Below are 56528 nucleotides of genomic sequence, written 5' to 3'. Positions count from 1 at the left end.
AAACGCATGCGCAATACCTTGGCTTCACGGGCAGTGAGGCCGGACAGCACTTCGCGAGTCGCTTCCTTCAGGCTTTCCACCGTGGCGACATCGATTGGCGACTGCATGGTCGAGTCTTCGATGAAGTCGCCCAGATGGGAGTCTTCGTCATCACCGATCGGGGTTTCCATGGAGATCGGCTCTTTGGCGATCTTCAGTACCTTGCGGATCTTGTCCTCAGGCATTTCCATGCGTTCGCCCAGCTCTTCCGGGGTCGGTTCGCGACCCATTTCCTGCAACATCTGCCGGGAAATACGGTTGAGCTTGTTGATCGTCTCGATCATGTGCACCGGAATACGGATGGTGCGGGCCTGGTCGGCGATCGAGCGAGTGATCGCCTGACGGATCCACCAGGTGGCATAAGTCGAGAACTTGTAACCACGACGGTATTCGAACTTGTCCACCGCTTTCATCAGACCGATGTTGCCTTCCTGGATCAGATCGAGGAATTGCAGGCCGCGGTTGGTGTACTTCTTGGCGATCGAAATCACCAGACGCAAGTTGGCTTCAACCATCTCTTTCTTCGCGCGGCGGGCCTTGGCCTCACCGATCGACATGCGACGGTTGATGTCCTTGATTTCGGCAATGGTCAGACCGGTCTCGGTTTCCAGCGCAATCAGTTTCTGCTGGCAACGGATGATGTCCGGCTGCACGCGACCGATGGCTTCGGCGTACTTGCTCTTGCCTTTGGCCAGGGCGTCGGACCAGCTTTCGTCGACTTCGTTGCCCGGGAACTGACGCAGGAAATCGGCGCGCGGCATACGTGCATCACGTACGCACAACTGCATGATCGCGCGCTCTTGCTGACGCAGACGATCCAGGGCACTGCGCACACGCTCGACCAGGGCTTCGAATTGCTTCGGCACCAGTTTGATCGGCATGAACAGCTCGGCCAGGGCCAGCAACTCGGCAACCGCTGCCTTGTTGTGACGACCGTGCTTTTTCAGGGCCTTGCGGGTGATTTCCATTTGGTCGGCCACGGCGCCGAAGCGCTGCGCAGCAATGACCGGATCCGGACCGCTTTCGGCTTCTTCTTCGTCATCGGAAGATTCGGCTTCATCGTCGTCGGTGTCGTCGTCAGCCTTGACGGCTTTCGGATCGACCGGCGGCGGCACTTCTGCCGCAGGCGGCGCGATGCCGTCGTCCGGGTCGATATAACCGCTCAGGACGTCGGACAGGCGACCACCTTCGGTGGTGACGCGGGTGTACTCGGAGAGAATGTGGTCAACCGTGCCAGGGAAGTGCGCAATTGCGCTCATCACTTCACGAATGCCTTCTTCGATCCGCTTGGCGATTTCGATTTCGCCTTCACGGGTCAGAAGCTCGACCGTACCCATTTCACGCATGTACATGCGCACCGGGTCAGTGGTGCGACCGATATCGGTCTCCACCGCCGCCAACGCAGCGGCTGCTTCTTCCGCAGCGGCCTCGTCGGTATCGGCGTCGGCCAACATAAGGGCGTCCGCATCCGGAGCACTCTCGTGTACGGGGATCCCCATGTCGTTAATCATGCGGATGATGTCTTCCACCTGCTCCGGATCTGAAATATCCTCGGGCAGGTGGTCGTTGACCTCGGCGTAAGTCAGATACTTCTGCTCACGACCCAGTTTGATCAACTCAATAATACGAGACTGCTGTTGCGCTTTTCCGGACATAACACCCTATCCACTGAAGGTCTTGGCGGGCAAAAAACAAGCCGAGGATTATACCTGAGCTATGACCTCACGCGCCAGTTGAGGTCGGGTTTGATGCGGAAACATTGCGACTTAAAAGGTCGCGCAGTTGATTTTTCTCTTCGACGCTCAGTTCGCTTTGCCGCGCTTTCCTGAGTAACTGTTCGAGATTTCGCTCGCGTTGGCGGGCGGACAAGCTAGTAATGGTGTCGAAAAACTGTTGTTCAAGGTTATCTCCGTCAATCAGCCATTCCTTTTCTGCGAGTGCCTTGAGCAAGCGACCCTGTTCAGTACCGTGCCATCGCGCAATCAACTGAAATGAGTTTAGCTTGGGATTCTTCTGTACGGCTTCGAGCAGCGCCACAAGCAGCTGGGCGTTGGTCTGATTTTCATCGGCAATATGCCCGGCGTCTTCAACGCGCTTGGCCAGTTGCGGATGATGGAGCAATGTTCTCAATGCCGTCAGGGTCGGCGATTCGACGCCAATCGGCGTGCGCGGGCGCTGCTGTTCGCGATCGCCACCACGCTTGCCGTTCTTGTCCCACGGTTTCTTGTCCCACTTCTTGCCGCCGGCGCCGGGTTTCTTCGGCGTCCATTCCTGCTGCGGCGCGTACATGTCCTGTGCCTGCGGCTGATGGTAGTCGCTGTAGTCCGGCATGGCATCGTAATCGAAGCCCGGATCGTAGGCGGGCGGTGCTTCCTGCGGCGCACTCTGAACCAGTTGGCTGACGGTCTCGCTGCTCAGGCCGGTGATTTCGGTCAGGCGCTGACGCATCAGGATGCGCAGGTTCGCGCCTGGAACCTTGTCGATCAGCGGTGCGGCGAGGGTGGCCATGTGTGCCTTGCCCTCAAGTGAGCGCGGGTCGGATTCCTCGGTCAGTTGCTGGAAAAAATAATCGGCCAGCGGCTGCGCGTGCTGATTGATGCGCGCCTTGAATGCGTCGGTGCCTTCGGCGCGAACCAGGGTGTCCGGGTCTTCGCCTTCGGGCAAAAACAGAAATCGTGCGCGGCGACCGTCCTGCAGGCACGGCAATGTCGCTTCCAGGGCGCGCCACGCGGCGTTGCGACCGGCCTGGTCGCCGTCGAAGCAGAACAATACGTTCGGCACGACGCGGAACAGGCGCTTGAGGTGTTCTTCGCTGGTCGCGGTACCCAGCGTGGCGACGGCATTGCGCAAGCCTTGCTGGGCGAGGGCGATGACGTCCATGTAACCCTCGACGACGATGATTTCGTCGAGGTTGCGGTTGTTCTTGCGCGCTTCATAGAGGCCGTAGAGTTCCTGGCCTTTATGGAATACCGGGGTTTCCGGTGAGTTCAGGTACTTGGGCTTGTCGTCGCCCAGTACGCGGCCGCCGAAGGCGATGATCCGTCCACGGGTATCGCGAATCGGGAACATCACGCGATCGCGGAAGCGGTCATAGCGTTTGCCGGTTTCGGCGTTCTCGATCAGCAGGCCGGCTTCGATCATGGCCTTCTGTTGCAGCGTGTCGCTGCTCAGGTGCTTGAGCAGGTTGTCCCAGCCCGGCGGTGCAAAGCCGAGGCCGAAATCCCGAGCGATCTCGCCGGTCAGGCCGCGGCCCTTGAGGTAATCCACCGCAGCCTTGCGCGACGGATGACTCTTGAGTGCCTGCCGGTAAAAATCAGCGGCGGCGGTGAGCAGTGGATACAGCGGCGAATCGGTCGGCTGACGCGGCTTACGCTCGCGGCCGCTTTCTTCGCGGGGGATTTCCATGCCGGCGGCTTTGGCCAGATCTTCGACGGCCTGGGGGAAGTCCAGGTTGTCGTGATCCATGAGAAAGCCGAGGGCGTTGCCGCCGGCGCCGCAACCGAAGCAGTAATAGAACTGCTTGTCGGGGCTGACGCTGAACGACGGGGTTTTCTCTTTGTGGAACGGGCAACAGGCGGTGTAGTTCTTGCCGGCCTTCTTCAATTGCACGCGCGAGCTGACCACGTCGACGATGTCGGTGCGGTTCAGCAGGTCGTCAATGAAGCTCTGGGGTATCAGCCCGGCCATGGCGTTCTCGTCGTCTGCGCTGCAATAAATCCGTTGCGACAGGCTGTCGGACGCGGGCCATTGCTGGAAACGCACAAAAAGTGCGGCTCGACCGGTGTCGTCTGCGTGATCGCTGTCGGGAAGTGTATCTGCCGAAAATCCACTGACGTTAGTACCTATCAGTCTTCGACTATGTGAAAGTGTTGCGCTGAATCCGCTGACGGCCGGTTGTCGGCCTCGGATAGCTCAATAAAGCGGGCACGCATGCAGGTGCCTTGGGCTGATCGTCGTAAGAGGAATCAGTGGGTGTGCTCGTCAGTAGCCTTGAAAGGCTCGTCAGAAAAGACGTGCACCGCTGGCAAAAGAGCCAGGCCTGACGCGGTGAAGCAGATTTGTCTCGGTCGCATCGGCGGCGTCGACGGTGAAGCATCAAGCGTTTTACGCAAATGCCATTAGCCCGGCTGAGGGCCGGGCTTAGGCAAGAAGCTTGCTACGAACGTCTGTGGATTAGTACAGACGAACGGCGCGGCGCTGTTCGCGCTGAACTTTCTTGGCGTGACGCTTAACAGCGGCTGCTGCCTTGCGCTTACGCTCAGAAGTTGGCTTCTCGTAAAATTCGCGGCTACGAACTTCAGCCAGTACACCGGCTTTTTCGCAGGAGCGCTTGAAACGACGCAGAGCTACGTCGAAGGGTTCGTTCTCTTTTACTTTGACGGCTGGCATCCAGAGCTACCTTCATTCATTACCGGGGTCAACATCCTCGCGGCAAAAGAGCACTTGAAGACGTCGGTTTTTAAGGGTTGCGGATGTTAACCCCTCATCGCTCGGAATGCAAAGCCTCTGATCGAAAACCGCTGGTCGGGGCATCACGTGGCGACTATTATGCGCGCCTTCGAATTCAGCCTAAACAAGGCGCAAACCCATGCTAGTACTGGGATTAGAAACCTCCTGCGACGAAACCGGCGTCGCATTGTATGACAGTGAACGCGGTCTGCTGGCCGATGCGCTGTTCAGTCAGATCGACCTGCACCGCGTCTATGGCGGTGTGGTGCCGGAGCTGGCCTCGCGTGACCACGTCAAACGCATGCTGCCCTTGATCCGTCAGGTGTTGGCCGAGGCCGACTGCGTGCCGACCGAGATCGATGCGATTGCCTACACCGCAGGTCCTGGCCTGGTCGGCGCGCTGCTGGTCGGTGCGTCCTGCGCGCAGGCACTGGCGTTTGCCTGGGGCATTCCGGCGCTCGGCGTGCACCACATGGAAGGCCACTTGCTGGCACCGATGCTGGAGCCGAAACCGCCTGAGTTTCCGTTCGTCGCTTTGTTGGTTTCCGGTGGTCATACGCAGTTGGTTCAGGTCGACGGCATTGGCCAATACAGCCTGCTCGGCGAGACGCTCGACGATGCGGCCGGCGAAGCCTTCGACAAAACCGCAAAGATGATGGGCCTTAATTACCCCGGCGGGCCGGAAATCGCCAAGCTGGCCGAGAAGGGCGTCGCAGGACGTTTCACTTTTCCGCGTCCGATGTGTGACCGCCCGGGTCTGGACTTCAGCTTCAGCGGCTTGAAAACCTTCGCCCTCAACACCTGGCAGCAATGCGTCAGCGCCGGGGACGACGGCGAGCAAGCCCGTTGCGACATCGCGCTGGCGTTCCAGCAGGCCGTGGTGGAGACTTTGACCATCAAGTGCAAGCGCGCCCTCAAACAGGCGGGCATGAAGCGACTGGTGATCGCCGGCGGCGTCAGCGCCAACAAGGCGTTGCGGGTTTCGCTGGAAAAGATGCTCGGTGATATGAAGGGCGATGTGTTTTACGCACGTCCCGAGTTCTGCACCGACAATGGCGCAATGATCGCGTTCGCCGGTTGCCAGCGCCTGAAGGCCGGCCAGCAGGAAAGTCTGGCAATCACCGTGCAGGCACGCTGGCCGATGGAACAATTGTCGGCGCTGTAATGAGCGACGCTCATGGACGGCAGCTAGAAATGCCGTTCGCGCCCGGCAAACAGGTCGCGTAGATTGCCGCGATGACGCCAGACAATCAGCAAGGTCAGCGCGCTCATTGGCAGTAAGGCTTCCGGCTCTTGCCAGGCCAGCAATGGCAGGGTCAGTGGCGTGGCAATCAGCGCCGCGAGCGAACTGGTGCGGGTCAGGTAGAACGTCAGCAGCCAGGCGCACACTGCCAGCAGCGCGGCGGGTGGATACAGGCCAAGCAGCATGCCGGCGGCAGTGGCAACGCCTTTGCCGCCACGAAAGCGGAAGTACAGCGGGAACAGGTGGCCGATTACGGCGCATACGCCGATCCAGGCCTGATCCTGCAGCGAAAGGCCCGTGCTTGACGCGATCAGCACCGGCAGCAGGCCTTTGCACAGATCACCGAGCAGGGTCAGGATCGCCAGTTTGCGACCGGCCAGGCGCAGCATGTTGGTGGCGCCGGCATTACCCGAGCCACTCATTCGTGGATCCGGATTTCCGGTCAGGCGGCTGAGCAAAATGGCGAAGGACAGCGAGCCGAGCAGGTAGGCGAGAATCGCCAGTAACCAAAACATGCTAACTATTCCGGGCGAGGACGCCCTGATTCTAACGGCGCATCGCGCCCTTGTCGTGCAGCGGAGAGAAGTGCTTGGACAGAGTGTTTATCGAGGGCCTGGAAGTCGACACCGTGATCGGTGCCTATGACTGGGAGCGCGGCATCCGTCAGTGTCTGCGTCTTGATCTGAGCTTCGCCTGGGACAATCGCCCGGCCGCCGCCGGTGACGACCTGACCTTGGCGCTCGATTACGCCAGCGTTTCCACGCGCATTCAGGCTTTTGCCGAGCAGGCGCAGTTCCAGTTGGTCGAAACCTTTGCCGAGCGTCTGGTTGAAGTGCTCATGGCCGAATTCAAGATCACCTGGGTGCGACTGAAACTGACCAAGCCGGGCGCCGTTCCAGCGGCCAAGGGTGGTGTGGGTGTGGAGATCGAGCGCGGATGTCGCTGACTCAGGTCTACCTCGGGCTCGGTAGCAATATCGAGCGCGAAACCCATTTGCGCGCCGGTCTCGATGCGCTGGCCACATTCCTGGTGGATATCCGTTGTTCGGCGGTGTTCGAGAGCCAGCCGGTGGGCATCAAGAGCGGGCCGTTCTTCAATTTCGTGGTCTCGGCCTACACCGATCTGCCGTTGATGGAGCTTGATCGCCGCTTGAAATTCATTGAGGCGGATAACGGTCGCTATGCCCCGGATCGCAAGGGCTTGCCGCTGGATATCGACGTGCTGCTGTATGGCGATCTGGTGGGTAATTTTGATGGATTGATGCTGCCGCGTGCGGAAATCCTGAAAAATGCCTTTGTGCTGTGGCCGTTGTCGTTGATTGCGCCGGATAGGGTGCATCCGGGGGTGGGCCAAAGCTTTGCGACGTTGTGGGCTGAGGCGCAAATTGATCAGGTGTTGGCGCCGGTTGCGTTCGAATGGCGGGGGGAGCAGCTCACGCCTTCGGAGTTGCGGTGATATCAAATGCGCTTTCGCGAGCAGGCTCGCTCCCACATTGGATCGAGGTCTCCTGTGGGAGCGAGCCTGCTCGCGAAGTTTTTTATCAGGCCGTCGCCGCCTCTTTGTAGGCTTTCAACGCCTTCAGTCGTTCCCGCTTCAGCGCTTCGCCCAGTTCCGGCCCCTTGAATCCTTGCTCCAGCAATGGCTGCACCGCCACCGCTCGCGCAGCCTTCGCGGCTCCGCGCAAATAATCCGCCTGTGGATAACTGCGCTGCTCCAGGCCCTTGCGGCCACGGGCGTCCATCTCGCACGCGGCGATAAACTCTTCGAATCGCTGCGGCCGGCGATATATATCGAAACTCTGCAGCAATTCCAGCAGCGTCGAGGCTTTCAGCTCCAGCGCCCGGTGCCCATGGGTGTGGTATTGCCCGACCAGCAGCGCCAGTTCCTGACAGTCTTTGGGGACCTTGAAGCGCTCGTTGACCGCTTTGATCAGCTTCAGCCCGGTGTGCTCATGGGCGATATGCCTGGGCCATTCTTCTTCCGGCGTGAGGCCTTTGCCCAGGTCATGCAGCAGGCAGGCCCAGCGCACCGTCAGCGGTTGTTTGTGCAAAGCTGACTGCTCCAGCACGCTCAAGGTGTGCAGGCCCGTGTCGATTTCCGGGTGATGGGTCTCCGGCTGCGGTACGCCGAACAAGGCGTCGACTTCCGGCATTAGCTCTTTGAGTGCGCCACAGTCGCGCAAGACTTGGATGAACACCTGTGGATGGTCTTCCAGCAGTGCCCGGGAAATCTCCTTCCAGCTACGTTCGGCAGTCAGCGCCTGTAATTCGCCGGACTCGCTGAGCTGACGCATCAGGTCCATGGTCTCGTCGGCAACCGTGAAGCCCAGCCCGGCGTAGCGCGCAGCAAAACGGGCAACACGCAGGACACGGAGCGGATCTTCGGCGAATGCCGGGGAAACATGGCGAAGGATTCGCGCTTCAAGATCGCGCTGGCCGTGGTACGGATCGGTCAGGTTGAGTTGATCGTCCTCGGCCATGGCATTGATCGTCAGGTCGCGGCGAATCAGATCTTCTTCAAGCGTGACTTCAGGACTTGCATAGAAGGTGAAACCTCCGTAACCGCGTCCGCTTTTGCGCTCGGTGCGGGCGAGGGCGTATTCCTCACCGGTTTTCGGGTGCAGAAACACCGGGAAATCTGCGCCGACCGGGCGGAATCCCTTGGCGAGCATTTCTTCAGTGGTTGCACCGACCACGACCCGGTCGACATCAGTGACCGGCAACCCTAACAGGCGATCACGTACCGCGCCGCCAACCTTGTAAACCTGCATAAAAAACCTCCGTCAGTCCGACAGGATAACCTTTGCGTCAGACTTGCGGAGGCCGGAACCGGATCAAAGATGAATCACGGCCAGATCGAGTCGGCCATAATCGCCTTCGCTGTGTTCACTGCGCGGCGGCACATGATGAGTCTTCATGATCTGGTCGCCTTGCAGGGTTTCCAGATGAATGTCGAAGCCCCAGAGCCGGTGCAGGTGCTTGAGCACTTCTTCGGTGGAATCGCCCAAAGGTTTGCGGTCGTGCTGCTGATGGCGCAGGGTCAGCGAGCGATCGCCGCGCCGATCGATGCTGTAGATCTGCACGTTCGGCTCACGATTACCGAGGTTGTACTGCGCAGCCAGGGTTTCACGGATGATGCGGTAGCCGCCCTCGTCATGGATGGCCGGCACCAGCAGATCGTCTTTCTGGTCGTCATCGAGAATGCTGAACAGCTTCAGGTCGCGGATCACCTTGGGCGACAGGTACTGCAGGATGAAGCTCTCGTCCTTGAAACTGCTCATGGCGAACTTGATGGTCGACAGCCAGTCGGAACCGGCGATGTCCGGGAACCAGCGGCGATCCTCTTCGGTAGGCTCTTCGCACATGCGCCGAATGTCGCGGTACATGGCGAAACCCAACGCATAGGGGTTGATGCCGCTGTAGTACGGACTGTCGAAACCCGGTTGGAATACCACGCTGGTGTGCGAGGTGAGGAATTCCATCATGAAGCCGTCAGTGACCAGGCCTTCGTCATACAGATCATTCATCAGCGTGTAGTGCCAGAATGTTGCCCAGCCTTCGTTCATCACCTGGGTCTGGCGCTGTGGATAGAAATACTGGGCGATCTTGCGCACGATGCGCACGATTTCGCGTTGCCAAGGTTCCAGCAGTGGCGCGTGTTTCTCGATGAAATAAAGGATGTTTTCCTGCGGTTCGGCCGGGAAGCGGGCGTTGTCCTTGTCGCTGTATTTGTCCGCGCCTTTGGGAATGGTGCGCCACAGATCATTGATCTGCTTTTGCATGTGCTCTTCACGATCCTTTTGCCGCCGGCGCTCTTCTTCGGCGGAGATCGGATACGGACGCTTGTAGCGGTCGACGCCGTAATTCATCAAGGCATGGCAGGAATCGAGCAGATCTTCCACGGCGTCGATGCCGTGGCGTTCCTCGCACTGCATGATGTACTGCTTGGCGAACACCAGGTAATCGATGATCGAACTGGCATCGGTCCAGGTGCGGAACAGGTAGTTGCCCTTGAAGAAGCTGTTGTGGCCATAGCAGGCGTGGGCCACCACCAGCGCCTGCATGCAGATGGTGTTTTCTTCCATCAGATAGGCGATGCACGGATCGGAGTTGATCACGATCTCGTAAGCCAGGCCCATCTGTCCGCGACTGTAGGATTTCTCTGTGCTGAGGAAGTGTTTGCCGTAGGACCAGTGGTGATAGCCCAGCGGCATGCCCACCGAGGCATAGGCGTCCATCATCTGCTCGGCGGTGATCACTTCGATCTGGTTGGGGTAGGTGTCCAGAGCATAACGGGCCGCGATCCGGGCGATTTCGCGGTCGTAGGTCTGGATCAGCTCGAATGTCCATTCGGAGCCGGTGGAAATCGGTTGGCGTTTCTGCTCTTTGGCGGTCATGTCACTAACCTGCGCTGGAAGAGTTCACGGAAGACCGGATAGATATCTCCGGCCGAGACCAGTTGCTGCTGGGCAAACGTGTCAGAGAAGGCTTCGGCGATGCGTTCGTATTCGTACCACAGGGCCTGGTGTTCGCGCGGGGTGATCTCCACATAAGTGTAGTACTGCACAAACGGCATGATCTGGTTGATCAGGATGTCGCGGCAGATCGGCGAATCGTCGTTCCAGTTGTCGCCGTCGGAGGCCTGAGCGGCGTAGATATTCCACTCGTTGCTCGGATAGCGCTCGGCCATGATTTCCTGCATCAGCTTCAGCGCGCTGGAAACAATGGTGCCGCCGGTCTCACGAGAATAGAAAAACTCCTCCTCATCCACCTCTCGGGCGCTGGTGTGGTGACGGATGAACACCACGTCGATCTTGTCGTAGTTACGCTTGAGAAACAGGTACAGCAAGATGAAAAAGCGCTTGGCGATGTCCTTGGTCGCCTGCGTCATCGACCCGGAAACGTCCATCAGGCAGAACATCACTGCTTTGGAGCTGGGGTTGGGTTGCTTGACCAGCAGGTTGTATTTCAAGTCGAAGGTATCGAGGAACGGCACGCGGTGAATGCGTGCGCTGAGTTTTTCAATTTCAGCCTCGAGATCCTGGATATCGCCGAAGTTGTCCGGTTCTTCGCGCTTGAGCCGTGCCAGCTCTTCCTTGGCTTCACGAAGCTTTGCCCGGCTGCTGCCGGACAGGGCAATACGACGTGCATGTGCTGAGCGCAGGGTGCGGATGATATTGATGCGTGAAGGGTTACCTTCGTTGCTGATCCCGGCGCGTACGGTTTTGAACGTGTCGGTGCCGGTCAGGTTGCGTTTGACCAGATTCGGCAATTCAAGGTCTTCGAACATGAATTCGAGGAACTCTTCCTGAGTGATCTGGAAGACAAACTCATCCATGCCTTCGCCGGAATTGCCCGCCTTGCCTGGACCGCGTCCACCGCCGCCTCCCGGTGGACGAGCGATATGTTCACCGGCCGTGAACTCTTTGTTACCGGGATGCACCACGGTCTGCTTGCCGCCGCGTCCATGATGAAGCACCGGCTCGTCGATATCGCGGCCGGGAATGCTGATCTGCTCGCCGTGCTCCATATCCGTGATGGAGCGGCGACTGACTGCCTCTTCGACAGCCTTCTTGATGTGGTCACGGTAACGCCGCAGAAAACGCTGGCGGTTCACCGTGCTCTTGTTCTTGCCATTGAGGCGTCGGTCGATCACATAGCTCATAAGGCCCCTCCGGGGAGCTTCAAGTTTTGAGCTGCAAGCTGCAAGTAAAAGCGAATGCCCGTGTTTTCGGGTTCACGCGCTTAGTTCTTGCAGCTTGTGGCTTATAGCTTGCAGCTGCCTCACTGCGACTTGCGGACCCGCAGGTACCATTCGGACAGCAGGCGTACCTGTTTATCGGTGTAGCCACGTTCAACCATTCGCGTAACGAAGTCGTTGTGTTTCTGCTGATCCTCCTTGCTGGCCTTGGCGTTGAAACTGATGACGGGCAGCAGGTCTTCGGTGTTGGAGAACATTTTCTTCTCGATGACCACCCGCAGTTTTTCGTAGCTGAGCCACGTCGGGTTCTTGCCGTTGTTGTTGGCCCGGGCGCGCAGGACGAAGTTGACGATTTCGTTGCGGAAATCCTTCGGATTGCTGATCCCGGCCGGTTTCTCGATTTTCTCCAGTTCTTCGTTCAGGGCTACGCGGTTGAGAATCTCGCCGGTTTCCGGGTCGCGATACTCCTGATCCTGAATCCAGAAATCCGCATACAACACGTAGCGGTCGAAGATGTTCTGACCGTATTCGCTGTAGGACTCCAGATAAGCGGTCTGGATTTCCTTGCCGATGAACTCGATGTAGCGCGGCGCCAGGTATTCCTTCAGATAGCGCAGGTAGCGTTCGCGGGTTTCGGCCTGGAACTGTTCCTGTTCGATCTGTTGTTCAAGCACATAGAGCAGGTGCACCGGGTTGGCGGCGATTTCATGTGGATCGAAGTTGAACACCTTGGAGAGGATCTTGAAGGCGAAGCGGGTCGACAGACCGTTCATGCCTTCGTCGACACCGGCCGAATCGCGATACTCCTGAATCGACTTGGCCTTCGGATCGGTGTCCTTGAGGTTTTCGCCGTCGTAGACGCGCATCTTCGAATAGATGTTGGAGTTTTCCGGCTCCTTGAGCCGTGACAGCACGGTGAATTGCGCAAGCATTTTCAAGGTGTCCGGTGCGCAGTGCGCCTTGGACAAGGAACTGTTGAACAGGAGTTTGTCGTAGATCTTCACTTCATCGCTGACGCGCAGGCAGTACGGCACCTTGACGATGTAGATCCGGTCGATGAACGCCTCGTTGTTCTTGTTGTTGCGGAAGGTGTGCCACTCCGACTCGTTGGAGTGAGCCAGCAAAATCCCGGTGAACGGAATCGCGCCGAGGCCTTCGGTACTGTTGTAGTTACCCTCCTGAGTAGCGGTCAACAATGGGTGCAGCACCTTGATCGGCGCCTTGAACATTTCGACGAACTCCATCAAGCCTTGGTTGGCTCGGCACAGCGCACCGGAGTAACTGTAGGCGTCAGCGTCGTTCTGCGGGAATTCTTCGAGCTTGCGGATATCGACCTTGCCGACCAGCGCCGAGATGTCCTGGTTGTTCTCGTCACCGGGTTCGGTCTTGGCCACGGCAATCTGATTGAGGATCGACGGGTACAGCTTGACCACGCGGAACTGGCTGATGTCGCCGCCGAATTCAGCCAGGCGCTTGGTCGCCCAGGGCGACATGATGGTGTTCAGGTAGCGCCGTGGAATGCCGAAGTCTTCCTCGAGGATCGCGCCATCTTCAGTGGCGTTGAACAGACCCAGAGGTGATTCGAAGACCGGCGAGCCCTTGATGGCGTAGAAAGGCACTTTTTCCATCAGCTGTTTCAGCTTCTCGGCCAGGGACGATTTACCGCCGCCAACGGGGCCGAGCAGATAAAGAATCTGTTTCTTCTCTTCCAGCCCTTGGGCGGCGTGGCGGAAATACGAGACGATCTGGTCGATGCATTCTTCCATCCCGTGGAAGTCTTCAAAGGCCGGATAGCGGCGGATCACCTTGTTGGAGAAGATGCGCGACAGCCTCGAATTGGTCGAAGTGTCGAGCAGTTCCGGTTCGCCGATCGCCATCAATAGACGCTCGGCGGCGGAAACGTAGGCGCTGCGATCGTTTTTGCACAGCTCCAGGTACTCCTGTAGAGAGAGTTCTTCCTGGCGTGTGGATTCGAAGCGTTGTTGGAAGTGGCTAAAGATACTCATGACGTCACCTCGCTCGATACGTGGAGCCGACGCCGGATCACTCAGTCGATGCTGGCAGCAGTCGCTGTGGCAGCTGCTGTTTACCCCCCAGAATTCTCCCACGGTCGACAAACCGCGAAAGCTACTCCCGATGACCCGCGCGCCGGTGTACCGGCTCTCCCCTGATTTGGATGGCCTGCGCTTAAGGATAGTTGGGAATTCGAGAGGTAAAGGCGAGATACGTAATTAGTTGTGGCAGACCGTTCGTCTGCCGCGCGCAGGCCCACGGCAGCCGGGGCCTGCGCCGCGCAAAAAATTTATTCGTCGGTGCCTTGCGCGGTTTCCGAAGGATAGGTCGTACGCCATAGCTCGAAACCGCCATCCATGCTGTAGACGTCGGAGAAGCCCTGGCCGACCAGATAGGCGGCTGCGCCCTGGCTGGAATTGCCGTGGTAGCAGACCACGACGGTCGGTGCATCAAGATCGGCGCCTTGAATGAAAGCGTGCAGCGAATGGTTGTCGAGATGCTTCGAACCGCTGATGTGCAGCGCGGCGAAGGTCGCTGGATCGCGTACGTCAACCACAACGGCGCCTTGTTCACGCAGGGCCTGCGCCTGTTCCGGGGGGATTCGTTTGAATTCGCTCATGGCGGGTTCCTGTAGCTCAACTGAAAATGCAGTCTAACGCGGCGCGTCGACTGGCGAAGATTCGGGGATATGTGGTGCAACCGTGTGTGCAAGCCCGCCGTGTTCATCGCATTTGCATGACAGGCGTTCGCCGCTGTCGACATTCATCAGCGTCAGGCTGCCGCCCCATACACATCCGGTGTCCAGCGCGGAAATGCCCGGCTCGTGGATATTGCCCTCGAGCGCAGCCCAGTGACCGAAGATAATGCGCAGGCCGCGGGTTTTGCGCTCCTTGTGCTGAAACCACGGCTTGTAGCCGGGCGGGGCGCTGTCCAGGCCTTCCTTGCTCTTGAGGTCAAGCTTGCCCTCAGCGGTGCAAAAGCGCATGCGTGTGAAGTAATTAGTGATCACCCGCAGGCGATCTATACCTTTGAGGTCGTTGTCCCATTTCGCCGGCTCGTTGCCGTACATGCCGTCGAGGTAGGCCGGGAAAACGTTGTCGTCGCGCAGTGCGGTCTCGACTTCGGCGGCGCATTTAAGGGCACGGCGCAGCGACCATTGCGGCGGGATGCCGGCGTGGACCATCGCAACATCGCGTGTTTCGTCGTAGTGCATGAGCTTTTGCTGGCGCAGCCATTCCATCAGATGCGGGCCGTCGGGGGCATCGATGATCTCGCGCAGTGTGTCGCTTTTCTTCAAGCGTTCGATCTTTTTCGCGGCGGCCAGCAGATGCAGGTCGTGATTGCCGAGTACGCAAACCAGCGACTCGCGCATCTCGTAGAGAAAGCGCAGGGTTTCCAGCGACTTCGGGCCACGGTTGACCAGATCGCCGACCAGCCACAACCGGTCAAGCGCCGGGTCGAACGCGACTTGCTTGAGCAGGCACTTGAGCGGTTCGAGACAGCCTTGCAGGTCACCGACGGCGTAAGTCGTCATCAGTGCAGGGCTCCGGGTACGGCGAGGCGAAACGGTTTGATGACGGCATCGAAATGTTTGCCGTCATCGGCGAGCATTTGATAAGTGCCCTGCATGGTGCCGACCTTGGTGGTCATCACCGTGCCGCTGGTATACGTGTGGCTCTTACCTGCATCGATCAACGGTTGCTGGCCGACGACGCCTTCACCGCGCACTTGTTCAACATGGCCGTCACCATCGGTGATTACCCAATGCCGGGACAGAAGCTTGGCCGCAATCTCGCCGTTGTTCTGCACGGTAATGGTGTAGGCGAAGGCGAAACGGTCGTGTTCGGGTTGCGATTGGTCTGCCAGATAGTGGGTGACGACGCTGACATCGACCTGATAACGGGAATCGGACATGCAAGAAGGCCTTAACGAAGCGGAACGCGGGGCGTAGCTGATGGGGAATCAGTCTAGGCAAGTATCGGGCAGTAAACCAGAGTGGTGTGCTGCCCGATAGCGTTCATCGCGGCTTAGTCGGCGGCGGGAGCTGCCGGGACCTGTATCGCGAACTGGTCGGCCAGACGCACGAATGCAGCCAGATCCAGCTGCTCGGGACGCAGGCTGCCATCGACGCCGGCGGCTTCGATTTCGGCATTGCTGAGCAGTTGCTTGAGGGTATTGCGCAGGGTTTTGCGGCGCTGATTGAAGGCTTCGCGCACCACGCGCTCCAGCAACTTGTGATCCTTGGCCGGGTGCGGCAGTACCGCGTGGGGCACCAGACGCACGATTGCCGAGTCGACTTTCGGCGGCGGATTGAACGCGCCCGGGCCGACATTGAACAGATGTTCCACGCGGCAATGGTACTGAACCATGATCGACAAACGACCCCAGTCACCGCCACCCGGGCCTGCAGCCAGACGCTCGACCACTTCTTTCTGCAACATGAAGTGCATGTCACGAATGATGCCGGCGTTGTTCAGCAGGTGAAAAATCAGCGGAGTGGAAATGTTGTACGGCAGGTTGCCAACCACCCGCAGGCTGTTCGGCGCGGCATTCAGCGTATTGAAGTCGAACTTCAGCGCATCGCCCTGATGCAGGTTGAAATTGCTCATGCCGGCAAACTGCTGGTTGAGGATCGGGATCAGATCCTTGTCCAGCTCCACCACGTCGAGTTGTGCGCCGGAACCGAGCAAACCTTGGGTCAGGGCACCCTGACCAGGGCCGATTTCCAGCAGGCGGTCGTCAGCCTTGGCATGGATGGAGCGCAGGATGCGGTCAATAACGCCGGCATCGTGCAGGAAGTTCTGGCCAAAGCGTTTGCGCGCCTTGTGTTGGTATTGCTCGTTCATAAACGGGTCTCGGCCATCTGGTAGGCGGTTTCCAGGGCGACTTGCAGGCTGCCGGTGTCGATCCTGCCGCTGCCGGCCAGATCCAGGGCGGTGCCATGGTCGACCGAGGTGCGGATGATCGGCAGGCCCAGCGTCACGTTGACGGCAGCGCCGAAGCCTTTGTACTTGAGCACGGGCAAGCCCTGGTCGTGGTACATCGCCAGCACTGCGTCGCAGTGCTCCAGATATTTGGGGGTAAACAGAGTGTCGGCAGGCAGCGGGCCACGAAGGTCCATGCCCTCGCTGCGCAGGCGCTCTAATGTCGGTTCGATGATGTCGATTTCTTCATGGCCCAGGTGGCCGCCTTCACCGGCGTGCGGATTAAGACCGCAGACCAGAATGCGTGGCCGGGCGATGCCGAATTTGTCTTGCAGATCGGTGTGCAGGATTCGCGTGACCCGCTCCAGCCGCTCTGCGGTGATCGCATCGGCAATCTCGCGCAGTGGCAGATGCGTGGTGACCAGCGCCACGCGCAAACCGCGAGTGGCAAGCATCATCACTACTTGCGCGGTGTGCGTCAGGTCGGCGAGAAATTCGGTGTGTCCGGAGAACGCGATACCCGATTCGTTGATCACGCCTTTGTGCACGGGTGCGGTGATCATCCCGGCGAAGTCGCCGTTCAGGCAGCCGTTGCCGGCGCGGGTCAGGGTTTCGAGGACGAATGCCGCGTTGGCCGTGTCCAGTTGTCCGGCGACTACCGGTGCGCTGAGTGGCGTATCCCAGACGTACAGGCTGTTGGCCGGCGCTGGAACATTTGGCCACTGCCCGGGCGCGACATCCAGCAGATTGACGGCCAGCCCCAGCTGCGCGGCCCGCTCAATGAGCAGGTCGCGGCTGGTAATGGCTATCAGGGGATGTGGCTGGGCTTGCGAGGCGAGCAGCAGGCACAGGTCGGGACCGATGCCGGCCGGTTCGCCGGGTGTCAGCGCGAAACGCTTGGGTTTCACTGCGCTGCCTGGTCTGCACCAGGGAGTTTGATCTCTACGTATGCTTCGTCACGGATCTGACGCAACCAGGTTTGCAGCTCTTCGTCGTATTTGCGGTTACGCAGTACGGTCATGGCTTGCTGCTCACGGGCCTGTTCGGTGCTGTCAGTGGCGCGACGGCCAAGGACTTCCAGCACGTGCCAGCCATATTGGGTCTGGAACGGCTTGGACAGCTGACCTTGCGGGGTCGAGGCCATCACTTCGCGGAATTCCGGCACCAGCGCGTTCGGGTCGATCCAGTTCAGGTCGCCGCCGTTGAGGGCGGAACCCGGGTCTTCCGAGTAGTTTTTCGCCAGCTCGGCAAAGTCTTCACCGGCGCTGATGCGGTCATACAACGATTGCACCAGGGCCTTGGTCTTGGCTTCGTCGCGGATCGGGCTCGGCTTGACCAGGATGTGACGCACATGCACTTCGTCGCGCATCTGCGCTTCGCCGCCACGTTTGCCCAGCAGCTTCAGAATGATGAAGCCGCCCGGTGTGCGCGCAGGTTGAGTGATGTCGCCGACGGCCATGCTGCTCAGTTCGCGGTCGAACGGCGGTGGCAGTTGCGCGGCTTTACGCCAGCCCATGTCGCCGCCTTCCAGCGCGTTGTCGCTGCCGGATTTGGCCACGGCCATCTGACCGAAGTCGGCGCCTTGCTTGAGCTGCTGGTAAACCTCCATGGCCTGACGCGCGGCGCTCTGAATGGCTTCAGAGTTGGCGCTTTCCGGGGTCGGAATCAGGATGTTGGCCAGGTGCAGTTCTTCGGACAGTTGCATCTTGCCGAGGTCGGAGGCGAGGAAATTCTTCACTTCCTGCTCGGAAACCTGGATGCGCTCGGCCACGCGACGCTGACGCACGCGGCTGATGATCATCTCGCGCTTGATCTGATCACGGGCGTCGTCATAGTTCAGGCCATCACGAGCCAGCGCTGAGCGGAACTGATCGACCGTCATGTTGTTGCGCTGGGCAATGGTGCCAACAGCCTGGTTGAGCTCTTCGTCAGTAATGCGGATGCCCGAGCGCTCGCCGATCTGCAGTTGCAGGTTTTCGACGATCAGACGCTCGAGCACTTGCTGATCGAGCACGCCCGGAGGCGGAAGACCGCCACCGCGCTTGGCGATGGTCTGCTGAACTTCGTGAACCCGCTGGTCCAGTTGGCTCTGCATGACCACGTCGTTGTCGACGATCGCCACCACTTTATCGATGGACTGTACGGCGGCGTTGGCCGCCGTACCCAGGAACAGCGCGCCCAGCATCAGCGGGCGCAGACAATCAGAAAGCTTGGTCTTCACGTTCACGATAACCTTGAATGCCTTGATCGAGGAAACTCTCTACCTTGGCGCCAGTCAGGCCGCCGAGTCCCTTCAGAACAATTTGGAGGAAGACGCCATGGTCGCCTTTTTCGTTTTGCGGAGCTTCCTGGCTGAACTCGTCATAGGCAACCCAGTAACGGTTGATCAGGCGCAGTTTCCAGCAGCAGTTGTCATATTCGAAACCACCGAAGGCTTCCAGCGTGCGATTGCGGTTGTAGTCGTACTGCCAGCGGCTGATGGCGCTCCACTGTGGAACGATCGGCCAGATGACCGAAAAATCATGCTGCTGGATCTTGTAGTAGTCCTTCACGTAGCCAGGCTGGCCCGGGGTGCCATAGTCACCACCGCCCACCGACCATTGACCGGTATTCTGGTCGTAGCGAATCTGGTCGTTGCGATAGCGGTAACCGGCGTTGATGACCTTGTTCGGGTTGTCCGCAGGCTGGTAATGGAACATCGCGCTGCCGGAGCGCGGGCTGCGAGTGTCCGGATCCCAGTTGTAATCGGCAGTGGCGCGCCAGTCACGGTTCCAGCGGTATTCATATTCGAGCGCGTATGGCGAAACGCTGGATTTGGAGTCTTCACGAGTTTTCGCATCGATGCCTGGCAGTTGCACTTCGCGGTTCTTGAAGTAGTACGCCTGGCCCACGCTGATGCGCTGGCGCTCGAAACCATCTTCTTCGATCCAGCGACTGGTCACGCCCAGCGACAGTTTGTTCTCGTCGCCGACGCGATCGGAGCCGGAGAACCGGTTATCACGGAACAGCGAGGAGTAGTTGAAGGTGTACTCGCTGGTGTCGAAAACTGGAATGTCTTCCTGATCTTCCTCGGGAACATAGAGATAGAACAGGCGCGGCTCTAAAGTCTGACGGTAGTTTTTGCCAAAGTACGAAGTATCACGGTCGAAGTACAGGCCGCCATCGATGCTGGCAATTGGTACGCCGCGGTTCTGGTTGCTGCTGAACTCACCCCCCATGTACGAGGTGCCGGTCTGTGCTGCTGCGTTCTGCTGAGCGATGATCTGGTTTTTACCAGTGTTATCGAGATCAAGCTGATACTGAGTGTACTGATACTTCAAAGACGGCTTGAGAAAGCCGTAAGTCCACGTCATCGGCAGGCTGACGCCTGGCTTCAGATTCAAACGATCACCGTTTGCACGAGCAAGTCCGGTAATGTTGTTATCCAGACGCGATTCGGTAGTGATGCCGTCCTCCTGAACGAACGTACCGTCCCTCAGGTCCCGATCAAAACGTACTAGCTCAGTCTCGTAATCGAAATTCAAACCTTCCGGATGATATGGCAGTTGACCGCTGAAGGTGATCTGCGGCAAGCGGTCATAAGGAGTAATGTTCGAGACAGTCGCCAGTTGGTACTGCTGAGCATTCAGGCGAGCCGTATAGCTGTCGCCACGATAGGTCACCGAACCTTGCTGATTGACGAAGTCTTCACTCTTCACGCCAATCTGATCGGTCTGCAGATCCTGGAAGTAATACGGATCGCTGATCTTGGTGTAGTCGACCTGGGTCATCACGCGGGAGTCGAGACCGCCCTTGTGCTGCCAGTTGTACATATAGCGAGTGTCTTTGTAGTCGGACTGAAGCTTGCGATCGTCGTTCTCATCGTTGAGATACGCCGCACCGAACTGACCTTCGCTCGATTTGGTCAGGTAGCGGAACTCACCTTCCATCAGCATGCCGCGCTTGCTCATGTAGCGCGGGTACAACGTGGCGTCATAGTTCGGCGCCAGGTTGAAGTAGTACGGGGTGAGCAGCGTGAAGCCGGTGTCGCTGCCCGAACCGATGGTTGGCGGCAGGAAACCGGACTGGCGACGGTCGTCGATCGGGAAGTAGATGTACGGCGTGTACAGAATCGGAATGTCTTTGACGCGCAAGGTCACGTTGGTCGCAGTACCGAAACCGGTGGCCGGGTTCAGGGTGATGTTGTTGCCCTTGAGCTGCCACGCGTTGCTGTTCGGTTCGCACGTGGTGTACGTGCCGTCCTTCAGGCGGATGATCGCGTTTTCAGCGCGCTTGGCATACAGCGCGTTACCGCGGATGCGCGATTTGTGCATCACGTATTCGGCGTTGTCGACCTTGGCTTCGCCGGTGTCGAGCTGCACATCGGCGTGGTCGCCGACGATCAGCGCGCCGTTGTCACGGATGCGCACGTTGCCGGCCAGTTCGCCACGGCTCTCGGCCTGATACAGATTGGCCTCGTCAGCTTCGACCTGCATGCTGCCCTGACGCATGATCACGTCACCGGCGAGGCTGGCGACTTGTGTGTCCTGCTCGTAACGCGACGCTTTGGCACCGATGAAGGTCGGCGCGTCACTTTTATTCGTCTTGTCATTCATGCCAGGACGAATCGGTTCGATATAGGAACCAGAGCAGTAAGGACCAGTCTCGGCCAATTGCGCAGCGGTGAGCTTCTCGCGCGGAACCCAGTCGAGGTGACTGTAGTCTTCGCTACGGGATTTCAGGCCGCGGCCCTTGGACTCGGTGACCAGTGCGGTTTTTGCACCGGTCTCTGCGCCGGAACCGTTGTCGGCCGGGGCCTCGCCAGCAGAGCTGACGGCACTGCCGTCATGTACCGGGCGCGGCGGCAATGCCGCGGCGGGCGACTTGGGCGCACAGTCCCAGCCACCCGTAGCCGAGACGGAGCAGTCATACTGCTCGGCGGCAACAACGAATTGACTGGCCAGAGGTTGCATAGCCAGCAGACTGCCGGTTACCAACAACGGAAATTTTTTACGAAACGCGGGGGATTTCAATGCCATCTTATTAGTCCGGGCTTCCTGCGTGCCATCTGCCCGCGGTGTGGGCCGCACGCCTCTCGATGGTCTGAAAAAGATGCTGGATAATAAAGCATGACCCGCTTGACGGCTAGCGCCGTCGGAGACCCTTGCAATGCCTGACCAAGATGTACGCTTGCAACACCTGAAAGTTTGGCTCGATGAGCAGTTGGCAAAGCTGTTTGCCGAACAGGGCTGGGGCACCGTGCCCCCGGCCACGTTGACTGCGGCCAGCAGCGACGCGAGTTTCCGCCGCTACTTCCGCTGGGAGGGTGATGGTCGCAGCTTCGTCGTCATGGACGCGCCGCCACCCCAGGAAAACTGCAAACCGTTCGTGGATATCGCCTTTTTGCTGGCGAAATCCGGAATTAATGTGCCGAAAATTTACGCCGAAGACCTCGAGCGCGGTTTTCTTTTGCTCAATGACCTGGGCAACAAGACCTATCTCGACGTGATCGATGACGAAAATGCCGACGCGTTATTCCACGATGCCCTGCAAGCGCTGTTGGCTTTTCAACAGTTGCCGATGGTTGCGCCGTTGCCCAGTTACGACGTCGCCTTGTTGCGCCGTGAGCTGGAATTGTTCCCCGAGTGGTACGTCAAGCGCGAGCTGGGCGTCGAGTTCGATGCGGCCCAGCAGCAACAGTGGCAGCAAGTCAGCGAGTTGCTGATCGACAGCGCGCTGGCGCAGTCGAAAGTGCTGGTGCACCGCGACTACATGCCGCGCAACCTGATGCTCAGCGAGCCCAACCCTGGCGTGCTGGATTTCCAGGACGCGGTGTACGGCCCGGTGACTTACGACGTCACTTGCCTGTTCAAGGATGCCTTCCTCAGCTGGCCGGAAGAACGCGTGCGCGGCTGGCTGGAAAGTTATTGGCAGCAAGCCTCGGCGCTGGACATCCCGGTGCAGGCCGACTTCGAAGACTTCCTGCGCGCCAGCGACCTGATGGGCGTGCAGCGTCACCTGAAAGTCATCGGCATCTTCGCGCGTATCTGCCACCGCGATGGCAAGCCACGTTATCTGGCGGACGTGCCGCGCTTCTTCTCCTATATAGAAGCAGTGATCGCCCGCCGTCCTGAACTGGCGGAGCTGCAAGCGCTGTTCAGCAGCTTGCGTGCTGGAGCGACGGCATGAAGGCAATGATTCTGGCAGCGGGCAAAGGCGAGCGCATGCGCCCGCTGACCCTGACCACGCCGAAACCGCTGGTGCGTGCTGCTGGCGTGCCGCTGATCGAGTATCACCTGCGCGCCCTCGCCGCCGCAGGTTTCACCGAAATCGTCATCAACCACGCCTGGCTCGGTCAGCAGATCGAGGATCATCTGGGCGACGGCTCGCGCTTCGGCCTGAGTATTCGGTACTCGCCGGAAGGCGAACCGCTGGAAACCGGTGGCGGGATTTTCCGTGCACTGCCGTTGCTCGGTGATGATGCGTTTCTGGTGGTCAACGGCGATATCTGGACCGATTACGACTTCAGCGTGCTGCACCAGCCGATCAATGGCCTGGCGCACCTGGTGCTGGCGGACAATCCGGCGCATCACCCGAACGGCGACTTCAGCCTGATCGACGGCAAAGTGCAGGACGGTGAGCCTGATGCGGCGACCCTGACCTACAGCGGTATCGCCGTGCTTCATCCGCAGCTGTTCGACGGTTGCAGCGACGGTGCTTTCAAGCTCGCGCCGCTGCTGCGCAATGCCATGGCCAATGGCGAAGTGACGGGCGAGCGTCTGAAGGGGCATTGGGTGGATGTCGGGACCCACGAGCGTCTGGCCGAAGCCGAAGCCTTGATAGAAGCGAGTCGCTGAGATGCTGTGGCCAGGGACTCTGATTGGAGCCGGAGTGGGGTACGCGATTGCCAGCATTCCGGGGGCCATGCTTGGGGCGTTGTTGGGGCAGGCGCTGGATCGGCGCCTGCACTTGCAGAGCTGGGGACATTTACGCGAAAAGCTCGGCGGCCGGCCGATGCTGCGCAACGATGAATTGCTGTTCGTCTTGCTCGGGCGTCTGGCCAAGAGCGACGGGCGCGTCACTGACGGGCATATCCAGCAGGCGCGCAATGAAATGCGCGCACTGGAAATGAGCGAGCCGGCGACGCGCCGGGCCATCGCTGCGTTCAATCGCGGCAAGTCCGGCAGCGACAATCTGCGCGGCTATCTGCGCCGTCTGAGTGCGCAACCGCATGCGGCTGAAGGTGTGTTGCGCGCCTGTTGGCGGATGGTCTGGGCCGACGGTCGCGCTGGGGTGAGTGAGCGCGAGTTGCTGGCGCAGTGGGGCAAGTGGCTGGGCTGGACGCCGCAGCAGGTGCAGGCATTGGCCAGCGATTACGAGCCGGGCAAGCGGCCGATCGTCAGTGCGGCGGTGAGCTACCAGGAGGCGATGAAATTGCTTGGGGTGTCGGCGAGCAGCGAGCCGGCGCAGATCAAGCGCGCTTACCGGCGATTGCTCAGTCGCCATCACCCGGACAAGATTGCCGGCAGTGGCGCGACCCCGGCACAGGTGCGTGAGGCGACCGAGCGTACGCGGGAATTGCATAACGCCTATACGTTGATTCGGGAGCGGCGGGATTTTCGCTAGGAATTAGATGGGTTTTGCTTGTGCTTGCCTCTTCGCGAGCAGGCTCGCTCCCACATTGAATTGTGCATAGATCCAATGTGGGAGCGAGCCTGCTCGCGAATTAAGGGCGACTCGGTGGAACAGTCAGTCAACAGCCTGAGGATTCAACCAGCCCCGCACCCGCCGAAACAATTGCTCCTGCTCAGCCTTTTTGTCCGGCAACACCTTCAGCGCCACCTGGCTGAATGCCGAGGTCTTCAGGCGCTTGCTCGCCTGCATGCGCTCCAGCGCTGCGTTGCGATCCAGCGCTTTGTCCATGTAGAAAATATCCACCGTCGGCAGCTTCAGCGTCGGTGTCAGTTCGGCGAGTGGCGGCAGGGCTTTGGCTGGTGCTTGCGCGTCAACCATCACCAGTTTTTCCACCTGCGGCGTCTGCCGCTCGCTGAGAAAACGCGCCGCCCAGTAGGCGCCGGTGCCATGCCCGAGCACGACGATGCTGCGCGCGCTCTGCTGTTCGGCGTAGGCAATCGCTGCGTCGATGCGCCCGAAGATGCGATCGGCATCGGCTTTGGCTTGTTCTTCGCTGGTCTCGGCGACCACCTGTTCGGCAACTTCCGCTTCACCGCCTGCGGCTTGCTCGATCGGTTGCGCGGTGGCGGCATCCTTGCTTGCGGTTTCCGGGGCTTTCGGCGCGGCGGCCGGTTCGATTACGCGCGGAGCAATGGCGTCGCCTTGCAGATCCGGCAGGGTGATACTCAGGCTGCTCCACTCGACGTCCGGCAATTTGCGTCGCAACGGGCCGACTGCCTGCGGCCAGTCAGCGGTTTCGCCGGCACCGGGAACGATGATCACCGCACCTTTGGGTTCGGCGCTGTTGGCCGGTTTCCACAGGGCGAGGAAAGTGTCGCTGCCAGCCTGCAGTTGTTGCTGCTCTTGCGCCGGCAGTTTACGTTGCAGTGCGGCGGCCTCTTCCTGACTACGCTCAAGCAGTGGCTGGCGCTCGGCCGGTTTTTCTTCGGCGGGTTTATCCGTGGCGGCAGGCGCAGGGTCGGCGGCTTCGACGGAAAACGCACAAGGCAGGATCAGCGACAGGCACAATGCTGGCAGTGCCAGGCGGTAGACAAAGGGCATCGGTTATTCCAGGCCAGAAAAGTATCCCGGCAGCCTAATGGGTTGGTCAGAATTTGTCAGTGTATGAGACTTCAATGAAGCGATTTTGCTGCCTGTGGGTTATCGGCTGTTTGTGGTTTCCCTTGATGGGCTGGGCGGCGCCTGCGCCCCTGGCACATGCCGCGCAATTGTCGCCAGAGCAGCAGCAATGGTTGGCGCAGCACACTGAATTGCGTGTTGGCCTGGTGTTGCAGGCGCCCTACGCGACCTACGATCGGCGCCTGCAGCGATTGTCCGGGGCCAATGTCGAGTTGATGAAACTGCTGGCCAAAACCCTCGGCGTGGAACTGAGCTGGCGCAACTTTCAGGATCTGGGGGCATTGGAAACCGCTTTGCGCGAGGGCGAGATCGACATCGCCCCGGGCCTGAGTCAGACTCCCAGCGCGCTGCGCCTCTGGCAGTTTTCCGACCCGTACATGCGCGTGCCGCAACTGGTGGTCAGCGACCAGAAAAGCAGTGGCGCGGTCGATCTGGAAAAACTCGACAGCCAGACCCGCGTCGCCGTGCGCATGCCGAGCAGCACCGCCGATTACCTGCGCAGCAACTATCCGCATCTGAATCTGCAAGGCGTACCGCTGGAGCGTCAGGCATTGCAACTGCTGTTGAGTCAGCAAGCCTCCTACGCGGTGGTCGACGAAGCGCAGTTGGGGCGCCTGTCGGTGGAGCCGGAGTTTGCCGAACTGGTGGTGGTTGGCGATATCGGCCTGCCGCAACTGCTGCGCGTGGCCTCGCGGCGCGATTGGCCGGAACTGGCCGGCATCGTCCAGAGCGCCTTGCGCGCGATCCCGGCCAAGGATCTGGAACAATTGCACAACCAATGGCTGCAGCCGAAATACCCACGGCTGACCGGGTCGCCGGGGTTCTGGCAGAACCTCAGCCTGTTGTTCGCGGTGATGCTGCTCAGTTGCGCGGCAATCGTGGTCTGGCAGCGGCGCCAACAGCACAGTCTCGAACAACGCTTGCTCAGCGCCCGCGAGGACATTGCGTTGCGCGCGGCCAGTGAAGAAGCACTGCGCCTGACGCAGTTTTCCATCGACCAAAGCACCGTCGGCATTCTCTGGGTCAATTGGGACAGCCATGTGCGCTACGCCAACCGCGCGGCGGAAAACATGCTCGGCTATCCCTCGGGCGGGCTGATCGAGCGGCCGCTGATCGATTTCGAGCCCGGCCTGCACATGGATCGCTGGCTCAATCTGTGGAAGCGTGCACGGGCCAGTGAAGAAGGGCCGCTGAGCTTCGAAACCAGCTGCCTGCGCGCCGATGGCAGCGTATTGCCGGCCGACGTTTCCCTGAGCTTCCTGCGTTTTCGCGACAGTGAATATCTGGTTGTCTACCTCACCGATGTCACCGACCGCCGCCGCGCGCTCGCCGCTTTGCAGGAAAGCGAGGCGCGCCTGCAAGGCATCGCCGCCAACGTCCCGGGTCTGGTGTTCAGGCTGGAGCGGGCGCCGGTCACCGGGCAGATCGACTTTGCCTACATCAGCGAGGGCAGCGAAAGTCTGGTCGGTTATGCGCCGGCAGCCATCGCCCATCGCGACATGGGCCTGCGCAGTCTGGTGCATCCCGACGACAAGGCCAGTTATCACCGCACCCAGGATCAGGCGCTGGATACCGACAGCGACTGGTCGTGGCAAGGCCGCATCGTCACGCGCCAGGGCGAGCAGCGCTGGGCCGAGATCAAGGCGATCACCCGCCAGCTGGAGGACGGCGCCTATGTGTGGGACGGCATCGTCTGGGACATCAGCGAAAGCAAACGCATCGAGCTGGAACTGGCGGCCTCGCGCGAGCAACTGCGTGAACTGTCGGCGCACCTGGAGAGCGTGCGCGAAGAAGAGAAGGCGCGCATCGCCCGGGAAGTTCATGATGAGCTGGGGCAAATGCTCACCGTGCTGAAACTGGAGACATCGATGTGCGAACTGGCCTACGCGCAACTCGATCCGGGTCTGAACGAGCGGCTCAACAGCATGAAGCGCTTGATCGCGCAGTTGTTTCAGCTGGTGCGTGATGTGGCGACGGCCTTGCGCCCGCCGATTCTCGATGCCGGGATTGCCTCGGCCATCGAGTGGCAGGCGCGGCGTTTCGAGGCGCGCACACAGATACCGTGTCTGGTGCAGGTGCCGGACAACCTGCCGGCGCTCAGCGATGCCAAGGCGGTGGGGCTGTTCCGGATTTTGCAGGAGGCGCTGACCAACGTGATGCGCCATGCTCAGGCGCATACGGTGGAGTTGACGCTGGAGCTCGCGGGCGATGAATTGTGTCTGACCGTCAGCGATGATGGCGTAGGATTTGTCGCCGCTGAAGGTCGGCCGACGTCGTTTGGCCTGGTTGGCATGCGTGAGCGGGTGCTGATCATGGGCGGGCGACTGGAACTGGAGAGCGAGCCGGGGGAGGGCACCAGTCTTGAGGTGTGGGTGCCGGTGAGTGAGGTCTGAAGTTCTGTGTTGTGAGTGCGGACGCCTTCGCGAGCAGGCTCGCTCCCACAGGGAGAATGCATTCCAGGGTGGGAGCGAGCCTGCTCGCGAAATATTTTGGCTGAGGAGAAAAACTTGATCCGTGTACTGGTAGCCGAAGACCACACCATCGTCCGCGAGGGCATCAAGCAATTGATCGGCCTGGCCAAGGATCTGCAAGTCGTGGGGGAGGCGAGCAATGGCGAGCAACTGCTCGAAACCCTGCGCAGCGTGCCGTGCGAAGTGGTGCTGCTGGACATCTCCATGCCCGGCGTCAACGGCCTGGAAGCGATCCCGCGCATCCGTGCGCTGAACAATCCGCCGGCGATTCTGGTGCTGTCGATGCACGACGAAGCGCAAATGGCCGCGCGCGCCTTGAAGGTCGGCGCGGCCGGGTATGCGACCAAGGACAGCGATCCGGCGCTGCTGCTTACAGCAATCCGCAAAGTCGCCGCGGGCGGGCGCTACATTGACCCGGAACTGGCTGACCGAATGGTATTCGAAGTTGGCCTGACCGATACCCGGCCGCTGCATTCACTTTTGTCAGAACGCGAATTCTCGGTGTTCGAACGCCTGGCCCAAGGCGCGAACGTCAACGACATCGCCCTGCAACTGGCCCTGAGCAGCAAGACCATCAGCACGCACAAGGCGCGGCTGATGCAGAAGCTCAACATCACCTCGCTGGCCGAACTGGTGAAATACGCGATGGAGCACAAACTCCTCTGACCCCACCCGCCCCTGTAGGAGCTGCCGAAGGCTGCGATCTTTTGATCTTATAAACGGCAAGGTCAAAAGATCGTCCGATCGCGGCCCGAGCCTTCGGCAGCTCCTACAGGAGACCGCGTTGACATATCTGTTAGCGACAAACGCTTTTGCCCTTGCTCGCGGCTTGCAGCTCACCGCTCACCATTGCTTTATCCATTAGCGCCATCCTTGTAGGGCAATCCCTACCCCCAACCTTCCATTGCGCTTAAGCGATTCTCTCCTGCGCCCCGATTTGCGTGGCCGCCGCCAGCCACTAGGCTTGATGAACAAGCAGTCATCAACAACAAAGGTGTGGGTATGAGCCAGGTCGATACAAGCGCAGGGACCAGTGATGTGCTGGTCAGCTTTCGTGGTGTGCAGAAGAGCTACGACGGCGAGAACCTGATCGTCAAAGACCTCAACCTGGACATTCGCAAGGGCGAATTTCTTACCCTGCTCGGGCCGTCCGGTTCCGGCAAGACCACCAGCCTGATGATGCTCGCCGGTTTCGAAACGCCGACCGCCGGCGAGATTCTGCTGGCCGGGCGCTCGATCAACAACGTGCCGCCGCACAAGCGTGACATCGGCATGGTGTTCCAGAACTACGCGCTGTTCCCGCACATGACTGTCGCGGAGAACCTTGCTTTCCCGTTGACCGTGCGCGGCTTGAACAAAAGCGACGTCAGCGAGCGTGTGAAGAAAGTCCTCAGCATGGTTCAGCTCGACGCCTTCGCTTCGCGCTATCCGGCGCAGTTGTCCGGTGGTCAGCAGCAACGTGTGGCACTGGCCCGCGCGCTGGTGTTCGAGCCGCAACTGGTGCTGATGGACGAACCGCTGGGCGCCCTCGACAAACAACTGCGTGAACACATGCAGATGGAGATCAAGCACCTGCACCAGCGCCTCGGCGTGACCGTGGTCTACGTGACCCACGATCAGGGTGAAGCGCTGACCATGTCCGACCGCGTCGCGGTGTTCCATCAGGGCGAGATCCAGCAGATCGCCCCGCCGCGCACGCTCTACGAAGAACCGAAAAACACCTTCGTAGCCAACTTCATTGGCGAGAACAACCGTCTCAACGGCCGCCTGCTCAGCCAGAGTGGCGAGCGCTGCGTGGTCGAGTTGGGGCGTGGCGAAAAGGTCGAGGCGCTGGCCGTCAACGTTGGCCAGACCGGCGAACCGGTAACCCTGTCGATCCGTCCGGAGCGCGTCAGCCTCAACGGTTCGAGCGATCAATGCGTCAACCGCTTCTCAGGGAGGGTGGCGGAATTCATCTATCTGGGCGACCACGTCCGGGTGCGCCTGGAAGTCTGCGGCAAGACCGACTTCTTCGTGAAACAACCGATTGCCGAGCTCGATCCCGCGCTCGCTGTCGGCGACGTGGTTCCGCTTGGCTGGCAGGTCGAGCACGTTCGTGCGCTCGATCCGCTTTTAGAGGCGCACTAAGCGCCCCGGCAATACCAACACCAACCCTGCACGTGGAGAGAACAATAAATGTTGAGATCCCTGAAGTTCACCGCCCTGACTCTGGGCCTGATGGGTGCGACCGGCGCAATGGCCGCCGGCCCGGACTTGACCGTGGTGTCGTTTGGCGGGGCGAACAAGGCGGCGCAAGTCAAAGCCTTCTATGCACCGTGGGAAGCGGCGGGTAACGGCAAGATCGTTGCCGGGGAATACAACGGCGAGATGGCCAAGGTCAAAGCCATGGTCGACACCAAGAGTGTGTCGTGGGATCTGGTCGAAGTTGAATCGCCGGAGCTGTCCCGTGGTTGCGACGAAGACATGTTCGAGCAACTCGACCCGGCGCTGTTCGGCAAAACCGAAGACTACGTCAAAGGCGCCATTCAGCCGTGCGGCGTAGGTTTCTTCGTCTGGTCGACCGTACTGGCTTACAACGCTGACAAGCTGAAAACCGCACCGACCAGTTGGGCGGATTTCTGGGACACGAAGAAATTCCCGGGCAAGCGCGGCCTGCGCAAAGGCGCCAAGTACACCCTCGAATTCGCTTTGATGGCCGACGGTGTTGCGCCGAAAGACGTCTACAAAGAGCTGGCGAGCAAGGGCGGCCAGGATCGCGCCTTCAAGAAACTCGATGAGCTCAAGCCAAGCATTCAGTGGTGGGAAGCCGGCGCACAACCGCCGCAATACCTCGCTTCCGGTGACGTGGTGATGAGCTCGGCGTACAACGGTCGCATTGCGGCGGTGCAGAAAGAATCCAACCTGAAAGTGGTATGGAACGGCGGCATCTACGACTTCGACGCCTGGGCCATCCCGAAAGGTCTGGATGCGAAACGCGCGGAAGCGGCGAAGAAATTCATCGCCTTCTCGGTGCAGCCGCAGCAGCAGAAGACCTACTCGGAAAACATCGCCTACGGCCCGGCCAACACCCAAGCCGTACCGCTGCTGGCCAAGGATGTCCTGAAAGACATGCCGACCACCCCGGAAAACATCGCCAACCAGGTGCAGATCGACGTCAGCTTCTGGGCTGATAACGGCGAGCAACTGGAACAGCGCTTCAATTCCTGGGCGGCGAAATAACCACTGTTTTACCTGTATGGAGATGGCAAGGGCGCTTTTGTGGCGAGGGGATTTATCCCCGTTGGGTTGCGAAGCAGCCCCGAAGCCATACCCGCTCGGTGGGTCAGGTAAACCGCATTCTCAGGTTTTACGACTGCTGCGCAGCCGAACGGGGATAAATCCCCTCGCCACAAAGGCTCGCTGCCACAGGAAGGCTCGCTCCCACAGGTAGCAGTGTTTCAACGCAACAGAGGTGGTTCGCCACCTCTGTAACGATCAAAGATTTGCGGAGTACGTCATGGCCATCGCCGTTCCCCTGAACGAGGGCGCCAGCCCCACCTTGAAGCAGAAGCTCAAGCACGCCGAGCGGGTCAACCGCTGGAAAGCCCAGGCGCTGATTGCGCCGCTGGTGCTGTTTCTGCTGCTGGTGTTTCTGGTGCCCATCGTGGCGCTGCTCTATAAAAGCGTCGGCAACCCGGAAGTGGTTGGCGGTATGCCGCGCACTGTCACTGCCATCGCCAGTTGGGACGGCCGTGGTCTGCCCGCCGAGCCGGTGTACAAGGCGGCCAGCGAAGACCTCGCCGAAGCCCGCAAAAACCAGACGCTGGGCGATCTGTCCAAGCGCTTGAACATGGAGTTGGCCGGCTACCGCAGCCTGCTGACCAAAACCGCCCGGGCGCTGCCGTTCGCCAGCGAACCGGCTTCTTATAAAGAAGCGCTGGAAGCGCTAGACGAACGCTGGGGCGACCCGGCTTATTGGCAAGCGGTGAAACGCAACACCAGCAGCATCACTCCGTATTACCTGCTGGCGGCGGTCGATCACCGTATCGATGATCTCGGCGAACTGGCCCCGGCCACCCCGGATCAAGCGATCTACCTCGACATCTTCGCCCGCACGTTCTGGATGGGCCTGGTAATCACCGTGATCTGCCTGTTGCTCGCTTATCCACTGGCTTATCTGCTGGCGAACCTGCCTTCGCGGCAGAGCAACCTGCTTATGATTCTGGTGCTGTTGCCATTCTGGACCTCGATTCTGGTGCGGGTTGCAGCGTGGATCGTGCTGCTGCAATCCGGCGGTCTGATCAACAGTGCGCTGTTGGCCATGGGCATCATCGATAAACCGCTGGAACTGGTGTTCAACCGCACCGGCGTGTACATCTCGATGGTGCACATACTGCTGCCGTTCATGATTCTGCCGATCTACAGCGTGATGAAAGGCATCTCGCCGACCTACATGCGCGCGGCGATTTCCCTCGGTTGCCATCCGTTCGCCAGCTTCTGGCGGGTGTACTTCCCGCAGACCTACGCGGGTGTCGGCGCCGGCTGCCTGTTGGTGTTCATCCTCGCCATCGGCTACTACATCACCCCGGCGCTGCTCGGCAGCCCGAACGACCAAATGGTCAGCTACTTCGTCGCCTTCTACACCAACACCAGCATCAACTGGGGCATGGCCACTGCGCTCGGCGGGCTGCTGTTGCTGGCGACCGTTGTGCTTTATCTGATCTACAGCTGGCTGGTCGGCGCCAGTCGCCTGCGCCTGAGCTAAGGGGAATTTGCGATGCTGAGTCCTTACATGTCGCCCATCGAACGGGTGTGGTTCTACAGCCTGCGGATCCTCTGCGGCCTGATCCTGTTGTTCCTGATCCTGCCGGTACTGGTGATCGTGCCGCTGTCGTTCAACTCGGGAAGTTTTCTGGTTTATCCGCTGCAAGGTTTCTCACTGCAGTGGTACCACGACTTCTTCGCCTCGGCGGAATGGATGCGCGCGCTGAAGAACAGCATCATCGTCGCCCCGGCCGCGACCGTGCTGGCGATGATCTTCGGCACGCTGGCGGCGATCGGCCTGACCCGCGGCGACTTCCCGGGCAAGTCGCTGGTGATGGCGCTGGTGATCTCGCCGATGGTGGTGCCGGTGGTGATCATCGGCGTGGCGAGTTATCTGTTCTTCGCACCGCTGGGGCTGGGTAACAGCTTCTTCTCGCTGATCGTCGTGCATGCTGTATTGGGTGTGCCGTTTGTGATCATCACCGTGTCGGCGACGTTGCAGGGGTTTAATCACAACCTGGTGCGTGCTGCTGCGAGTCTCGGTGCTTCACCACTGACAGCGTTCCGCCGGGTGACCTTGCCGCTGATTGCGCCGGGAGTGATTTCCGGGGCGCTGTTTGCCTTTGCCACTTCTTTCGATGAAGTGGTGGTGACGCTGTTTCTTGCCGGGCCTGAGCAGGCGACATTGCCTCGGCAGATGTTCAGCGGGATTCGCGAAAACCTTAGCCCGACGATTGCAGCGGCGGCTACTTTGCTAATTGCTTTCTCCGTGATCCTGCTGCTGACCCTGGAATGGCTACGTGGCCGCAGCGAAAAACTGCGGACTGCTCAGGTTTAAGGGCCAGATCAAAAGCTTACCCCCTCACCCCAGCCCTCTCCCCCAGGGGGGCGAGGGGGAAAGGGAGCAGAACGTTGGGCTTTTCAAAGCCTGAGTTCGACTTGGTATCGCAAGTCGGTGTACTTCTCCCAAACAACTCGGTCAGTCCCCTCTCCCTTTGGGAGAGGGCTAGGGTGAGGGGCTTTTGCTTTTGGTCATTCATGACCTGAATAGCAGACAACCCCAAATCCCCAGCTAATCTTGTGCCCAGCTCCCACATCTATAAGAGGCTGCGCACCATGAGTCTGTCCCAGTTCAAAATCGCTCATAAACTGATCACCGGCGCCGCAGCCATCGAACAACTGGCCGCCGAACTCACCCGCCTCGACATCGACAACCCGTTGATCGTCACCGACGCTGCGCTGGTCAAGTCCGGCACCGTCGAGCTGGCGCTGGTGCAACTCGGCGGGCGCGAATACGAGATTTTCGACCGTGTGCTGCCCGATCCGGAAATCGCCATCGTCGAAGACTGCATGCGCGCCTATCGCGAAGGCGGGCATGACGGCTTGATCGGCCTTGGCGGTGGCAGCGCCATTGACATTGCCAAGAGTGTCGCCGCCTACGCCGGCTACCACGGTGCGCTGGAAGATCTGTTCGGCGTCGATCAGGTACCGCGCAAGGGCCCGCCGCTGATCGCCATTCCGACCACCGCCGGCACCGGCTCTGAAGTCACCAACGTGGCGATCCTCTCGGACAAGGTCGCGCAGTTGAAGAAAGGCATCGTCAGCGACTATCTGTTGCCGGATGTGGCGCTGGTCAGCCCGCAAATGACCCTGACCTGTCCGCGCAGCGTTACCGCAGCCAGTGGTGTCGATGCACTGGTGCACGCTATCGAATCCTATCTGTCGGTGAACGCCTCGCCGATCACCGACTCCCTCGCCATCGGCGCAATCAAGCTGATCGCCAAAGCTCTGCCCAAGGCCTACGCCAACGGCGGCAACCTGCAAGCGCGTGAAGACATGGCCACCGCCAGCCTCATGGCCGGCATGGCGTTCGGTAACGCCGGGGTCGGTGCGGTGCATGCGTTGGCGTATCCGCTGGGCGGTCGCTTCAACATTGCCCACGGTGTCAGCAACGCCTTGTTGCTGCCCTATGTGATGACCTGGAACAAAATGGCCTGCGTCGAACGCATGCAGGATATTGCCGAAGCCATGGGCGTGAAGACCGCTCATCTGAGCGCCAGCGAAGCGGCGGACAAAGCCGTACAGGCCATGACCGAGTTGTGCGCGGCGGTGGAAATTCCCGCCGGGTTGCGCAGTTTCGGCGTGCCGGAGGAAGCGATTCCGGCGATGGCCGTGGAGGCCGCCGGCATCGAGCGGCTGATGCGCAACAATCCGCGCAAACTCAGCGCCGGCGACATCGAGAAGATCTACCGCGCGGCTTACTGAGGCGCGGTCGCTGAGCGCTCATGGCACAACCCAATCATCGCGGTCCCGGTGCGCGCGTGGAAACTTGAGGTATACAATGCGCGCCATCGTGATTTAGCTCAGCACAGGTGCGTCATGCAGCCCTTCGTAATTGCTCCGTCGATCCTCTCCGCCGACTTCGCCCGCCTCGGCGAGGAAGTGGACAACGTTCTCGCCGCCGGCGCCGATTTCGTCCACTTCGATGTCATGGACAACCACTACGTACCGAACCTGACGATCGGCCCGATGGTCTGCGCGGCACTGCGCAAGTACGGCGTCACCGCACCGATCGACGCGCACCTGATGGTCAGCCCGGTGGACCGCATCGTCGGCGACTTCATCGAAGCCGGCGCGACTTACATCACCTTCCACCCGGAAGCCACGCTGCACGTCGATCGCTCGCTGCAACTGATCCGTGAAGGCGGTTGCAAGTCCGGTCTGGTGTTCAACCCGGCGACTCCGCTGGACGTGCTCAAGTACGTGATCGACAAGGTCGACATGGTCCTGCTGATGAGCGTCAACCCGGGCTTCGGCGGGCAGAAGTTCATTCCCGGCACCCTCGACAAATTGCGTGAAGCGCGCGCCATCATCGACGCTTCGGGTCGCGACATCCGTCTGGAAATCGACGGCGGCGTCAACGTCAACAACATCCGCGAAATTGCCGCTGCTGGCGCTGACACCTTCGTCGCCGGCTCGGCCATCTTCAATGCGCCGAACTATCAGGAAGTCATCGACAAGATGCGTTCCGAACTGGCACTGGCGCGCCCATGAGCGGTTTTGAGCAGTTGTTCCCGGGGCAGTTGCCACGGTTGGTGATGTTCGATCTGGATGGCACGCTGATCGATTCGGTTCCCGACCTGGCAGCGGCGGTGGACACCATGCTGCTCTCCCTCGGCCGTCCGCCGGCGGGTATCGAAGCGGTGCGCGAATGGGTCGGCAATGGCGCGCCGGTGCTGGTGCGTCGGGCCTTGGCCGGTAGCATCGATCATTCGGCGGTGGATGACGCCGAAGCCGAGCGCGCACTGGAGATTTTCATGGAGGCGTACGGCGCCAGCCATGAGCTGACCGTGGTCTATCCCGGTGTGCGCGACACGCTCAAGTGGCTGCACAAGCAAGGCGTGGCCATGGCGCTGATCACCAACAAGCCCGAGCGCTTCGTCGCGCCTCTGCTCGATCAGATGAAGATCGGCCGCTACTTCAAGTGGATCATCGGCGGCGATACCCTGCCGCAGAAGAAGCCTGACCCGGCGGCGCTGTTTTTCGTGATGAAAATGGCCAACATTCCGGCCTCGCAATCGTTGTTCGTCGGCGACTCGCGCAGCGATGTGCAGGCGGCGAAAGCAGCGGGGGTCAAGTGTGTCGCGCTGAGTTATGGCTACAACCATGGCCGGCCGATTGCCGAGGAATCGCCAGCACTGGTGATCGACGATTTGCGCAAACTAATTCCCGGTTGCCTGGATCTGGCCGGTGGGATAACGTTGCCCGACGCTGTTCAACCCCCTTCTGGAAACGCCATCGTGGTGGTCACCCGCAAACTCTGGATGAAAGTCATCAAGGCCCTGGCCCGCTGGCGTTGGCGCGCCTGACTGATTCTGGCCGGCCGTGCCGGCGCGTTTGCATACCTGACTGATTGCACCTCACACCACGAGGCACCTTATGAATCGCGAAGAATTCCTGCGTCTGGCCGCTGACGGCTATAACCGCATCCCGTTGGCTTGCGAAACCTTGGCCGACTTCGACACGCCGCTGTCGATCTACCTGAAACTGGCCGACCAGCCCAACTCCTACCTGCTCGAGTCGGTGCAGGGCGGCGAGAAATGGGGCCGTTATTCGATCATCGGCTTGCCGTGCCGCACCGTGCTGCGGGTTCATGATCATCACGTCAGCATCACCGTCGATGGCGTCGAGACCGAAAGCCATGACGTCGAAGACCCGCTGGCCTTCGTTGAAACCTTCAAAGCGCGCTACAACGTGCCGACCATCGCCGGCTTGCCGCGCTTCAACGGTGGACTGGTCGGTTACTTCGGTTACGACTGTGTGCGCTATGTCGAGAAGCGTCTGGGCAAATGCCCGAACCCGGATCCGCTGGGCGTGCCGGACATTCTGCTGATGGTTTCCGACGCCGTGGTGGTGTTCGACAACCTGGCCGGCAAGATGCACGCGATTGTCCTCGCCGACCCTGCGCAGGCCGATGCCTTCGAGCAAGGTCAGGCGCGTTTGCAGGAACTGCTCGAGCAACTGCGTCAGCCGATCACCCCGCGTCGTGGCCTGGATTTCAGCAAACAGCAATCGGCCGATCCGGTGTTTCGTTCCAGTTTCACCCAGGACGATTACGAAAAAGCCGTCGACACCATCAAGGAATATATCCTCGCCGGCGACTGCATGCAGGTGGTGCCGTCGCAGCGCATGTCGATCGACTTCAAGGCTGCGCCGATCGATCTGTATCGCGCACTGCGTTGCTTCAACCCGACGCCGTACATGTACTTCTTCAACTTCGGCGATTTCCACGTCGTCGGCAGTTCGCCGGAAGTGCTGGTGCGCGTCGAAGACAACCTGATCACCGTGCGCCCGATTGCCGGCACGCGCCCACGCGGCGCCACCGAAGAAGCCGATGTGGCGCTGGAGCAGGATCTGCTTTCGGATGACAAGGAGATCGCCGAGCACTTGATGCTGATCGATCTGGGCCGCAACGATACCGGGCGCGTTTCGGAAATCGGTTCGGTGAAGCTCACCGAGAAAATGGTCATCGAACGTTATTCCAACGTGATGCACATCGTTTCCAACGTCACCGGCCAGTTGAAGTCTGGCCTGACCGCGATGGACGCACTGCGGGCGATTCTGCCGGCGGGTACCTTGTCGGGCGCACCGAAGATTCGCGCGATGGAAATCATCGACGAACTCGAGCCGGTCAAGCGTGGTGTGTACGGCGGCGCGGTCGGTTACTTCGCCTGGAACGGCAACATGGACACCGCCATTGCCATTCGCACGGCGGTGATCAAGAACGGCGAGCTGCACGTGCAGGCCGGCGGCGGCATCGTCGCCGACTCGGTGCCGGCGCTGGAATGGGAAGAAACCCTGAACAAACGCCGCGCGATGTTCCGCGCCGTGGCCTTGGCTGAGCAAACCCCCGACGCCTGAGCCACGCAATTTCCCGTGTGGGAGCGAGCCTGCTCGCGAAGAGGGTGTGTCAGTCACCTTTGATATTGACTGACCCAGCGCTTTCGCGAGCAGGCTCGCTCCCACATTGGGTTTTGTGTTGAGGCATAAAAAAAGCGGCGCCCTGACAGGCGCCGCTTTTTTGCATCTACGACTCAGAAATCCAGCACAACCCCGACATTCAATCCCTGCTGCTTGAAGTCATCATCCTTGCGGAAGGTATAACCGCCACGCAGCGCCAGATCCGCCGTCAGCTTGTGACTGACGCCCAGGCTCAAGCGGTTCAGGTGACTTGCCGGTGTATAGCCTTCAAGGGTGAAGTCATTGGCCGGCAGGGTGTTGAGGGCGATGTTGACCTTCTGCACGTCATCTTCGTACTCACGCTCATGCGCGTATTCGCCATACACCTGGGTTTGCGCGGTGAAGTTGTACTTGCCCTGGATGCCCAAGCCCAGACGTTTCGAATCGCGGCTCTGGTCATCGAAGGTCAGCGCCGTGGCACGGTTGCTCTTTTCCGAGTAACCGTCGACATCGACACTGGCGTAATCGGCGCTGACGAACGGCGACAGATGCCATTGGCTGCCCGGTTGCGCAATGTCATAGCCCAGGCGCGTGCTGAACGCCCACAGGCTGCCGTCGGTATCGCCTTTCTCTGCGCCCTCGCTGGCGCCGAGGTCGAACTTGCGCTTGAGGTTGTCGTAGTCGAGTTTGCCGCCGGTCAACGCCGCGTCGGCCCACCAGCGGTTCTGCTGGAACTGGGCAAACGCGGTGGCCATGTAGCTGTTGAGTTTGTAGTCGGAATCGTTGTGCCCGGCCTCGAGATTCTGCCGGTACAAACCGGCCGCCACGCCAACGCGCCAGGCCTCGTTCAGGCGATAGCTGCCGCCGACGTTGAGGTTGTAACCGCTGCCATCGGCGCTGGCGCCGCTGCTTTGGCTGTCGACATCCAGACGCTGTCCGCCGGCCGAGACAATCGCACGCCATTGGCCGACCGCTTGCCAGTTCTCCCAGTCTGCCTGCCATTGGTTGCGTAATTCATCCTGATGCGCACGCACGGTGCCGTGGGCCATTTCAGGTAGCAGGCTCAATTCCCACGGCGCAGCCAACAGCGAATAGGCGTAATCGGCGATCAGTTTTTGCCCGGATTCGGTCGGGTGTACGCCATCGTTGTAGATCAGCTTGGTCGGATCCGGCGTGGCACTGTTGATCCCGTAGCGGGCGTTTTCCGTGCAGCTATTGCCACTGAAGCAAGTCGCGGTGAGGTTCTGGTCGGTAGCCAGGCCAAAGCGCCCCGGGTCGGCGAAGACTTCCGAGAGCAGCACCGGAATGTTCAGCGGAATGACTTCAGCGTTGATGCCTTGCAGGCGCGTCACCAACTGACTGTTGAACTGGTTGGCGAGGGTGCTGCTGAACGCTTGCAGCGGCGTGCCATTGAGGGCCGGTGTCAGGCCCACGTCGGGCAGCAGCCAGACCATCACGTATTTGGCGCCAGCGGTCTGCAGGGTCTGAACGCTGTCGGCCAATCGATCGGCTGCGGCGTTGGCCTGAGGTAGGCTGAGAATGCGGCCCTGGAGGAAGTCGTTGCCGCCACCGGAAATGTAATACAGCGCATTCGGGTCGGCGCGGAAGCCGTTCGACGGCAGGTATCCGGCACGGGTGCGTTCGCCGGTGGCCGATTGGGTGGTGATCGAGTCGAGAATCTGGTCGGTGCGATAACCACCGACCGCCCAGTTGTTGCCGTCGGGCTGGCCGTTTTCCGCGCGCACTGCGGAGCTGGAAGAGGCTGTCTGGTCGGGCGAAAAGCCCAGGCGGCCGCCGAGCAACTGGGTGGAATTCAATGAAAAAACTTCGCCGCTGCCATCCTGATACACCGGCCCGGTGCGGTTGGTGTAGCGCTCGGTGGAGCCCGCCGGGCCGCCACTGTCGGCGAAAGTGCCGGCATCGTTGAGGCTGTCACCGAAGACGATGAAACTGGAATAAGGATTGGGCGCTGCATTGGCCTGGGCGCAGGCGAGTGCGAGAAGGCAGCTGGCCAGCGGTACAAACAACGTCGGTCTGATCATGAGCAAGTCCGTTTATTTATTGTTGTAGGTGAACGAAACGACAGTACCAAAAACTTTCGGCATTTTGCCATCGGTCGTGAATCCCTCTGCCGTTTTATAACCCGCAGGCCCCGCCATATTGCACGCTCCGCCCAGCTAAGTTACTGTGCCGGAACGTATGAACGAGACCTTCCCCGTGTTGATCACCAGCAAACTTCTGGATCAAGTCATCAAGGCACACGCCCGCTGGCGTTGGCGCGCCTGAATCTTCTCTGCCGGCTCCGCCGGATCTGTATCGCTTTGCCTTCCTTGTCTGTTTGAAATGCCGCTGTGCTGGCGCCCTGTGCGCGTCCGACATCGCGCAGCGCCCTGCGGGCAAGTCATCTGAAGGCTGTCATCAAGTCAGAATTCAAGAGGTTCGAAACGCCATGTTGCTGATGATCGACAACTACGACTCCTTTACCTACAACGTTGTGCAATACCTCGGCGAGCTGGGTGCCGAGGTCAAAGTGGTGCGCAACGACGAACTGACCATCGCCGAAATCGAAGCGCTGAATCCCGAGCGCATCGTGGTTTCCCCCGGGCCGTGCACGCCCACCGAGGCGGGCGTTTCCATCGACGCGATCAAGCACTTCGCCGGCAAACTGCCGATCCTCGGCGTTTGCCTCGGCCACCAGTCCATCGGCCAGGCCTTCGGCGGTGATGTGGTGCGTGCCCGCCAAGTCATGCACGGTAAGACTAGCCCGGTATTCCACGAGGACAAGGGCGTGTTTGCCGGCCTCAATCATCCGCTCACCGTTACCCGTTATCACTCGCTGATCGTCAAGCACGACAGCCTGCCCGATTGCCTCGAGCTGACCGCGTGGACCCAGCACGACGACGGCTCGGTCGACGAGATCATGGGGCTGCGTCACAAGACCCTGAACATCGAGGGCGTACAGTTCCACCCCGAGTCGATCCTCACCGAGCAGGGTCATGAACTGTTTGCCAATTTCCTCAAACAAACCGGCGGCACGCGCTAAGGACTTCCCATGAATATCAAGACAGCCCTCAGCCGTATCGTCGAACACCTCGACCTCAGCACCGATGAAATGCGCGATGTGATGCGCGAGATCATGACCGGCCAGTGCACCGAAGCGCAGATCGGCGCGTTCATGATGGCCATGCGCATGAAGAGCGAGAGCATCGACGAAATCGTCGGCGCGGTGTCGGTGATGCGCGAGCTGGCCGATCAGGTCGAGCTGAAAACCCTCGACGGCGTAGTCGATGTGGTAGGCACCGGCGGTGACGGTGCGAACATCTTCAACGTATCGACCGCGTCTTCCTTTGTTGTCGCAGCGGCCGGTTGCACCGTGGCCAAACACGGCAACCGCGCAGTGTCCGGCAAGAGCGGCAGTGCCGATCTGCTGGAAGCGGCCGGCATTTATCTGAACCTGACCCCGGTGCAGGTCGCGCGCTGCATCGACAACGTCGGCATCGGTTTCATGTTCGCCCAGACCCACCACAAAGCCATGAAGTACGCCGCCGGCCCGCGCCGCGAACTCGGCCTGCGCACGCTGTTCAACATGCTCGGCCCGCTTACGAATCCGGCCGGTGTGAAACATCAGGTCGTCGGCGTATTCACTCAGACGCTGTGCCGGCCATTGGCCGAAGTCTTGCAAAGACTGGGCAGCAAACACGTGCTGGTCGTGCATTCGAAGGACGGTCTGGATGAGTTCAGCCTCGCCGCGCCGACCTTTGTTGCCGAGCTGAAGAACAACGAAATCACTGAGTATTGGGTCGAACCGGAAGACCTCGGCATGAAGAGTCAGAGCCTGCACGGCCTGTCCGTCGAAGGCCCGGAAGCGTCGCTGGCGCTGATCCGTGACGCCCTGGGCAAGCGCAAAACCGAAAACGGCCAGAAAGCTGCCGAGATGATTGTGCTCAATGCCGGTGCGGCGCTGTACGCCGCCGACCTGGCAAGCAGTCTGAAACAAGGTGTGGAGCTGGCGCACGACGCGCTGCACACCGGCCTCGCTCGGGAAAAGCTCGAGGAGCTGGGTGCCTTTACCGCGGTATTCAAAGTGGAGAATGAAGGATGAGTGTACCGACGGTTCTGGAAAACATTCTGGCGCGCAAGGTTGAGGAAGTCGCCGAGCGCAGCGCCCGGGTCAGCCTGAGCGAGCTGGAAAGTCTGGCCAAGGCGGCCGATGCACCCCGTGGTTTTGCCCAGGCGTTGCTGGCGCAAGCGAAGAAGAAACAACCGGCCGTGATCGCCGAAATCAAAAAGGCTTCGCCGAGCAAAGGCGTGATCCGCGAAGACTTTGTGCCGGCCGACATCGCCAAGAGCTACGAGAAGGGCGGGGCCACGTGTCTGTCGGTGCTGACCGACATCGATTACTTCCAGGGCGCCGATGCCTATCTGCAACAGGCGCGCGCCGCCTGCAAATTGCCGGTGATCCGCAAGGATTTCATGATCGATCCGTACCAGATCGTTGAGGCCCGCGCGCTGGGCGCTGATTGCGTGCTGTTGATCGTCTCCGCACTGGACGACGTGAAAATGGCCGAGCTGGCCGCCGTGGCCAAAGGCGTCGGTCTCGACGTCTTGGTGGAAGTGCACGACGGTGACGAACTTGAGCGTGCGCTTAAGACTCTCGACACGCCGCTGGTCGGGGTCAACAACCGCAACCTGCACACCTTTGACGTCAGCCTGGAAACCACCCTCGACCTGCTGCCGCGCATCCCGCGCGATCGCCTGGTGATCACCGAAAGCGGCATCCTCAATCGTGCCGACGTCGAGCTGATGGAAATCAGCGATGTGTACTCGTTCCTGGTCGGCGAAGCGTTCATGCGCGCGGAAAATCCGGGCATTGAATTGCAGCGCCTGTTCTTCCCGGAACGTGGTGTGCCGATCAGCGGGTCGACCCTCGACTGACCGAGTCGACCTCATTCGCGAGCAGGCTCGCTCCCACAGAGGATTGCATTCCAGTGTGGGAGCGAGCCTGCTCGCGAAGGGGCCATCGAAACCGCTAAAGATTTCCATGTTGCCGGAGCCTGTTATGTCGCTGCCAACCCCGCTGACCATCGAATCCGGCCTGCAAGCCGAGCAGGACTTGCTGGCCTCGGTCTGCGCTGGCGACGCCGAATTCGGCCTGCTGTTCTGGCAACCCACCGACCGCGCGCTGGTCATGCCGCGCCGCCTCAACCGTCTCGCGCAATTCGACCACGCCTGCGAAGTCTCCGCTGCGGCTGGCTGGCCGGTGCTGCTGCGCGAGACCGGCGGCGAACCGGTGCCGCAATCCGCTGCAACCATCAACATTGCCTTGGTGTATGCCCCGCCTCGCAGTGAAGGCGATCTGAACCGCATCGAAACCGGCTACCGCCGTCTTTGCGATCCGATCTGTCAGTTGCTGGATGAGCTGGGTGGCACGTCGTCAGTCGGGGAAATCGACGGCGCATTCTGTGATGGTCGTTTCAACGTCAATCTCGACGGTCGCAAGATGGTCGGCACCGCCCAGCGCTGGCGCCAGAGTCAGGGCGGCCAGCGTCCGGTGGGGCTGGTGCACGGTGCAATGCTGATGGATGACGAGCGCGAAGCGATGGTCGCCGCGGTCAATCGCTTCAACGAAGCCTGCGGCCTGGAGCAGCGGGTGAGGGCGCAAAGCCACATCGCCCTGCATGAAAAATTCAACGCGCCACAGGCGTTGGCGCGTCTCGATGAATTGTTTCGTTTGATGCTGGCGCAGATTTACAGTGCCTGATTTACGAGCTTAGCGCGTACCGAAGACCACCATGGTCTTGCCCTTCACGTCGACCAGATTGCGTTCTTCCAGATCCTTGAGCACGCGGCCGACCATCTCCCGTGAACAACCGACAATCCGACCGATTTCCTGACGGGTGACTTTGATCTGCATGCCGTCCGGATGGGTCATGGCGTCAGGCTGTTTGCACAGCTCCAGCAGGCAGCGGGCGACGCGGCCAGTGACGTCGAAAAACGCCAGGTCGCCGACTTTCCGGGTGGTGTTGCGCAGGCGCTGTGCGATTTGTCCGCTGAGGGCGTAAAGAATGTCTGGATCCTGCTGCGATAACTCGCGGAACTTGGCGTAACTGATTTCCGCGGTTTCGCATTCGACCTTGGCCCGCACCCAGGCGCTGCGTTCCTGCTCCTGACCTGCTTGCTCAAACAGACCCAGTTCGCCGAAGAAATCCCCGGCGTTGAGGTAAGCGATGATCATCTCGCGACCATCGTCGTCTTCGATGAGGATGGTGACCGAACCCTTGATGATGAAGTACAGCGTGTCCGAGCGATCGCCGGCGCAGATGATGTTGCTTTTGGCCGCATGACGCCGGCGCTGGCAATGCATCAACAGCTTGTCGATGTTCTTGATTTTGGGTGTGGGGGTAATAGCAACCATGGTTGTATCCCGAAAAGACTGCACGGTGATGTTTGAGTTGTTATGAGGCGCTGAAGGCGGTCGCTACAGAGCTGACGAATTGGCGCCAGCGAATTGGCGCCAGCTTACCAGACACTTCGTCGTAAATTCGAGAAATTACCTACAGCCAGAAAGCATCCGTCCTAGGACGTCGTTCCTGTCGGGACAAAGTGCTGTGCTAAGCTGGCGACCCTTTTTTTACAGTGGAGTCTGGGCGATGAAGGCACGCATCCAATGGGCTGGCGAAGCCATGTTCCTCGGCGAATCCGGTAGCGGTCATGTCGTGGTGATGGACGGCCCGCCGGACGCCGGTGGCCGTAACCTCGGGGTACGCCCGATGGAAATGCTCTTGCTGGGTGTCGGCGGTTGCAGCAACTTCGATGTGGTTAGCATCCTGAAGAAGTCACGCCAGGCCGTTGAAAGCTGTGAAGCGTTTCTCGACGCAGAGCGTGCGATGGAAGATCCGAAAGTCTTTACCAAGATCCACATGCACTTCGTGGTCAAGGGCCGGGGCCTGAAAGAAGCCCAGGTCAAGCGCGCCATCGAGCTGTCCGCCGAGAAGTATTGCTCGGCGTCGATCATGCTCGGCGCGGCTGGTGTGGCGATTACCCACGATTATGAAATCGTCGAACTCGGCTGAACCGACATTCAACTATCATAAAAGCAGTGCAGACTCTGGCGATCCCCAGCTGACGTCTGCATAATGCGCCACTTTTTTCAGGGCAGTGATCGGTCAGCCGACAGGTCATCCGCCTGAACAGATAACCAAAATCGCCATCGCGAAGAGGTGTTAACCGTCCTACGCAGGTGCGTTGTTCGCACTTGACGGGCATGCTTGATCACGCGGCCGCGCCGCATACATAGAGAGTTTTTAACGGTGAAAAGCAAACTCAAGCTCCACGGGTTCAATAACCTGACAAAGACCTTGAGCTTCAACATCTATGACATCTGCTACGCGGAGACCCCGCAAGACCAGCAGGCTTACGTCGAGTACATCAATCAAGAGTACAACGCGAAACGCCTGACGCAGATTCTCACAGAAGTTGTCGAGATCATTGGTGCCAACATCCTGAACATCGCCAGTCAGGACTATGAACCCCAGGGCGCCAGCGTCACGATTCTGATTTCGGAAGAGCCGGTAACCCCGACTGACAGCCAGATCGAAGAATCGCCGGGCCCGTTGCCCGAAATCATTCTGGCCCACCTCGACAAGAGCCACATCACGGTGCACACCTATCCGGAAATCCATCCGGACGACGGTATTGCGACCTTCCGTGTGGATATCGACGTGTCGACCTGTGGTGTCATTTCACCGCTCAAAGCGCTCAACTTCCTCATTCACCAGTTCGATTCGGACATCGTGACCGTGGATTACCGTGTGCGCGGCTTCACCCGTGACGTTGAAGGCAACAAGCACTTCATCGACCACGAGATCAACTCGATCCAGAACTACCTCTCCGAAGACACCCGCGACGCGTACCAGATGACCGACGTGAACGTGTACCAGGAAAACCTGTTCCACACCAAAATGCTGCTGAAGAACTTCGAACTGGACAACTACCTGTTCGGCGATGCCACCAGCAACCTCTCGCCCGAGCAGCGTGCCCAGGTGACCGACCGTGTGAAACACGAAATGCTGGAAATCTTCTACGCGCGCAACATGCCGACCTAAGATTCCCGGAAACAAAAAAGGCGACCTTTCGGTCGCCTTTTTCGTTTCTGCCACCCCCCTGTGGGAGCGAGCCTGCTCGCGAAGGGGCCCTCTGCAGCAGTACCGTTCTCAAATCCGATAAGTACTCTTGGTCATCACCTTCGCCAGCAAGCTCATCCCGAACTTCACCGGCGCCGGAAAACGAAACCCGCCCGCATCCAGGGCACTTTCCGCATGGTGTTCTTCATCGATGCGCATCTGCTCGAGAATTGCCCGGGATTTTTCGTCCTCGGCCGGCAACTGCTCCAGATGTTCGTTCAAGTGCTTGCACACCTGATGCTCGGTCGCAGCAACGAAACCCAGACTGACCTTGTCGCTGATCAGGCCGGCGACCGCGCCGATGCCGAAGGACATGCCGTAGAACAGTGGATTCAGCACGCTGGTGTGGCTGCCCAGCTGATGGATGCGCTGTTCGCACCAGACCAGATGATCGATCTCTTCTTCAGCCGCGTGCTCCATGGCTGCGCGTACCTGCGGCAACTTGGCGGTCAGCGCCTGGCCCTGGTACAGCGCCTGGGCGCAGACTTCGCCGGTGTGGTTGATGCGCATCAGACCGGCGACATGGCGGGTGTCTTCATCGCTCATCTGCGTATCCGGCTGCAGAATCGCTGGCGACGGGCGGTACGGCTGGCCACTGAAGGGCAACAGGGTGCGCATCGCGGCATCGGCTTGCAGTAGCAGACGGTCTATGGGCGAGTAGTGACGTTGGGTAGTCATGCTGACCTCCGGGAAGAATCTCGGCGGCCAGTTTAACCGAATCGGCCGGCGAGGGTTTGCGCTGGGTCACTTGCTGCGCGGTCAGGCTTTTTTGTGGGAGCGAGCCTGCTCGCGAAAGCGGATTATCGGCTACTGAAGTGTTGGATGTATCGGCGCCTTCGCGAGCAGGCTCGCTCCCACGGTTGGTTGTCGCCAATCAGCCCGGCGGCCAGTTCATCTGGCGCTGCCCCAGCACGTGCATATGGATGTGATAGACAGTCTGCCCGCCAAGTTCATTGCAGTTCATCACCACGCGGAAGCCTTCTTTGCAACCCAGTTCCAGCGCCAGACGCTGCGCGGTGAACAGAATGTGCCCGGCCAGCGCCTTGTCGTCTTCGGTCAGGTCGTTGAGCGTGCGCACCGGTTTTTTCGGGATCACCAGAAAGTGCACCGGAGCCTGTGGGGCGATGTCGTGGAAGGCCAGAACCTGGTCGTCCTCGTAGATGATATTGGCCGGGATTTCCCGGTTGATGATCTTGGTGAACAGAGTATCCACTGCTGTTTCTCCGTTGAGTTGGGCTGAATCGAGTGTACCGCTTCGAAGTCGTGTTCCTAGCGGGGGCAGTAAGCTTTATTGACCATGCCGACAATCGTCCGGTTAAGCCAGCGCGAACCCAGTCGCGGCAGGAACGCCAGCCAGCGGTTGCGCCGTCCCGGAATGATGATGGCGCGGTTTTTATCCAGTGCGCGTACGGCATGCAGTGCCACTTCTTCCGGACTCATCAGCGAGTGGCTGCTTTCGATCTTTTCGCTACTCATCTGTGCGGTTCGGAAGAACGGTGTGCGCGTCGGGCCGGGGCAAAGCACGGAGACTTTCACGCCGCTTTGTTTGAGCTCCACGCGCAGGGCTTCGGAAAAATGCAGCACATAGGCTTTGCTGGCGTAGTAGGTGCTCATCCATGGGCCGGGGCTGTACGCAGCCACCGACGCGACATTGAGGATCTGCCCGCCACCCAGCAGCGCCATGCTGTTACCCACCGCATGGCAGAGGCGGGTGAGGGCGAGGATATTGACCTCGATGAGGTCCTGCTCGGTCATCCAGTCTTGCGCCAGGAATGGCCCGCAGGTGCCCATGCCTGCGCAATTGACCAGCAGATCGATCTGCCGATCGCCTTCTTCCAGCTCCAGCAAAAAGCCCGACAGGCGCAACGGTTCGCCGAGATCGCAGGCACGAAACAATACTTCGACATCGAAACGCTGGGTCAGCTCGATGGCGATACTTTCCAGCTGATCACGCTGTCGTGCCACCAGAATCAGGCTGCGGCCGCGCCGGGCCAGTGCTTCGGCCATGGCCAGGCCGATGCCGCTGGAAGCGCCGGTGATCAGAGCGTAACGGGTCATGCAGTTCTCCATCGCAACAGCTCCGCGGCGGCGACGCGGTTGTCGCGGCAGGGAGCGCTGTTCATTCTTGCGCAGAGTCTACAGGGGCCTGCGCCGGTTCGGCTGCTTCGTCGGTGGAAATCGCTGGCGGTTCGACGACCTCGACTTCGTCGGTGGTCACCGAGCCGCTGTCATAGCTGCTCTCCAGATTGCTTTCATATTCTTCCTGGACAGCCGAGAAGCCGCCAAGCAGGCCGCCGGCAAAAATCAGCGCGAAGAATACGATCCACAATGAGCACAGCACTTTCACCGCCGAGCTGTTGGGCGGTGGTGGCGGCCCATAGCGGTTGGCGCCGGCATTGCCGGGTACGACCATCATTATCAGCGGGAAAAAACTGCCCACGAACGGCACCAGATTCAACAGCCACAGCCAGCCCGACCAGCCGATATCGTGCAGGCGCTGAACGCTGAACAGAATGCTGACGATCATGAAGCCAATGAACAGGAAGACCGCCAGAATGCCGCCGAGGATCAGGCCGGTAGTCGAGTCGCCGCTGACCAGGCCCAACGCAATCAAAGCAAACACGCCGACGGTGGGCAGGGTCACCAGGCTCAAGACCATGGTCCAGGCCAGAAAGCGCAGGCGACCGATCCGGCCTTCGACGCTGAATGGCTTGAGCGTGGCGAACGGCGGCAGAGTTTCGCCGACATTTGCGCGGGGTGGGGCGTAAGGCGAGTCCGGTTCGGCCACCGCTGCAGGGTTATCGTGGACATCCGCCAGATTCAGCTCGATGGCAGTTTCCGCTTCGATCCGCGCATCGATCCCGGTTTTGTTCAACGCCTGCAGATACGTCTGCGCATCGCTGTGGGACAAATCACGTTTGAGAGCGACGGTGCGGCCATTGAACAGGCGCTCGATGGCGGCCACATCGCTTTTGAACAGATCCGCCAGATTCAGCTTGGCGGTGGTGAGGTCGACGCCGGGCTGTAGCGCGCCGTCGAAGACGATCTTGTAACGGGTGTCGCTCATGGCCGAGGCATCCTTGTCGCGATTCATTTGGCAGCCAGTCTGATCAGGACTGGCCAGATATGTTTTTCAGCGCGGCCAGCGTTGTGGCAGCTGTGCAGCGCGCGTTTGGGCTTGACGATATTCAGCGTCGAGCCGTGCAATCAATTGATCCACACTCGGCAGATCGTCAATCTGGCCAACTCCCTGGCCCGCCGACCACACGGTCTTCCAGGCCTTGGCTTCATCGTTGATCGGCTTGAGCTTGTCGCCGAAGTTCACCTCGCCCTTGCCTTGCAGGGCCGCCATGTCGAAACCTGCCGCCTCCAGGCTCTGGCGCATGAAACTGGCCGGCACTCCCGACACCGCTGGAGTATGAATGATGTCGGCAGCCTTGGCTGTCAGCAGCATGTCTTTGTAGGCGTCAGGCGCGTGACTTTCTGTTGTGCCGATAAATCGCGTACCGAAGTAGGCCAAATCCGCACCGAGCAGCTGCGCGGCGAGAATCTCATGGCCGTGGTTCAGACATCCTGCAAGCAAGAGTGTCTTGTCGAAGAACTCACGGATCTCGGCAATCAGCGCAAACGGGCTCCAGGTGCCGGCATGCCCGCCGGCACCGGCCGCGACGGCAATCAGCCCGTCGACACCGGCTTCAGCGGCTTTCTCGGCATGGCGCCGCGTGGTCACGTCGTGAAACACCAGACCGCCGTAGCTGTGCACCGCGTCGACCAGTTCCTTCACCGCGCCGAGGCTGGTGATAACGATCGGCACCTTGTGCTCGACGCAAATGTCCAGATCCGCCTGCAGACGCGGGTTGCTGTGATGAACAATCAGGTTCACTGCGTAAGGGGCCGGATTATCCAGCGTCGCCAGGCCCGCTTCGATCTGTTCCAGCCAGGCCTTGAACCCACTGCTTTCGCGTTGGTTAAGAGCCGGAAAGCTGCCGACCACGCCGTTGCGGCAGCAGGCGAGCACCAGTTCCGGATTGGAGATCAGAAACATCGGCGCCGCAACCACGGGCAGACGCAGACGTTGTTCGAACACAGCGGGCAGCGACATTGTGAACCCCCGAAGATTTTTATCGATTGAAGTTAGAACGGCTTGACCACGACCAGAATTACGATAGCCAGCAATATCAGAACCGGCACTTCATTGAACCAGCGATAAAAGACATGGCTGCGGGTGTTTTCGCCACGGGCGAAGCGTTTGACCTGCGCGCCGCACATATGGTGGTAACCGATCAGCAGCACGACCAGAGTCAGTTTTGCGTGAATCCAGCCGCCCTGGCTGAAAAGGCTTGGGTTGAGGTAGATCAGCCAGCCACCGAAGATCAGCGTGGCGATCATCGCCGGGCCCATGATGCCGCGATACAGCTTGCGCTCCATGACGCTGAAGCGTTCCTGGCTGATCGTGTCTGCGCTTTGCGCGTGGTAAACGAACAGGCGCGGCAAGTAGAACAGCCCGGCAAACCAGCAGACGACGCTGACAATGTGAAACGCTTTGAGCCATAGATAGAGCATTTTTGGTTATTCCCTCATTCACGGTAGCCAGATAGTAGAGGCTTGAGCGTCCGCGCGTCACCTTGGCGGTTGTCGCAGGCGCGCGCGGCCCCTATTATCGACGGCTTTCCAGTGGGTTCGTTGAGGGCAGGTTTATGGTCAAGGTCGGTATCGTCGGCGGCACGGGTTACACCGGTGTCGAACTGCTGCGTCTGTTGGCACAGCATCCGCAGGCAGAAGTGGTCGTCATCACTTCCCGATCCGAGGCCGGTCTGGCCGTGGCTGACATGTACCCGAACCTGCGCGGTCACTATGACGGGCTGGCGTTCAGCGTGCCGGACATCAAAACCCTCGGCGCTTGCGATGTGGTGTTCTTCGCCACGCCGCACGGTGTGGCTCACGCACTGGCGGGCGAATTGCTGGCGGCGGGTACCAAGGTCATCGACTTGTCCGCCGACTTCCGTTTGCAAGATGCTGATGAATGGGCCAAATGGTACGGCCAGCCACACGGCGCGCCGGAACTGCTGGACGAAGCGGTCTATGGTCTGCCGGAAGTCAATCGCGAGCAGATCAAGAAAGCGCGCCTGATCGCGGTGCCGGGTTGCTATCCGACCGCAACGCAATTGGGTTTCCTGCCGTTGCTGGAAGCAGGTCTGGCCGACGCATCGCGTTTGATCGCCGACTGCAAATCCGGCGTCAGCGGTGCTGGCCGCGGAGCGGCTGTAGGCTCGCTTTACTCCGAGACGTCGGAAAGCATGAAGGCCTATGCGGTAAAAGGTCATCGTCATTTGCCGGAAATTCGCCAGGGCCTGCGTCGCGCGGCGGGCAAGGATGTCGGCCTGACCTTCGTCCCGCATTTGACGCCGATGATTCGCGGTATTCACTCCACGCTCTACGCGACTGTGGTCGATCGTTCGGTGAATCTGCAGGCGCTGTTCGAAAAGCGATACGCCAGCGAACCGTTCGTCGATGTAATGCCAGCCGGCAGCCATCCGGAAACCCGTAGCGTACGTGGCGCCAACGTCTGCCGCATTGCTGTGCATCGTCCGCAGGATGGCGATCTGGTGGTCGTGCTCTCGGTGATCGACAATCTGGTGAAGGGCGCCTCGGGTCAGGCGGTGCAGAACATGAACATCCTCTTCGGACTGGACGAGCGCTTCGGCCTGTCACACGCCGGCATGCTGCCTTAAAAGCAGCTACGAGCTTCAAGCCACAAGCTACAAGAGATCAGAGGCAGGCTTGAAGCTCACCGCTTGAAGCTTGCCGCTGCTCCTCTAATAGTTGACCAATTTTCTAGGACAAGCGGATAATGCGCGTCATCACGCATTATGGCGGCGTAACGCCGGGAGATAGTCAGCATGAGCGTCGAATCCTTCACCCCCACGGCTTTGCAATTCACTCAAGGTGCTGCGCACAAGGTGAAGAGCCTGGTCGATGAAGAGGGGAATGATCGCTTGAAGCTGCGCGTATTTGTTACGGGCGGCGGTTGTTCAGGGTTTCAATACGGTTTCACCTTCGATGAGGACGTGGCCGATGACGACACCATCGTCGAGCGCGAAGGCGTGAGCCTGGTGGTCGATCCGATGAGCTTCCAGTACTTGGCCGGTGCCGAGGTGGATTATCAGGAAGGTCTGGAAGGTTCGCGCTTCGTGATCAAGAACCCGAATGCCACAACGACTTGTGGTTGTGGTTCGTCGTTCTCGATCTGATCGCGCTTCAGCGCACACAACAAAACGCCGCAGAGCCTTTCGGTTCTGCGGCGTTTTTGTATCTGAAGTTTATGCCGGGTAGATGGCGCCGAGTACGCGCAGGCCGCGAGCGCCGGTGACGCTTGGCCGGTTGGCGGCGATGCCTTCGAGGCAGCAATGCGCCAGCCAGGCGAAGGCCATGGCTTCTACCCAGTCAGGGTCAACGCCGTGAGTTGCGGTGCTGGCGACTTGGGTATTTGGCAGCAGATCCGCCAGACGTCTCATCAGCGTGGCGTTGTGCGCGCCGCCGCCACAAACCAGCAGTTCCTGAGTGTCCGATTGAGCGCTTTGTAGCGACTCGACGATGGTCAGCGCCGTCAGTTCGAGCAGCGTGGCCTGAACGTCTTCGGCTGCGAAGGTTGGCAGGTTCGAAAGATGCTGTTCCAGCCATGGCAGATTGAAGACTTCGCGGCCGGTACTTTTCGGGCCTTTGGCGACGAAGAACGGGTCGCTGAGCAGTGCCTTGAGCAGGGTTGGTTCAACCTTGCCGGTCGCAGCCCATTTGCCGTCCCGGTCATAGTTCTCGCCCCGTTGCCGGCTAATCCAGGCGTCCATCAGAACATTCCCCGGCCCGCAGTCGAAACCGGATACAGGTTTGTTCGGCTCAATCAGGCTGAGATTGCTGAATCCGCCGACATTCAAGACTGCCTGGTTACCAGTACGCTCTTCAAACAACGCTTCGTGAAAGGCTGGCACCAGAGGCGCACCTTGGCCACCCGCTGCGACATCGCGACTGCGGAAATCGCTGACGACGGTAATACCGGTCAACTCAGTCAGCAGGGCTGGATTACCGATCTGCACGGTAAACCCGCGCGCCGGCTCATGGCGAATGGTCTGACCGTGGCTGCCGATGGCGCGGATGGCTTCGGGCTCAAGCTGTTGTTGCGCGAGGAGGGCGTGGATGCCTGACGCAGCAAGTTCGACCCAGTGTTGCTGGGCAATCGCCGAACGGGCGATCTCGTCGGGGCCGCTGGCGCACAAGCCAAGCAGCTCGGCGCGCAGGGGTTCAGGCATTGGCAGGTAGTGGGTGGCGATCAGTTTGATCGCCGAGGTCTGTTCGATCAGGGCGATGTCCAGCCCGTCGAGACTGGTTCCGGACATCACACCGATATACAGGGCCATGGCTTAGCGCTTGCTCGAAGCCAACATGGTGGCCTTCTCTTGATCCATGCGCGCCATCAACGGCTGGCTCTGCGCGAGGAAGCGCGCGCGTTCGGACTTGGCGATCGGATCGGCCATCGGCAGCTTCTGGCCCAGCGGATCGACGTGAACGCCGTTGACCTGGAACTCATAGTGCAAATGCGGGCCGGTGGAAAGGCCGGTTGTACCGATATAGCCAATGACTTGACCTTGCTTGACGCTGCCACCGGTTTTCACGCCTTTGGCAAAGCCCTGCATATGGCCATAGAGCGTACGGTAAGTGTTGCCGTGCTGAATGATCACAGTGTTGCCGTAACCACCACGACGACCGGCCAGCAACACTTTGCCGTCACCGGCAGCCTTGATCGGCGTGCCTCGCGGCGCTGCATAGTCGACACCTTTGTGCGCGCGGATCTTGTTGAGGATCGGGTGTTTGCGGCCCATGGAGAACTTCGAGCTGATGCGGGCGAAGTCAACCGGCGTACGGATGAAGGCCTTGCGCATGCTGTTGCCATCGGCAGTGTAATAGCTGCTGTTGCCTTGTTTGTTGGTGTAGCGAACAGCGGTGTAAGTCTTCCCGCGGTTGGTGAAGCGCGCCGACAGGATCGGGCCGGTGCCGACAGCCTTGCCGTTGATGACTTTCTGCTCGTAGATCACATCGAATTCATCACCCTGACGAATGTCCTGCGCGAAATCGATGTCGTAGCCAAAGACGCTGGCCATGTCCATGGTCATGCTGTGAGAAAGGCCGGCGCGGGCTGCGGACTGCGACAGTGAGCTGTTGATGACACCGTGGACGTAGGCAGTGCGAACGGTTGGCTTGGCAGTCACTCGGTTGAACGAATAACCCTTGTCATTCTTGGTCAGGGTGATGGTTTCAACGTCGCTGACCTTGCTGTGCAGGCTGGTCAACTGGCCTTCCGGGCTGAGTTCGAATTCGAGTTTCTGACCGCGCTTGAGTTGGCTGAACTGCTTGGCTTGCTTGTCGCTTGCCAGTATTTCGTGCACGGAGGCTGCCGGTAGGCCGACTTTTTCAAACAGGGTAGACAGCGTATCGCCTTTGGAAACCACGACCTCGCGGTGCCCAGGCTCTTTTGGTTTCTCAGCAGGGGCTACAGGTGCTGGCGCGGTTTCAGCGGTTTGCGCGGCATTTTCGTCGCTGTTTTCGATTTGTGCGAACGGCGAAGCTACCGGCTCGTTTGTGGCTTGAGCCGCATCAGCAGCGTCTTGATCTTGTGTCAGTTGTTCAGCAGGACTTTCCAGTTCAAGACTCAGAGTCGTCTTTTTGGCTTCAACATCGCTGGAGGGAAATACCAGCAGCGCCAGGCTGAGAAGGGCGGCGATTCCACTTGCGGCGAGCAGGTGGGTCTTCGGGTAAAGCGGGGGCGCTTTAGACGGTTCTGTGGTCATAGGTAATTTTTGACTTTGAAATAGATGAATTGGAAAAGATGAATGACATGATGAAGATGAAATAACTGTATAAAATATAACCAAATCATCGCTGAAGCAAGTCTACAGACCTCGGGTCTGTGGATTGGTGTCCGTGCGCCGGGCAAAACTTGTAATTGGTGCGCGTTCTTGTATGGTTGGTTCCCTTTGAATCTGAGCCTTGCGGGTCTGTTATGAAGTCGGTTGAAGAGCAGCTAGCGCTGATTAAACGTGGTGCGGAAGAACTATTGGTCGAGTCCGAGCTGGTCGAGAAGCTCAAGCGCGGCCAACCGCTGCGTATCAAGGCTGGTTTCGACCCTACCGCTCCGGATCTGCATCTTGGTCATACCGTGCTTATTAATAAGCTGCGTCAGTTCCAGGAACTGGGGCACCAAGTGATCTTCCTTATAGGTGACTTCACCGGGATGATCGGTGATCCGAGTGGCAAGAGCGCCACGCGTCCGCCACTGACGCGTGAGCAGGTTCTGGAAAATGCCGAGACCTACAAGACTCAGGTTTTCAAAATCCTTGATCCGGCGAAAACCGAAGTTGCCTTCAACTCCACCTGGATGGACAAGATGGGGCCGGCGGATTTCATTCGCCTGACTTCGCAATACACCGTCGCTCGCATGCTCGAGCGCGATGACTTCGACAAGCGCTATACCACCTACCAGCCGATCGCTATTCACGAGTTCCTCTATCCGCTGGTTCAGGGTTATGACTCGGTCGCGCTGCGCGCCGATGTCGAGCTGGGCGGTACCGATCAGAAATTCAACTTGCTGATGGGTCGCGAGTTGCAGCGTGGGTATGGTCAGGAGGCACAGTGCATTCTGACCATGCCATTGCTGGAAGGTCTGGATGGCGTGAAGAAGATGTCCAAGTCGCTGGGTAACTATGTCGGTATCCAGGAAGCGCCGGGCGTCATGTACAGCAAGCTGGTTTCCATCCCGGATGCGCTGATGTGGCGTTACTTCGAGTTGCTCAGCTTCCGTTCGATGGATGATATCAACGCATTCCGGGCTGACGTCGAAGCTGGGGCGAATCCACGTGATATCAAAATCAAACTCGCTGAAGAGATCGTTGCGCGTTTCCATGGTGAAGAGGCTGCGGCGAACGCTCACCGAGGCGCTGGCAACCGCATGAAGGATGGCGAACTTCCAGATGACTTGCCTGAGATCGAGCTGTCTTCGGTTGAGGATATGCCAATCGCTGCCGTCCTTAATAAGGCAGGCTTGGTGAAGAACTCAGCGGCGGCGCGAGATCTGTTGGCGGCTGGCGGGGTGCGTGTCGATGGTGAGGTGGTTGATCGCTCCTTTATATATGTACTGGGCACGACTCACGTTTGCCAAGCCGGCAAGAAAGCTTTTGCACGTATTACGCTGAAATCTGAATAAAGTTGAAATTGGGGGTTGACGGCGAATTCTAGAAGTCTATAATTCGCCCCACTTCCGGCGCAGTCGAAACGGAAAACTCCTTGAGATTCAAAGAGTTACGCAGTTTTCGGCAGTGGCTTGCTTCAGATCATCGAGGCCTGGAAGGAGTTGAAAGAGCGGTGATGTTTGGCTCTTTTAACGGTTCGATCTTCTCGGTCGAAAGCGGAGAAAAAGAGGTGTTGACAGCAGCGATTAACGCTGTAGAATTCGCCTCCCGCT

General features: G+C 59.8%; 51 protein-coding genes (1 of these 51 running past the window's edge). 25 read left to right on the top strand and 26 right to left on the bottom strand.

The genetic code is table 11. From position 1 onward, the window contains the following. The 3 genes from rpoD to rpsU form a co-directional block, all read right to left on the bottom strand. Positions 1–1694, bottom strand: partial view of an RNA polymerase sigma factor RpoD gene (gene rpoD, locus PspCFBP13508_RS08655; protein WP_039757703.1) — the 5' portion only. It extends 154 nt beyond the left edge of the window; only the first 1694 of its 1848 coding nucleotides appear in the window; its start codon is at positions 1692–1694; the stop codon falls past the left edge of the window. A gap of 67 nt (positions 1695–1761) precedes the next feature. Beyond that, a complete protein-coding gene (dnaG, locus tag PspCFBP13508_RS08650) occupies positions 1762–3726 on the bottom strand; it encodes a DNA primase (RefSeq protein ID WP_024014549.1) in 1965 nt (654 codons plus the stop codon). Positions 3727–4212: 486 nt separating this feature from the next. Further along, positions 4213–4428, bottom strand: coding sequence for a 30S ribosomal protein S21 (gene rpsU / locus PspCFBP13508_RS08645; protein ID WP_002551877.1), 216 nt, complete (start codon positions 4426–4428; stop codon positions 4213–4215). 199 nt (positions 4429–4627) lie between these two features. Between rpsU and tsaD the strand changes: the two genes are divergently transcribed. Further along, positions 4628–5653 carry a tRNA (adenosine(37)-N6)-threonylcarbamoyltransferase complex transferase subunit TsaD gene (tsaD, locus tag PspCFBP13508_RS08640; RefSeq protein WP_039757706.1) on the top strand — a complete coding sequence of 342 codons (1026 nt, stop codon included), beginning with the start codon at positions 4628–4630 and terminating at the stop codon, positions 5651–5653. Positions 5654–5676: 23 nt separating this feature from the next. Here the strand turns inward: tsaD and plsY are convergent, their stop codons facing one another. After that, complete coding sequence (plsY, locus tag PspCFBP13508_RS08635) at positions 5677–6246, bottom strand: glycerol-3-phosphate 1-O-acyltransferase PlsY (protein ID WP_137214209.1); 570 nt, start codon at positions 6244–6246, stop codon at positions 5677–5679. A 74-nt stretch (positions 6247–6320) separates the two neighbouring features. On the opposite strand from plsY, the gene folB reads away from it, so the two are divergent. Next, positions 6321–6677 (top strand): dihydroneopterin aldolase, encoded by a 357-nt coding sequence (gene folB, locus PspCFBP13508_RS08630; protein WP_016772885.1) that lies wholly within the window; start codon positions 6321–6323, stop codon positions 6675–6677. Next, complete coding sequence (gene folK / locus PspCFBP13508_RS08625) at positions 6668–7186, top strand: 2-amino-4-hydroxy-6-hydroxymethyldihydropteridine diphosphokinase (protein WP_076564351.1); 519 nt, start codon at positions 6668–6670, stop codon at positions 7184–7186. The genes folB and folK overlap by 10 nt, the downstream gene beginning before the upstream one ends. Positions 7187–7271: 85 nt before the next feature. On the opposite strand, the gene PspCFBP13508_RS08620 is transcribed toward folK, so the two are convergent. From PspCFBP13508_RS08620 to PspCFBP13508_RS08570, 11 genes are all read right to left on the bottom strand, one after another. Then, entirely contained in the window at positions 7272–8501 is a 1230-nt protein-coding gene (locus PspCFBP13508_RS08620) for a multifunctional CCA addition/repair protein (protein ID WP_130911390.1), read from the bottom strand. A gap of 63 nt (positions 8502–8564) precedes the next feature. Continuing rightward, on the bottom strand, positions 8565–10127 hold the full coding sequence (locus PspCFBP13508_RS08615) for a SpoVR family protein (protein WP_024014545.1): 1563 nt from the start codon (positions 10125–10127) through the stop codon (positions 8565–8567). Then, positions 10124–11395 carry a YeaH/YhbH family protein gene (locus PspCFBP13508_RS08610; RefSeq protein ID WP_056786661.1) on the bottom strand — a complete coding sequence of 424 codons (1272 nt, stop codon included), beginning with the start codon at positions 11393–11395 and terminating at the stop codon, positions 10124–10126. The genes PspCFBP13508_RS08615 and PspCFBP13508_RS08610 overlap by 4 nt, the downstream gene beginning before the upstream one ends. 119 nt (positions 11396–11514) lie before the next feature. Next, positions 11515–13437, bottom strand: a complete 1923-nt coding sequence (locus PspCFBP13508_RS08605; protein WP_016772892.1) for a PrkA family serine protein kinase — start codon at positions 13435–13437, stop codon at positions 11515–11517. Positions 13438–13733: 296 nt separating this feature from the next. After that, positions 13734–14063: a thiosulfate sulfurtransferase GlpE gene (gene glpE, locus PspCFBP13508_RS08600; RefSeq protein WP_122748131.1), complete on the bottom strand. Its 330-nt coding sequence runs from the start codon at positions 14061–14063 to the stop codon at positions 13734–13736. A gap of 33 nt (positions 14064–14096) precedes the next feature. Next, on the bottom strand, positions 14097–14978 hold the full coding sequence (locus PspCFBP13508_RS08595; RefSeq protein ID WP_137214208.1) for a symmetrical bis(5'-nucleosyl)-tetraphosphatase: 882 nt from the start codon (positions 14976–14978) through the stop codon (positions 14097–14099). Next, positions 14978–15358: a Co2+/Mg2+ efflux protein ApaG gene (apaG, locus tag PspCFBP13508_RS08590; RefSeq protein ID WP_122506055.1), complete on the bottom strand. Its 381-nt coding sequence runs from the start codon at positions 15356–15358 to the stop codon at positions 14978–14980. The genes PspCFBP13508_RS08595 and apaG overlap by 1 nt, the downstream gene beginning before the upstream one ends. A gap of 113 nt (positions 15359–15471) precedes the next feature. Further along, entirely contained in the window at positions 15472–16290 is an 819-nt protein-coding gene (gene rsmA / locus PspCFBP13508_RS08585) for a 16S rRNA (adenine(1518)-N(6)/adenine(1519)-N(6))-dimethyltransferase RsmA (protein WP_137214207.1), read from the bottom strand. Beyond that, on the bottom strand, positions 16287–17276 hold the full coding sequence (pdxA, locus tag PspCFBP13508_RS08580) for a 4-hydroxythreonine-4-phosphate dehydrogenase PdxA (RefSeq protein ID WP_137214206.1): 990 nt from the start codon (positions 17274–17276) through the stop codon (positions 16287–16289). The genes rsmA and pdxA overlap by 4 nt, the downstream gene beginning before the upstream one ends. Then, the gene (gene surA, locus PspCFBP13508_RS08575; RefSeq protein ID WP_178083694.1) at positions 17273–18595 is read right to left on the bottom strand and encodes a peptidylprolyl isomerase SurA; all 1323 of its coding nucleotides are present in this window, start codon (positions 18593–18595) and stop codon (positions 17273–17275) included. Before surA ends, pdxA begins: the two co-directional genes overlap by 4 nt. Then, positions 18570–21386, bottom strand: coding sequence for an LPS-assembly protein LptD (locus PspCFBP13508_RS08570; protein WP_137214204.1), 2817 nt, complete (start codon positions 21384–21386; stop codon positions 18570–18572). Before PspCFBP13508_RS08570 ends, surA begins: the two co-directional genes overlap by 26 nt. 130 nt (positions 21387–21516) lie before the next feature. Here PspCFBP13508_RS08570 and PspCFBP13508_RS08565 point away from each other — a divergent pair, with 130 nt between their 5' ends. The 3 genes from PspCFBP13508_RS08565 to PspCFBP13508_RS08555 are packed head-to-tail and all read left to right on the top strand — an operon-like array spanning position 21517 to position 23973. Continuing rightward, positions 21517–22536, top strand: coding sequence for a phosphotransferase (locus tag PspCFBP13508_RS08565; protein ID WP_137214203.1), 1020 nt, complete (start codon positions 21517–21519; stop codon positions 22534–22536). Beyond that, positions 22533–23204, top strand: coding sequence for an N-acetylmuramate alpha-1-phosphate uridylyltransferase MurU (murU, locus tag PspCFBP13508_RS08560; RefSeq protein WP_137214202.1), 672 nt, complete (start codon positions 22533–22535; stop codon positions 23202–23204). Before PspCFBP13508_RS08565 ends, murU begins: the two co-directional genes overlap by 4 nt. A 1-nt stretch (position 23205) precedes the next feature. Continuing rightward, positions 23206–23973, top strand: coding sequence for a TerB family tellurite resistance protein (locus PspCFBP13508_RS08555; protein WP_137214201.1), 768 nt, complete (start codon positions 23206–23208; stop codon positions 23971–23973). Between the two features lie 123 nt (positions 23974–24096). On the opposite strand, the gene PspCFBP13508_RS08550 is transcribed toward PspCFBP13508_RS08555, so the two are convergent. Further along, a complete protein-coding gene (locus tag PspCFBP13508_RS08550; RefSeq protein ID WP_130911382.1) occupies positions 24097–25083 on the bottom strand; it encodes an alpha/beta hydrolase family protein in 987 nt (328 codons plus the stop codon). A gap of 74 nt (positions 25084–25157) precedes the next feature. On the opposite strand from PspCFBP13508_RS08550, the gene PspCFBP13508_RS08545 reads away from it, so the two are divergent. The 10 genes from PspCFBP13508_RS08545 (at position 25158) to trpE (ending at position 37796) form a co-directional block, all read left to right on the top strand. Beyond that, on the top strand, positions 25158–27554 hold the full coding sequence (locus PspCFBP13508_RS08545) for a sensor histidine kinase (protein WP_137214200.1): 2397 nt from the start codon (positions 25158–25160) through the stop codon (positions 27552–27554). A 114-nt stretch (positions 27555–27668) separates the two neighbouring features. Beyond that, positions 27669–28298, top strand: a complete 630-nt coding sequence (locus PspCFBP13508_RS08540; RefSeq protein WP_130911380.1) for a response regulator transcription factor — start codon at positions 27669–27671, stop codon at positions 28296–28298. 336 nt (positions 28299–28634) lie between these two features. Continuing rightward, a complete protein-coding gene (locus tag PspCFBP13508_RS08535) occupies positions 28635–29759 on the top strand; it encodes an ABC transporter ATP-binding protein (protein WP_137214199.1) in 1125 nt (374 codons plus the stop codon). A 48-nt stretch (positions 29760–29807) separates the two neighbouring features. After that, positions 29808–30851 carry an ABC transporter substrate-binding protein gene (locus PspCFBP13508_RS08530; RefSeq protein ID WP_016772907.1) on the top strand — a complete coding sequence of 348 codons (1044 nt, stop codon included), beginning with the start codon at positions 29808–29810 and terminating at the stop codon, positions 30849–30851. Between the two features lie 277 nt (positions 30852–31128). Continuing rightward, positions 31129–32376 carry an ABC transporter permease gene (locus PspCFBP13508_RS08525; protein ID WP_016772908.1) on the top strand — a complete coding sequence of 416 codons (1248 nt, stop codon included), beginning with the start codon at positions 31129–31131 and terminating at the stop codon, positions 32374–32376. 12 nt (positions 32377–32388) lie between these two features. Beyond that, a complete protein-coding gene (locus PspCFBP13508_RS08520) occupies positions 32389–33213 on the top strand; it encodes an ABC transporter permease (RefSeq protein WP_093097808.1) in 825 nt (274 codons plus the stop codon). Positions 33214–33491: 278 nt separating this feature from the next. Then, positions 33492–34640 carry an iron-containing alcohol dehydrogenase gene (locus PspCFBP13508_RS08515; RefSeq protein ID WP_137214198.1) on the top strand — a complete coding sequence of 383 codons (1149 nt, stop codon included), beginning with the start codon at positions 33492–33494 and terminating at the stop codon, positions 34638–34640. Positions 34641–34754: 114 nt separating this feature from the next. After that, positions 34755–35429, top strand: a complete 675-nt coding sequence (gene rpe / locus PspCFBP13508_RS08510; protein ID WP_007918813.1) for a ribulose-phosphate 3-epimerase — start codon at positions 34755–34757, stop codon at positions 35427–35429. Then, a complete protein-coding gene (locus tag PspCFBP13508_RS08505) occupies positions 35426–36244 on the top strand; it encodes a phosphoglycolate phosphatase (protein WP_101160848.1) in 819 nt (272 codons plus the stop codon). The genes rpe and PspCFBP13508_RS08505 overlap by 4 nt, the downstream gene beginning before the upstream one ends. A 70-nt stretch (positions 36245–36314) precedes the next feature. Then, the gene (gene trpE, locus PspCFBP13508_RS08500) at positions 36315–37796 is read left to right on the top strand and encodes an anthranilate synthase component I (RefSeq protein ID WP_122612453.1); all 1482 of its coding nucleotides are present in this window, start codon (positions 36315–36317) and stop codon (positions 37794–37796) included. Between the two features lie 173 nt (positions 37797–37969). Here the strand turns inward: trpE and estP are convergent, their stop codons facing one another. After that, positions 37970–39877 carry an esterase EstP gene (gene estP / locus PspCFBP13508_RS08495; protein WP_137214197.1) on the bottom strand — a complete coding sequence of 636 codons (1908 nt, stop codon included), beginning with the start codon at positions 39875–39877 and terminating at the stop codon, positions 37970–37972. 407 nt (positions 39878–40284) lie between these two features. Here estP and PspCFBP13508_RS08490 point away from each other — a divergent pair, with 407 nt between their 5' ends. The 4 genes from PspCFBP13508_RS08490 (at position 40285) to PspCFBP13508_RS08475 (ending at position 43596) form a co-directional block, all read left to right on the top strand. Further along, positions 40285–40878 (top strand): aminodeoxychorismate/anthranilate synthase component II, encoded by a 594-nt coding sequence (locus tag PspCFBP13508_RS08490; RefSeq protein WP_041476683.1) that lies wholly within the window; start codon positions 40285–40287, stop codon positions 40876–40878. Between the two features lie 9 nt (positions 40879–40887). Continuing rightward, on the top strand, positions 40888–41937 hold the full coding sequence (trpD, locus tag PspCFBP13508_RS08485; protein WP_016772917.1) for an anthranilate phosphoribosyltransferase: 1050 nt from the start codon (positions 40888–40890) through the stop codon (positions 41935–41937). Further along, positions 41934–42770: an indole-3-glycerol phosphate synthase TrpC gene (gene trpC, locus PspCFBP13508_RS08480; protein WP_041476681.1), complete on the top strand. Its 837-nt coding sequence runs from the start codon at positions 41934–41936 to the stop codon at positions 42768–42770. The genes trpD and trpC overlap by 4 nt, the downstream gene beginning before the upstream one ends. A gap of 124 nt (positions 42771–42894) precedes the next feature. Continuing rightward, the gene (locus PspCFBP13508_RS08475; RefSeq protein ID WP_122692444.1) at positions 42895–43596 is read left to right on the top strand and encodes a lipoate--protein ligase family protein; all 702 of its coding nucleotides are present in this window, start codon (positions 42895–42897) and stop codon (positions 43594–43596) included. A gap of 9 nt (positions 43597–43605) precedes the next feature. On the opposite strand, the gene crp is transcribed toward PspCFBP13508_RS08475, so the two are convergent. Beyond that, a complete protein-coding gene (crp, locus tag PspCFBP13508_RS08470; protein ID WP_016772920.1) occupies positions 43606–44250 on the bottom strand; it encodes a cAMP-activated global transcriptional regulator CRP in 645 nt (214 codons plus the stop codon). Between the two features lie 235 nt (positions 44251–44485). On the opposite strand from crp, the gene PspCFBP13508_RS08465 reads away from it, so the two are divergent. Together PspCFBP13508_RS08465 and speD are read left to right on the top strand one after the other, a co-directional pair. Next, positions 44486–44908 carry an OsmC family protein gene (locus PspCFBP13508_RS08465; protein ID WP_137214196.1) on the top strand — a complete coding sequence of 141 codons (423 nt, stop codon included), beginning with the start codon at positions 44486–44488 and terminating at the stop codon, positions 44906–44908. A gap of 237 nt (positions 44909–45145) precedes the next feature. After that, on the top strand, positions 45146–45940 hold the full coding sequence (gene speD, locus PspCFBP13508_RS08460; RefSeq protein WP_024014530.1) for an adenosylmethionine decarboxylase: 795 nt from the start codon (positions 45146–45148) through the stop codon (positions 45938–45940). A gap of 108 nt (positions 45941–46048) precedes the next feature. Here the strand turns inward: speD and coq7 are convergent, their stop codons facing one another. From coq7 to hemJ, 6 genes are all read right to left on the bottom strand, one after another. After that, positions 46049–46696, bottom strand: a complete 648-nt coding sequence (gene coq7 / locus PspCFBP13508_RS08455; RefSeq protein WP_041476678.1) for a 2-polyprenyl-3-methyl-6-methoxy-1,4-benzoquinone monooxygenase — start codon at positions 46694–46696, stop codon at positions 46049–46051. 196 nt (positions 46697–46892) lie between these two features. After that, positions 46893–47231 carry a histidine triad nucleotide-binding protein gene (locus PspCFBP13508_RS08450; RefSeq protein WP_137214195.1) on the bottom strand — a complete coding sequence of 113 codons (339 nt, stop codon included), beginning with the start codon at positions 47229–47231 and terminating at the stop codon, positions 46893–46895. A 56-nt stretch (positions 47232–47287) separates the two neighbouring features. Further along, positions 47288–48076, bottom strand: coding sequence for an SDR family oxidoreductase (locus PspCFBP13508_RS08445; protein ID WP_137214194.1), 789 nt, complete (start codon positions 48074–48076; stop codon positions 47288–47290). A gap of 61 nt (positions 48077–48137) precedes the next feature. Further along, positions 48138–49085 (bottom strand): DUF805 domain-containing protein, encoded by a 948-nt coding sequence (locus PspCFBP13508_RS08440; protein ID WP_137214193.1) that lies wholly within the window; start codon positions 49083–49085, stop codon positions 48138–48140. A gap of 66 nt (positions 49086–49151) precedes the next feature. Further along, positions 49152–50120: a nitronate monooxygenase family protein gene (locus PspCFBP13508_RS08435; protein ID WP_137214192.1), complete on the bottom strand. Its 969-nt coding sequence runs from the start codon at positions 50118–50120 to the stop codon at positions 49152–49154. Positions 50121–50152: 32 nt separating this feature from the next. Further along, positions 50153–50581: a protoporphyrinogen oxidase HemJ gene (gene hemJ, locus PspCFBP13508_RS08430; protein ID WP_039757756.1), complete on the bottom strand. Its 429-nt coding sequence runs from the start codon at positions 50579–50581 to the stop codon at positions 50153–50155. 134 nt (positions 50582–50715) lie between these two features. On the opposite strand from hemJ, the gene argC reads away from it, so the two are divergent. Together argC and erpA are read left to right on the top strand one after the other, a co-directional pair. Next, on the top strand, positions 50716–51750 hold the full coding sequence (gene argC, locus PspCFBP13508_RS08425) for an N-acetyl-gamma-glutamyl-phosphate reductase (protein WP_130911503.1): 1035 nt from the start codon (positions 50716–50718) through the stop codon (positions 51748–51750). A 168-nt stretch (positions 51751–51918) separates the two neighbouring features. After that, positions 51919–52269, top strand: a complete 351-nt coding sequence (erpA, locus tag PspCFBP13508_RS08420; RefSeq protein WP_007918905.1) for an iron-sulfur cluster insertion protein ErpA — start codon at positions 51919–51921, stop codon at positions 52267–52269. A gap of 69 nt (positions 52270–52338) precedes the next feature. Here the strand turns inward: erpA and PspCFBP13508_RS08415 are convergent, their stop codons facing one another. Together PspCFBP13508_RS08415 and PspCFBP13508_RS08410 are read right to left on the bottom strand one after the other, a co-directional pair. Continuing rightward, positions 52339–53430 (bottom strand): anhydro-N-acetylmuramic acid kinase, encoded by a 1092-nt coding sequence (locus PspCFBP13508_RS08415; RefSeq protein ID WP_137214191.1) that lies wholly within the window; start codon positions 53428–53430, stop codon positions 52339–52341. A gap of 3 nt (positions 53431–53433) precedes the next feature. After that, positions 53434–54858 carry a peptidoglycan DD-metalloendopeptidase family protein gene (locus PspCFBP13508_RS08410; protein WP_110603590.1) on the bottom strand — a complete coding sequence of 475 codons (1425 nt, stop codon included), beginning with the start codon at positions 54856–54858 and terminating at the stop codon, positions 53434–53436. Positions 54859–55070: 212 nt separating this feature from the next. Here PspCFBP13508_RS08410 and tyrS point away from each other — a divergent pair, with 212 nt between their 5' ends. After that, positions 55071–56270 carry a tyrosine--tRNA ligase gene (tyrS, locus tag PspCFBP13508_RS08400; protein ID WP_137214596.1) on the top strand — a complete coding sequence of 400 codons (1200 nt, stop codon included), beginning with the start codon at positions 55071–55073 and terminating at the stop codon, positions 56268–56270. Positions 56271–56528 lie beyond the last annotated feature (258 nt).

It is taken from the genome of Pseudomonas sp. CFBP13508, assembly GCF_005233515.1.
Taxonomy (GTDB): Bacteria; Pseudomonadota; Gammaproteobacteria; order Pseudomonadales; family Pseudomonadaceae; genus Aquipseudomonas; species Aquipseudomonas mercuritolerans.
This window is presented reverse-complemented; position numbering and strand designations above follow the sequence as displayed.

Bases quoted from the DNA above. Each gene is read 5' to 3' on its own strand.
- dnaG (WP_024014549.1), bottom strand. From the start codon at position 3,726: ATGGCCGGGCTGATACCCCAGAGCTTCATTGACGACCTGCTGAACCGC.
- rpsU (WP_002551877.1), bottom strand. From the start codon at position 4,428: ATGCCAGCCGTCAAAGTAAAAGAGAACGAACCCTTCGACGTAGCTCTG.
- tsaD (WP_039757706.1), top strand. From the start codon at position 4,628: ATGCTAGTACTGGGATTAGAAACCTCCTGCGACGAAACCGGCGTCGCA.
- plsY (WP_137214209.1), bottom strand. From the start codon at position 6,246: ATGTTTTGGTTACTGGCGATTCTCGCCTACCTGCTCGGCTCGCTGTCC.
- folK (WP_076564351.1), top strand. From the start codon at position 6,668: ATGTCGCTGACTCAGGTCTACCTCGGGCTCGGTAGCAATATCGAGCGC.
- PspCFBP13508_RS08620 (WP_130911390.1), bottom strand. From the start codon at position 8,501: ATGCAGGTTTACAAGGTTGGCGGCGCGGTACGTGATCGCCTGTTAGGG.
- PspCFBP13508_RS08615 (WP_024014545.1), bottom strand. From the start codon at position 10,127: ATGACCGCCAAAGAGCAGAAACGCCAACCGATTTCCACCGGCTCCGAA.
- PspCFBP13508_RS08610 (WP_056786661.1), bottom strand. From the start codon at position 11,395: ATGAGCTATGTGATCGACCGACGCCTCAATGGCAAGAACAAGAGCACG.
- PspCFBP13508_RS08605 (WP_016772892.1), bottom strand. From the start codon at position 13,437: ATGAGTATCTTTAGCCACTTCCAACAACGCTTCGAATCCACACGCCAG.
- glpE (WP_122748131.1), bottom strand. From the start codon at position 14,063: ATGAGCGAATTCAAACGAATCCCCCCGGAACAGGCGCAGGCCCTGCGT.
- PspCFBP13508_RS08595 (WP_137214208.1), bottom strand. From the start codon at position 14,978: ATGACGACTTACGCCGTCGGTGACCTGCAAGGCTGTCTCGAACCGCTC.
- apaG (WP_122506055.1), bottom strand. From the start codon at position 15,358: ATGTCCGATTCCCGTTATCAGGTCGATGTCAGCGTCGTCACCCACTAT.
- rsmA (WP_137214207.1), bottom strand. From the start codon at position 16,290: ATGAACGAGCAATACCAACACAAGGCGCGCAAACGCTTTGGCCAGAAC.
- PspCFBP13508_RS08570 (WP_137214204.1), bottom strand. From the start codon at position 21,386: ATGGCATTGAAATCCCCCGCGTTTCGTAAAAAATTTCCGTTGTTGGTA.
- PspCFBP13508_RS08565 (WP_137214203.1), top strand. From the start codon at position 21,517: ATGCCTGACCAAGATGTACGCTTGCAACACCTGAAAGTTTGGCTCGAT.
- murU (WP_137214202.1), top strand. From the start codon at position 22,533: ATGAAGGCAATGATTCTGGCAGCGGGCAAAGGCGAGCGCATGCGCCCG.
- PspCFBP13508_RS08555 (WP_137214201.1), top strand. From the start codon at position 23,206: ATGCTGTGGCCAGGGACTCTGATTGGAGCCGGAGTGGGGTACGCGATT.
- PspCFBP13508_RS08550 (WP_130911382.1), bottom strand. From the start codon at position 25,083: ATGCCCTTTGTCTACCGCCTGGCACTGCCAGCATTGTGCCTGTCGCTG.
- PspCFBP13508_RS08545 (WP_137214200.1), top strand. From the start codon at position 25,158: ATGAAGCGATTTTGCTGCCTGTGGGTTATCGGCTGTTTGTGGTTTCCC.
- PspCFBP13508_RS08535 (WP_137214199.1), top strand. From the start codon at position 28,635: ATGAGCCAGGTCGATACAAGCGCAGGGACCAGTGATGTGCTGGTCAGC.
- PspCFBP13508_RS08530 (WP_016772907.1), top strand. From the start codon at position 29,808: ATGTTGAGATCCCTGAAGTTCACCGCCCTGACTCTGGGCCTGATGGGT.
- PspCFBP13508_RS08525 (WP_016772908.1), top strand. From the start codon at position 31,129: ATGGCCATCGCCGTTCCCCTGAACGAGGGCGCCAGCCCCACCTTGAAG.
- PspCFBP13508_RS08520 (WP_093097808.1), top strand. From the start codon at position 32,389: ATGCTGAGTCCTTACATGTCGCCCATCGAACGGGTGTGGTTCTACAGC.
- PspCFBP13508_RS08515 (WP_137214198.1), top strand. From the start codon at position 33,492: ATGAGTCTGTCCCAGTTCAAAATCGCTCATAAACTGATCACCGGCGCC.
- rpe (WP_007918813.1), top strand. From the start codon at position 34,755: ATGCAGCCCTTCGTAATTGCTCCGTCGATCCTCTCCGCCGACTTCGCC.
- PspCFBP13508_RS08505 (WP_101160848.1), top strand. From the start codon at position 35,426: ATGAGCGGTTTTGAGCAGTTGTTCCCGGGGCAGTTGCCACGGTTGGTG.
- trpE (WP_122612453.1), top strand. From the start codon at position 36,315: ATGAATCGCGAAGAATTCCTGCGTCTGGCCGCTGACGGCTATAACCGC.
- estP (WP_137214197.1), bottom strand. From the start codon at position 39,877: ATGATCAGACCGACGTTGTTTGTACCGCTGGCCAGCTGCCTTCTCGCA.
- PspCFBP13508_RS08490 (WP_041476683.1), top strand. From the start codon at position 40,285: ATGTTGCTGATGATCGACAACTACGACTCCTTTACCTACAACGTTGTG.
- trpD (WP_016772917.1), top strand. From the start codon at position 40,888: ATGAATATCAAGACAGCCCTCAGCCGTATCGTCGAACACCTCGACCTC.
- trpC (WP_041476681.1), top strand. From the start codon at position 41,934: ATGAGTGTACCGACGGTTCTGGAAAACATTCTGGCGCGCAAGGTTGAG.
- PspCFBP13508_RS08475 (WP_122692444.1), top strand. From the start codon at position 42,895: ATGTCGCTGCCAACCCCGCTGACCATCGAATCCGGCCTGCAAGCCGAG.
- crp (WP_016772920.1), bottom strand. From the start codon at position 44,250: ATGGTTGCTATTACCCCCACACCCAAAATCAAGAACATCGACAAGCTG.
- PspCFBP13508_RS08465 (WP_137214196.1), top strand. From the start codon at position 44,486: ATGAAGGCACGCATCCAATGGGCTGGCGAAGCCATGTTCCTCGGCGAA.
- coq7 (WP_041476678.1), bottom strand. From the start codon at position 46,696: ATGACTACCCAACGTCACTACTCGCCCATAGACCGTCTGCTACTGCAA.
- PspCFBP13508_RS08445 (WP_137214194.1), bottom strand. From the start codon at position 48,076: ATGACCCGTTACGCTCTGATCACCGGCGCTTCCAGCGGCATCGGCCTG.
- PspCFBP13508_RS08440 (WP_137214193.1), bottom strand. From the start codon at position 49,085: ATGAGCGACACCCGTTACAAGATCGTCTTCGACGGCGCGCTACAGCCC.
- PspCFBP13508_RS08435 (WP_137214192.1), bottom strand. From the start codon at position 50,120: ATGTCGCTGCCCGCTGTGTTCGAACAACGTCTGCGTCTGCCCGTGGTT.
- hemJ (WP_039757756.1), bottom strand. From the start codon at position 50,581: ATGCTCTATCTATGGCTCAAAGCGTTTCACATTGTCAGCGTCGTCTGC.
- argC (WP_130911503.1), top strand. From the start codon at position 50,716: ATGGTCAAGGTCGGTATCGTCGGCGGCACGGGTTACACCGGTGTCGAA.
- erpA (WP_007918905.1), top strand. From the start codon at position 51,919: ATGAGCGTCGAATCCTTCACCCCCACGGCTTTGCAATTCACTCAAGGT.
- PspCFBP13508_RS08415 (WP_137214191.1), bottom strand. From the start codon at position 53,430: ATGGCCCTGTATATCGGTGTGATGTCCGGAACCAGTCTCGACGGGCTG.
- PspCFBP13508_RS08410 (WP_110603590.1), bottom strand. From the start codon at position 54,858: ATGACCACAGAACCGTCTAAAGCGCCCCCGCTTTACCCGAAGACCCAC.
- tyrS (WP_137214596.1), top strand. From the start codon at position 55,071: ATGAAGTCGGTTGAAGAGCAGCTAGCGCTGATTAAACGTGGTGCGGAA.